General features: G+C 63.6%; 50 protein-coding genes, 1 pseudogene and 1 riboswitch. Of the genes and pseudogenes, 28 read left to right on the top strand and 23 right to left on the bottom strand.

The window, feature by feature from the left end:
- The 15 genes from Q0030_RS38300 to Q0030_RS38230 form a co-directional block, all read right to left on the bottom strand.
- Positions 1-1,093 (bottom strand): cbb3-type cytochrome c oxidase subunit I (locus Q0030_RS38300; RefSeq protein WP_298379611.1); only part of this gene is annotated, 1,093 nt, incomplete at its 3' end.
- 376 nt (positions 1,094-1,469) lie between these two features.
- Positions 1,470-1,529, bottom strand: a riboswitch (Fluoride riboswitch).
- A 159-nt stretch (positions 1,530-1,688) separates the two neighbouring features.
- Positions 1,689-3,848 (bottom strand): type IV secretory system conjugative DNA transfer family protein, encoded by a 2,160-nt coding sequence (locus Q0030_RS38295; protein WP_298379608.1) that lies wholly within the window; start codon positions 3,846-3,848, stop codon positions 1,689-1,691.
- Positions 3,826-4,899 (bottom strand): P-type DNA transfer ATPase VirB11, encoded by a 1,074-nt coding sequence (virB11, locus tag Q0030_RS38290; protein ID WP_298379605.1) that lies wholly within the window; start codon positions 4,897-4,899, stop codon positions 3,826-3,828. Before virB11 ends, Q0030_RS38295 begins: the two co-directional genes overlap by 23 nt.
- Positions 4,862-6,205, bottom strand: a complete 1,344-nt coding sequence (virB10, locus tag Q0030_RS38285) for a type IV secretion system protein VirB10 (RefSeq protein WP_298379602.1) — start codon at positions 6,203-6,205, stop codon at positions 4,862-4,864. The genes virB11 and virB10 overlap by 38 nt, the downstream gene beginning before the upstream one ends.
- Positions 6,206-6,210: 5 nt before the next feature.
- Positions 6,211-7,014 (bottom strand): P-type conjugative transfer protein VirB9, encoded by an 804-nt coding sequence (virB9, locus tag Q0030_RS38280; RefSeq protein ID WP_298379599.1) that lies wholly within the window; start codon positions 7,012-7,014, stop codon positions 6,211-6,213.
- Positions 7,011-7,727 (bottom strand): virB8 family protein, encoded by a 717-nt coding sequence (locus Q0030_RS38275; protein ID WP_298379596.1) that lies wholly within the window; start codon positions 7,725-7,727, stop codon positions 7,011-7,013. The genes virB9 and Q0030_RS38275 overlap by 4 nt, the downstream gene beginning before the upstream one ends.
- Positions 7,724-8,854: a type IV secretion system protein gene (locus Q0030_RS38270; RefSeq protein WP_298379594.1), complete on the bottom strand. Its 1,131-nt coding sequence runs from the start codon at positions 8,852-8,854 to the stop codon at positions 7,724-7,726. Before Q0030_RS38270 ends, Q0030_RS38275 begins: the two co-directional genes overlap by 4 nt.
- 9 nt (positions 8,855-8,863) lie before the next feature.
- Entirely contained in the window at positions 8,864-9,058 is a 195-nt protein-coding gene (locus Q0030_RS38265; RefSeq protein WP_298379592.1) for a hypothetical protein, read from the bottom strand.
- Entirely contained in the window at positions 9,055-9,249 is a 195-nt protein-coding gene (locus Q0030_RS38260; protein ID WP_298379589.1) for a hypothetical protein, read from the bottom strand. The genes Q0030_RS38265 and Q0030_RS38260 overlap by 4 nt, the downstream gene beginning before the upstream one ends.
- Positions 9,250-9,268: 19 nt before the next feature.
- On the bottom strand, positions 9,269-9,982 hold the full coding sequence (locus Q0030_RS38255; protein WP_298379587.1) for a type IV secretion system protein: 714 nt from the start codon (positions 9,980-9,982) through the stop codon (positions 9,269-9,271).
- A 10-nt stretch (positions 9,983-9,992) separates the two neighbouring features.
- On the bottom strand, positions 9,993-10,841 hold the full coding sequence (locus tag Q0030_RS38250) for a hypothetical protein (RefSeq protein ID WP_298379584.1): 849 nt from the start codon (positions 10,839-10,841) through the stop codon (positions 9,993-9,995).
- On the bottom strand, positions 10,838-13,249 hold the full coding sequence (locus Q0030_RS38245; RefSeq protein WP_298379579.1) for a VirB4 family type IV secretion system protein: 2,412 nt from the start codon (positions 13,247-13,249) through the stop codon (positions 10,838-10,840). Before Q0030_RS38245 ends, Q0030_RS38250 begins: the two co-directional genes overlap by 4 nt.
- A gap of 10 nt (positions 13,250-13,259) precedes the next feature.
- Complete coding sequence (locus Q0030_RS38240) at positions 13,260-13,556, bottom strand: VirB3 family type IV secretion system protein (RefSeq protein ID WP_172240231.1); 297 nt, start codon at positions 13,554-13,556, stop codon at positions 13,260-13,262.
- A complete protein-coding gene (locus tag Q0030_RS38235) occupies positions 13,553-13,858 on the bottom strand; it encodes a TrbC/VirB2 family protein (protein ID WP_298379574.1) in 306 nt (101 codons plus the stop codon). The genes Q0030_RS38240 and Q0030_RS38235 overlap by 4 nt, the downstream gene beginning before the upstream one ends.
- A gap of 13 nt (positions 13,859-13,871) precedes the next feature.
- Positions 13,872-14,600 carry a lytic transglycosylase domain-containing protein gene (locus Q0030_RS38230; RefSeq protein ID WP_298379572.1) on the bottom strand — a complete coding sequence of 243 codons (729 nt, stop codon included), beginning with the start codon at positions 14,598-14,600 and terminating at the stop codon, positions 13,872-13,874.
- A gap of 102 nt (positions 14,601-14,702) precedes the next feature.
- On the opposite strand from Q0030_RS38230, the gene Q0030_RS38225 reads away from it, so the two are divergent.
- From Q0030_RS38225 to Q0030_RS38190, 8 genes are all read left to right on the top strand, one after another.
- Positions 14,703-15,200 (top strand): hypothetical protein, encoded by a 498-nt coding sequence (locus Q0030_RS38225; protein ID WP_298379569.1) that lies wholly within the window; start codon positions 14,703-14,705, stop codon positions 15,198-15,200.
- 1 nt (position 15,201) lies between these two features.
- Positions 15,202-15,828: a thermonuclease family protein gene (locus Q0030_RS38220; protein WP_298379566.1), complete on the top strand. Its 627-nt coding sequence runs from the start codon at positions 15,202-15,204 to the stop codon at positions 15,826-15,828.
- 9 nt (positions 15,829-15,837) lie between these two features.
- Positions 15,838-16,173: a single-stranded DNA-binding protein gene (locus tag Q0030_RS38215; RefSeq protein WP_211961838.1), complete on the top strand. Its 336-nt coding sequence runs from the start codon at positions 15,838-15,840 to the stop codon at positions 16,171-16,173.
- Positions 16,160-16,741: a thermonuclease family protein gene (locus Q0030_RS38210; RefSeq protein WP_298379559.1), complete on the top strand. Its 582-nt coding sequence runs from the start codon at positions 16,160-16,162 to the stop codon at positions 16,739-16,741. The genes Q0030_RS38215 and Q0030_RS38210 overlap by 14 nt, the downstream gene beginning before the upstream one ends.
- A complete protein-coding gene (locus Q0030_RS38205; RefSeq protein ID WP_298379557.1) occupies positions 16,738-17,292 on the top strand; it encodes a hypothetical protein in 555 nt (184 codons plus the stop codon). Before Q0030_RS38210 ends, Q0030_RS38205 begins: the two co-directional genes overlap by 4 nt.
- Before the next feature lie 114 nt (positions 17,293-17,406).
- Positions 17,407-17,946, top strand: a complete 540-nt coding sequence (locus Q0030_RS38200; protein ID WP_298379555.1) for a hypothetical protein — start codon at positions 17,407-17,409, stop codon at positions 17,944-17,946.
- Between the two features lie 43 nt (positions 17,947-17,989).
- A complete protein-coding gene (locus tag Q0030_RS38195) occupies positions 17,990-18,472 on the top strand; it encodes a hypothetical protein (protein ID WP_298379553.1) in 483 nt (160 codons plus the stop codon).
- A complete protein-coding gene (locus Q0030_RS38190) occupies positions 18,469-19,161 on the top strand; it encodes an acyltransferase (protein WP_298379550.1) in 693 nt (230 codons plus the stop codon). Before Q0030_RS38195 ends, Q0030_RS38190 begins: the two co-directional genes overlap by 4 nt.
- Positions 19,162-19,166: 5 nt before the next feature.
- Here Q0030_RS38190 and Q0030_RS38185 read toward each other — a convergent pair whose 3' ends face one another.
- From Q0030_RS38185 to Q0030_RS38155, 8 genes and pseudogenes are all read right to left on the bottom strand, one after another.
- A complete protein-coding gene (locus Q0030_RS38185; protein WP_363323539.1) occupies positions 19,167-19,412 on the bottom strand; it encodes a hypothetical protein in 246 nt (81 codons plus the stop codon).
- 47 nt (positions 19,413-19,459) lie between these two features.
- The gene (locus tag Q0030_RS38180; protein WP_298379544.1) at positions 19,460-20,083 is read right to left on the bottom strand and encodes an acyl-homoserine-lactone synthase; all 624 of its coding nucleotides are present in this window, start codon (positions 20,081-20,083) and stop codon (positions 19,460-19,462) included.
- A 198-nt stretch (positions 20,084-20,281) separates the two neighbouring features.
- Positions 20,282-20,473: pseudogene (locus tag Q0030_RS40650) on the bottom strand (WGR domain-containing protein); the annotation flags it as partial.
- A 124-nt stretch (positions 20,474-20,597) separates the two neighbouring features.
- Positions 20,598-21,050 carry a hypothetical protein gene (locus tag Q0030_RS38175; protein ID WP_298379541.1) on the bottom strand — a complete coding sequence of 151 codons (453 nt, stop codon included), beginning with the start codon at positions 21,048-21,050 and terminating at the stop codon, positions 20,598-20,600.
- Between the two features lie 46 nt (positions 21,051-21,096).
- Entirely contained in the window at positions 21,097-21,699 is a 603-nt protein-coding gene (locus tag Q0030_RS38170; protein WP_298379614.1) for an RES family NAD+ phosphorylase, read from the bottom strand.
- A 20-nt stretch (positions 21,700-21,719) separates the two neighbouring features.
- The gene (locus tag Q0030_RS38165; protein WP_298379539.1) at positions 21,720-22,394 is read right to left on the bottom strand and encodes a hypothetical protein; all 675 of its coding nucleotides are present in this window, start codon (positions 22,392-22,394) and stop codon (positions 21,720-21,722) included.
- 88 nt (positions 22,395-22,482) lie between these two features.
- The gene (locus Q0030_RS38160; RefSeq protein ID WP_298379537.1) at positions 22,483-22,791 is read right to left on the bottom strand and encodes a hypothetical protein; all 309 of its coding nucleotides are present in this window, start codon (positions 22,789-22,791) and stop codon (positions 22,483-22,485) included.
- Between the two features lie 481 nt (positions 22,792-23,272).
- Positions 23,273-23,881 (bottom strand): SOS response-associated peptidase family protein, encoded by a 609-nt coding sequence (locus Q0030_RS38155; RefSeq protein WP_298379534.1) that lies wholly within the window; start codon positions 23,879-23,881, stop codon positions 23,273-23,275.
- A 300-nt stretch (positions 23,882-24,181) separates the two neighbouring features.
- Between Q0030_RS38155 and Q0030_RS38150 the strand changes: the two genes are divergently transcribed.
- The 20 genes from Q0030_RS38150 to Q0030_RS38055 all read left to right on the top strand — a co-directional run bounded on the left by Q0030_RS38150 (position 24,182) and on the right by Q0030_RS38055 (position 43,546).
- The gene (locus Q0030_RS38150; RefSeq protein WP_298379531.1) at positions 24,182-25,672 is read left to right on the top strand and encodes a replicative DNA helicase; all 1,491 of its coding nucleotides are present in this window, start codon (positions 24,182-24,184) and stop codon (positions 25,670-25,672) included.
- A 365-nt stretch (positions 25,673-26,037) separates the two neighbouring features.
- Positions 26,038-26,214 carry a hypothetical protein gene (locus tag Q0030_RS38145; RefSeq protein WP_298379528.1) on the top strand — a complete coding sequence of 59 codons (177 nt, stop codon included), beginning with the start codon at positions 26,038-26,040 and terminating at the stop codon, positions 26,212-26,214.
- Between the two features lie 203 nt (positions 26,215-26,417).
- The gene (locus Q0030_RS38140; protein ID WP_298379524.1) at positions 26,418-27,344 is read left to right on the top strand and encodes a DUF3991 and toprim domain-containing protein; all 927 of its coding nucleotides are present in this window, start codon (positions 26,418-26,420) and stop codon (positions 27,342-27,344) included.
- Between the two features lie 126 nt (positions 27,345-27,470).
- Positions 27,471-27,884, top strand: a complete 414-nt coding sequence (locus Q0030_RS38135; RefSeq protein WP_298379521.1) for a hypothetical protein — start codon at positions 27,471-27,473, stop codon at positions 27,882-27,884.
- Entirely contained in the window at positions 27,881-28,162 is a 282-nt protein-coding gene (locus tag Q0030_RS38130; RefSeq protein ID WP_298379518.1) for a hypothetical protein, read from the top strand. Before Q0030_RS38135 ends, Q0030_RS38130 begins: the two co-directional genes overlap by 4 nt.
- 232 nt (positions 28,163-28,394) lie before the next feature.
- The gene (locus tag Q0030_RS38125; RefSeq protein WP_298379516.1) at positions 28,395-28,703 is read left to right on the top strand and encodes a DUF4326 domain-containing protein; all 309 of its coding nucleotides are present in this window, start codon (positions 28,395-28,397) and stop codon (positions 28,701-28,703) included.
- Positions 28,704-28,868: 165 nt separating this feature from the next.
- Positions 28,869-29,300, top strand: coding sequence for a hypothetical protein (locus Q0030_RS38120; RefSeq protein ID WP_298379514.1), 432 nt, complete (start codon positions 28,869-28,871; stop codon positions 29,298-29,300).
- A gap of 113 nt (positions 29,301-29,413) precedes the next feature.
- Positions 29,414-31,090 (top strand): PcfJ domain-containing protein, encoded by a 1,677-nt coding sequence (locus Q0030_RS38115; protein WP_298379511.1) that lies wholly within the window; start codon positions 29,414-29,416, stop codon positions 31,088-31,090.
- A gap of 38 nt (positions 31,091-31,128) precedes the next feature.
- Complete coding sequence (locus tag Q0030_RS38110; protein ID WP_298379508.1) at positions 31,129-31,791, top strand: hypothetical protein; 663 nt, start codon at positions 31,129-31,131, stop codon at positions 31,789-31,791.
- A gap of 31 nt (positions 31,792-31,822) precedes the next feature.
- Complete coding sequence (locus Q0030_RS38105; RefSeq protein ID WP_298379505.1) at positions 31,823-32,113, top strand: hypothetical protein; 291 nt, start codon at positions 31,823-31,825, stop codon at positions 32,111-32,113.
- 290 nt (positions 32,114-32,403) lie between these two features.
- Positions 32,404-33,006, top strand: a complete 603-nt coding sequence (locus Q0030_RS38100) for a DUF1419 domain-containing protein (protein WP_298379502.1) — start codon at positions 32,404-32,406, stop codon at positions 33,004-33,006.
- A gap of 16 nt (positions 33,007-33,022) precedes the next feature.
- Positions 33,023-33,217, top strand: a complete 195-nt coding sequence (locus Q0030_RS38095) for a hypothetical protein (protein WP_211961872.1) — start codon at positions 33,023-33,025, stop codon at positions 33,215-33,217.
- Between the two features lie 101 nt (positions 33,218-33,318).
- Positions 33,319-38,418: a lactate dehydrogenase gene (locus Q0030_RS38090; RefSeq protein WP_298379490.1), complete on the top strand. Its 5,100-nt coding sequence runs from the start codon at positions 33,319-33,321 to the stop codon at positions 38,416-38,418.
- 258 nt (positions 38,419-38,676) lie between these two features.
- On the top strand, positions 38,677-40,359 hold the full coding sequence (locus tag Q0030_RS38085; protein WP_298379487.1) for a ParB N-terminal domain-containing protein: 1,683 nt from the start codon (positions 38,677-38,679) through the stop codon (positions 40,357-40,359).
- Positions 40,360-40,446: 87 nt separating this feature from the next.
- Positions 40,447-40,920, top strand: coding sequence for a hypothetical protein (locus Q0030_RS38080; RefSeq protein WP_298379485.1), 474 nt, complete (start codon positions 40,447-40,449; stop codon positions 40,918-40,920).
- A complete protein-coding gene (locus tag Q0030_RS38075; RefSeq protein ID WP_298379482.1) occupies positions 40,917-41,789 on the top strand; it encodes a hypothetical protein in 873 nt (290 codons plus the stop codon). The genes Q0030_RS38080 and Q0030_RS38075 overlap by 4 nt, the downstream gene beginning before the upstream one ends.
- 3 nt (positions 41,790-41,792) lie before the next feature.
- A complete protein-coding gene (locus tag Q0030_RS38070; RefSeq protein WP_298379479.1) occupies positions 41,793-41,996 on the top strand; it encodes a hypothetical protein in 204 nt (67 codons plus the stop codon).
- Entirely contained in the window at positions 41,993-42,244 is a 252-nt protein-coding gene (locus Q0030_RS38065; protein ID WP_298379476.1) for a hypothetical protein, read from the top strand. The genes Q0030_RS38070 and Q0030_RS38065 overlap by 4 nt, the downstream gene beginning before the upstream one ends.
- A complete protein-coding gene (locus tag Q0030_RS38060; RefSeq protein ID WP_298379473.1) occupies positions 42,241-42,567 on the top strand; it encodes a hypothetical protein in 327 nt (108 codons plus the stop codon). The genes Q0030_RS38065 and Q0030_RS38060 overlap by 4 nt, the downstream gene beginning before the upstream one ends.
- Before the next feature lie 391 nt (positions 42,568-42,958).
- Entirely contained in the window at positions 42,959-43,546 is a 588-nt protein-coding gene (locus tag Q0030_RS38055) for a hypothetical protein (RefSeq protein WP_298379471.1), read from the top strand.
- Positions 43,547-43,651: the final 105 nt, after the last annotated feature.

Below are 43,651 nucleotides of genomic sequence, written 5' to 3'. Positions count from 1 at the left end.
TCGGCGTCTTGAACTCGATCGAGCCGCCCCACATCGTGGCGATCCAGGAGAAGATTTTCACGCCTGTCGGTACGGCGATCACCATTGTTGCCGCCACGAAATAGGCCTGGGTCGCGCTTGACATTCCCACCGTGTACATGTGGTGCGCCCAAACCACGAAGCCGATGCCGCCGATCGCGGCCGTCGCGTAGGCCATGCCGAGATAGCCGAAGATAGGTTTCCGGCTGAACGTTGACACGATATGGCTCGTCATCCCAAAGCCCGGAAGAATCAAGATGTAAACTTCGGGATGACCGAAGAACCAAAACAGATGTTGGTAAAGCAATGGATCGCCACCGCCATCGGCTGAAAAGAATGTTGTCCCGAAATTGCGATCGGTCAGCAGCATCGTGATGCCGCCCGCCAACACCGGCAACGACAGCAACAAAAGAAAGGCCGTCACCAGGACCGACCAGCAAAACAGAGGCATTTTATGCAAGGTCATGCCAGGCGCGCGCATGTTGAAGATGGTCGTGATGAAGTTGATGGCTCCAAGAACCGACGAGGCGCCGGCCAGATGCAACGATAGAATGACAAAGTCCATCGCTGGACCTGGATGGCCGGATGTTGAAAGGGGTGCGTAAAGCGTCCATCCCGCTCCTACGCCATTGGCTCCGGGCTCGCCCTCAACAAAGGTCGAGATGATCAACAGAGCGAACGAAGCCGGAAGCAGCCAGAACGAGATGTTGTTCATGCGCGGAAAAGCCATATCCGGCGCGCCGATGAGCAAAGGCACCATCCAGTTGCCAAAGCCACCAATCATAGCGGGCATGACCATAAAGAAGATCATGATCAAGCCGTGCTCGGTCACGAAAACGTTGTAGGTATGGCTCTCATGAAAGATCTGGACGCCCGGGAACATGAGCTCTGCCCGGATCGCTATCGAAAGCGCGCCGCCAATGATACCGGCCACGACTGCGAAGATAAGGTACATCGTCCCGATGTCCTTATGGTTCGTCGAGTAGAGATATCGACGCCATCCGGTCGGGTGCGAGCCTTCATGCCCATGATCATCGAGAGTTGCGCTGCGAAGAGACGTCGCACTGGCTGCCATGTCGTTATCTTTCCTCGCTACGGGAAAATATGTGTTCTTGATTTTCGGTACGGTCAGCCGATCGCCAGCGCGAAAGCACCTCTGGGGCGGTCGCAAACACTGGTCGATGAGCAGAAAAGTAGCTCGATGGAATGTCGCCGCCGAACGCAGCGGACTTTTGCGCGGGCCTATTCATGTCAACGCGCAGCGATTTCGATGCTTTGGCCAGAAACCGACAGTCCGCACGCAATCGGTTCGATCACAGCCAAGCGTCGCCGGCGCAGAGAAAGGCACCGCGGTTGTTGACAGAAGCTGAGTTGTGGCTGAACGACAGCACTAACGCCGAGGCTGCCAGTTAAATTGCGTGGATCTCGCACAGAATCCTGCCTCCGTAAGTAACGTGGCAGGAGTCATCAGCCGATCGGCAGTTATGGGGGACTCCATCCCCTGTGCGCGAAATAGTATCAGGGCGGTAGCGGAACACAAGAGCGCCCGTGGCCGAATATTATGCTTTCGGGCATGACCCATCTGCGTAAGCGACAATGAATAGAGACACGACGTATGCGATCAGACGCCAAAACATCATGTGTTTATACCGGACGTCTGTCGATCGTCGTTATTTCTCGTCCTCCCCAAACGACGCGTGGAGGGAGTTGAGCGTCTCCATCGCTTGATCAATCTTGGTGTCCGGAACGGTGCGCAAGACACTCATCATTGCGGCGAAGTTTTCATCCTGTCCTGCGGCGGCGGACGAAAGAATATCGCGCACGTCGCAGTTCTCCCCCGGGGGAGTGGGGGGCGCGGTTCCGAGCGATAAAGTCTTCCGCGGTGGTGGCGGCGGTGCAGGCGCAGGCCGTGACACAAGCGTGAGAGGCGCCGGCGCTGGCGAGGCCGGCGACGGTTTGGTTTTGCTAGCTGTGGTTTTCGTTCGGCGCAGTGACGGTGCTTTGCGGGGAGTAGCGCTTGTTGCCGCTGGCGGCGCTGTTGTGACAGGCGGCGGCGCCTGGACTGGCGCTTGCGGTGGCTCCGGCGCTGGGTTGATGGCGCCCTGTAGCGCCTCATCCTGCCACGCCCGCAACTTGGGGAGCGCCGGAGGGGAGGCTTTCGCGCGCTCGTAGAGAGCGCGGTAGGGTTTGTCCAGGTAGTGACGAATCTTCGTTAGTTCGAACGACGGAGAGTTTTTCACCATCAGGATCGACAGCCGCGGCGACATCTCCCTTAGCTCGAGCGGGCTTCGCAGTGGCCGCGGCGTGTAGTGTGGGGCCCAGACCCGTGGCGCGAAGATGCCCTGCCCCGGACGCTGAATGGGGGTCTTGTAGACCTGTGTGGTCTCGCCCAGCATCTCGGACACGAATTCCGAGGTCTCCAGATCGTTGATCTGGATGAACAGCTTGATCTGTGAGCCCGAGACCGTCGTGATGCGCGTATGCCGTCCATAGAGCTCGTCGAGCTGGGCGATGTCCTGCATGACGATCGCCATGCGGAACCCGTAGCCTGCGCTGATCGTGATTTTCGAAATCAGCGAGTCCATCCGCCCGACATGGAAGAATTCGTCCAGCATCAACAGGACTTGGTGCGGTTCGTCCGCTCCGGGAATCTTCTCCATCAACAGGTCATGGATCTGCTGAAACAGGATGCGAATGAGCGGTCGGAAGATCGAGAGCTCGGCAATGGTGCAGCCGATGAAGATTGTCATCGGCTGCCGGCGCAGCTCGCGAATGTCGAAATCGGACGTCTCAGTCGCGGCCGAGATCAGTCCGTTGTTCCACAAGCTCATTGCCATGTTGACGTTGAAGACGGCGCTGTTTCGGGTCTCCGGCTCGAGCGCAATGTACTGGTTGAAGCTGTCGATCACCCAGGTCGGCAGATGGTCGCGTTCCGTTTTGACGATGGCGCGCAGCACAGTGGAGATGTCCTTGCCCGTCGTGGTCATGCGCGCCACCGTGCGCATGTGTTGCGCCGTGGTGGTCAGCGGCGACGCCAGCACATAGCCGATCAAGGCAGACAGCAGCAGGCGCCCGGCGCCGGCCCAGGTGTCGTCGGCTTTCTCGGGAATGACGAAGGATGCGACGACCAGGCAGTCGGTCGCCATCCGCTCGTCGCGGCGCACGAAATCAAGCGGATTGTAGCGATGGGTATCGCTCGACCCCGGTGAAAACATGAACACCTTATTGCCCATCGTCGTGCGATGGTTTGCCAACGCATCGAAATTCTCCCGCTTCGGATCGAAGAACACCGCCGAACCTTGCCAGAGATAACCGTTCGGCAGGACGAAGCCGGTGCCCTTGCCGGATCGCGACGGGCCGACAACGAGGATGTGGGCCGGTTCATCTGAGCGAATGGTGGAGCCGTTCAGCGTGCCCAGAATGATCCCCTGCTTGGCGATCATTCCTTGCTTGGCCGCTTCCATCAGGGTGCCGAACCGGGCCGCCCCGTAAGGCATCTGGCGGCGATTGACGAAGCCGAAGATCAATCCGCCGATCCCCAGCGCGAGGACGGCGGCCGCGCCATAACCGGCCCGGATCAGGGCTTCGACGCGCGTTGGCGGATAGATCAGCCGTTCGTAGAAATGACGCCAGGCGATCAAGAAAAACTCCGCCGAGCGGTCGGCGTTCTGCTGCCGAAACAGAGCCCAACGGCTGGCGCCCTCACCCGGAAAGCGGCCCGGCGCCCAGCGCATCGCCACGACGATTTCGTAGGCCAGGCTCCAAAGCAGACAGAACGCCAGCAGCAGCAGGATGGCAATTCCGACTCTATAGACGACGACGCGGGCCATGCCGTCCCCTTTCTGCCCCACGCTCCTCCACTTCTCGTTCCTGCCGCCACTCCGCCATGCGCGAGAAATGGACCGCCGAGGTTCCGCGCCAGCCGCCGATCTTGGTCTGCTGGATCACGATCGGCAGCACTGAGCGAATGTAGGCGACGATCTCCTCGCGCTTCAGCCCCAGGCCCGCCTGCATCACCATGAGCGCGAGTTGCTCGAACGCACCCGAGGGGCTGTCAGCGTGGACAGTGGTGATGCTGCCGGGATGGCCGGTATTGATCGCGCGGAGGAAAGAGTAGGCTTCCGCCCCGCGAATCTCACCGAGGAAGATGCGGTCTGGTCGCAGCCGCAGCGAGGCCTGCAAGAGCATTTCGACCGTGACGCGCGCCTCGCCCTGGTCGCCCTTCGACGCCACGAGCGGCAAATAGTTCTTCTGGACCGGATTGACCTCGCGCGTGTCCTCGATGGTGATGATGCGTTCCTCTTCCGGCACCTCCTTGAGAATTGCGTTCAGGAATGTCGTCTTGCCCGAGCTTGTTCCGCCTGACAGCAGGATCGAATAACGACTGACCACGGCCAGGCGGATAAAGTCCTCGATGCGACCAGCCTCGAGATGCTCGCAAAGCTGACGGTCGGTCGCTGTCAACGCCCCCTCCCCGGCCGTCTCGACCTTCTTGAACGAGCCGAGCCGGCGATAGTCGTCCAGGCGCATCTCCTTGATGACCTGCTTGCGGATCGCAAAGGCTCCGCCGGCCGTCGTCGCCGGCGGCATCACGCCCTGAAATCGCTCGCCAGAGGGCAGTGCAGCCGAAAGCAGCGGATGCTCCTCGTTCACGCTCTGGCCGGAGTGGCCGGCGACGCGCTCGGCAAGGTGGCGGATTGCATGCTCGGTGAGGCTCGGCACCTCGTGCCGCTCCATCGCGGACTGACCGAAGCGTTCAACCCAGACCTCCCCCGGTCCGTTCGCGCAGATCTCGACGATCTGATCGTCCGCGAGCCACTCGCGAATCGGATCGAGCGCCCGATCAATGAAGACGGTCAGGTTTCGTGGCAGCGCGCTCACGCTTCAACTCCGTCAGAGCTTCCTTGACCGGATCCGGATAAAAGGAAGAGAAGTCCAAGTCGCGCCGAACGAAGACGATGATCCGGGTGCCCTGGTCGAGATAGATCGTCGGCGGGATGTTGATCGAGTTGCGCAGAGCCTCCTGTGCGATATTGGTCAAGGTCTGCGAGACGTTCTGGGCGGCGATCTGCCGGGCCTGCAGGCTCAACTGGTTCTGGTTGACGCCAGTCTGCGTTTGCGTGACGACGCCCGTGACCGGATCGGTCGTGGTGATGACGGTGCCGTTGCCATAGCCGTTGGTGTTCTGGCCGTAGGCGCTCAGGAATTGCGCGGCGCCGCCGACGATCGACAGCATGATCGCAGCGCCGAACCGTTCCACATAATGATTGTCGACGAAGCCGGCATTCCCGGCCCGTCCGAGATCGTCGGCGCCGTTCGAGCCGAGTTGCACGGAGACGCCGTCCGACCGCAACAGCCTTGTCCAGACGACGAAGACTCGCGTCTGGCCTTGCGCAATTCCCGATTTGTATTCGCCGATGAGCCGGCTGCCGGCTGGAATCAGCACGCGTCGTCCGTCGAACGACCAGACGTTCTCGGTGACGGTCGCGCGCACCATGCCAGGCAGGTCGCTCTGGACGGCAGTCTCGAGCACGCCCCGGATGAATGTTCCCTGTGCGACCAGCGCGTCAATCCGGTTGTTCTTCGTGGCGCGCGAGACGTCGACGCCGGCGGCCGAGACGGAGGCCAGGAACCGCCGGTTCGGATCATCGTCAGGCGCGCCGGCCGCTTGGTTGGTGTCGTTCGGATTCGCAGCGGCCGCCGTCGCGCTCGCGTTGTCGGCGATCACCTGCGGAGCACGTAGACGCTCCCATTTCCGGCGCTCCTCCTCCTGACGTTGACGCTCGAGCTCTGCAAGCCGGCGCGCCTCGTCGTCGTTCGGTGCAACCATCGTGAGCGGTGGTGCCGGCGCTGGCGGCGGCTGCAAGGTCACCGGGGGCGCCGGCGGCGGCGGCGCTGGCTCAGGTGGGGCCTGCGGGATGACGATCGTGCCCTGATTGGTCTGCGGACGTGGCATTGACAGCGACGGCGCGGGAAATTGGGTGGTCGTAAACTCCTCCTTGTCCGGCGTCGTCATGGTCGGCGCGCGCCGCTGGGTCGTACTGTAGATCATCCAGGCGGCCACGATCACCGCGCCGAGCGGTACGCCGAATTTCAGAAAACGGCCGAGCGCCGTGCGTCCGCGTGCGACGGAAGTCGCCGCAGCGGCCTCCATTTCGAACGAGCGATAGTCCTCCGGTGTCGGCATGCGCTTCAGCCCCCAGCGAGTGACGTCGCGCCGACACGTTGTGGCGCATAGGGCTCAAGTCCGTTGGGCTCATGCATATTGGTCAGGCGGCGGTTGAAGATGCACGTCGATTCCTGGCCGTTGCGCAGCGTCCACTGCGGTGCGACCTTGTCGACGACGACATAGGGCCCTTCGGTTCGATAGTTGACGAGGCTCTCGTTGCGATCAGCGTCGACGATATAGATCGCCGGTACTTCGCCCTCGAAGCGAAACCAGGTCTTGGTGCCATCGTCGAAGACGGCGACGGGCTTGTTGGCGGATGAACCCTTGTAGCCATAGTCGCTATTGGCATTCGCGATATTGAGGCTTTTCAGATTCGGGTTGGCGGCGCGCTCCTTTGCTGCCGCAAGGAGCCCCGCGCTCGCTTCGTCATCCGGAAAGCGAAAGCGAACTTCGTAGATCTGCGACGACGGCGGGCGCGTGTTCGAACGGAGAATGAAGCTGTAGATGCGCTTGTCGGTGACGACGTTGAGGTTCGACTGCGCATTCTTTTCGACCGGTTTGACAAAGATGATATTGCCTTTGCGGTTGGGTTCGACCTTCCAGGCGATCGAATCGCCCAGCGCGAGCGTCTCGATCTTTTCGTCCGTCTGCAGCTCGATCATCGTCGAGGTGCCGTAGGTGGCGTCGACCGCCGTGACATTGTCCTTGTTGTAGATGACATCGCGTACACGAGAATCGAGACGACCGGGCCGCGGCGTCGCTTCGGCGAAAGCCGATCCGGCGGGAAAGATCAGGAGCAGGCTCAACGCAACGCAGCGCCCGATCATGGTTTCGCCTCCGCCGTTCCAGGCGAAGGCGCCGTCTCCTGATCGCGGCGATATTCCAGCGCCTGGAAGCCGAGCGGATTTTGGAACCGCCATTCGTTGCGCATCGGCGCACCGGTGTAGCGGAAGCGCACGAGCGAAACCCAGTGGCGGGTGATCGTGTTGGTGGCCGACTTCTCGTCCGTCGAGAACCGGACGAGCGCGGTGCGATTGTTCGGGAACGTGACCGACTTGATGTTCACGGCGACCTCGGTGTTGGTGCCGTAAATCTTGACCGGGTTGTTGGGATTGGCAGGAGAATAGATCTCGGTCAGCTCGCGCGCGGCATCACCTGATGCGAGCAGTTGCGCCAGATCGAAATTGTCCTTAAGCGCTTTGGGATCGTAGGTCTCGCGCGCCTTGACGTAGCGCACGACGTTGAACATCGTGACGGCTTCGTCCTGGGTCAGCGCGCCTTCGGCCATTGGCCGCTTGACCTCGACAAAGCCCGTCGTCTTGTCCACGACGACCATGTAGGGCTCGTAGGTCTTGAGCGGCACCAGCAGGGCAAGAATGCCCAGCGTGACGATTGCGACGACGCTCATGACACTCGCGACGATCCAGGCGAGCGCTCGCGAATTGCGGTTCCGGCGCGCGATGTCGTGTTCCCATGTCGCGCCGTCTGCGTAGTAGCGCGGATCGATCCGTGCCGGCTCGGAGGTTGCCGTTTCCGTCACGGGCGGCCTCCACTGCTTGGCGCCGGCGGCACGCCCGGATTCCGGAGCTGGTCAGCCAGGCGGCGAAATTCCGCGGATTGCGCCCAGGAGGCGGCGCGCAGTCCGACGCGGGCTCGCTGCCGGGAGGCGAGCTCCTCGCGGCGCGACATCGATGCGGGGTTCAACGGGTTGCGGAAGGCGAGCCGCGCGCGATTGGCCGCGGCCCCGAGGCGGAAGCCCGTGGCGGTCGCGATGACGGAACCGATCCGCGGTGCGAAAATCGGGACGCCGCCGGCGATCGCGGCCGCGACATTATTGATCTGGCTGAGAAGCAAGACGCCGATGATCGCCATCAGAACGACGGGGCCGATGGTCGCCCAGGTCGCCGATTTCGAATTGGCGACGCCGTTCAATGTGTCGATTGATTGCTGGATCAGCGAGACATAGAAGGCGAGAAAAGCATAAACCAGCACTTGGACGACGAAATACTGAACCAGCGCGCTCATCCAGCCGCCAAAAAAACGCGTCGTCGCGCCAAACAGCAATAGGATGATGAAGACCGGCGCCAGCGCGAGCAAGAGCCACATGAACATCTTCGACAAGATGATCAGAAAGATCGCGAAGCCGATCAACAACGCCATCACCACATAGAAGACCGCGGCGAAGATGTAGGGCCCCCAATTGGTGATTCCGGCATTCTGCAGGAACGCTTCCGTGGCGCTGTTCGTGGTGTTCCACATGTTCTGCAGGGCCGACTGCACGCCGTTCACTGAATTCAGATTGGCGGCCGTGCCGGTGTTGTTGGCCGTGGTCACGACATTGAGCAAGGCATTGCCGATCGCCGAGGGACCGCTGTTCATGGCGTTGTAGGCGAAGGTCTGGAAATCGCCCCAGCTCGTCGCCATGGCGTAGATGAGGAACGCCCGGAACAGACGGAAGGCATGGTCGGCCGGACCGCCCGTCGCGGTCCCCTGCCAGATGCCGACGCCCCAAAAGATGACATAGAGCGTCAAGAGCAGGCCGGCGACGCCGGTGCCGCCGCCTGAGGTCGCCGCGCTGGCCAGGGCCTGATAGGCGCTCGAAACATAGTTCTGACCAAGCTGATCGACGGTTTGCAGCAATGTCGTAATGTTGAATGTGTTCCCCATCGCCCCCTCTCAGATCGGCCGCATCGGGCCGCAGCGATCGAGCGCCTCGAGGGCGGGCGGCACGGCAGGTTGGAGCATCTCGCTATAGGCCAGCGGCGTTCCGTCTTCGTCGGGAGAACAGGGCGCCTTGAGCGGCCGGTAAGCGCAACCGGCGAGCGCAGCCGCGACCAGGACAATGAACACCACACGCCAGCTCAGTCTCATTTCGTCGTCGCCTTTGGCTGCGTGAAGGTCATGGCGCGCGAGGCCGACGCGGCCGCATCATCATCGGACGCGCTCTGACCGCCGGGGTTGCTCGCGACCGGAGAAGGAGGCCGGGAGAGCAGGAATCGCCCGGCGAAAAGGCCGATCGCCAGGGCGATGATGGCTATGACGATCGCTGCTCGTTTCGACACGGTTGCTCCCCGACGTCTCTCACTGGGTGAATTTCATGGCGCGCGCGGCCGCCGACTGCGCCGCGATGCGATCGAGATTGGCCTGGTTCGCGGCTGCGGCGGCATTGTTGACCACGCCGTTCAGCTCGTTGATCGTCTGCCCGGTCTGGATCTGGACCTGGGTGTTCTGATCGACGCTGCCCTTGAGGTCCTGGGCGGTGCCGATCTGCTGCCCGCCCTGCGTGAAGGCCTGGGACCGCGTCTGCATCGCGCTTTGCGTCGAGTTGATCAAACCGGAGAGCGTCGCCGCGACATTGACCGAATTCTTGTAAGCCGTGTCGACAGGATTGGTCTGTCCGTTCGCCAGCCCCGTGATCGTCTGCACGAGCTGCAAGCCGTTGATCAGCGTCGAGACGATGTTCTGCGACCCCGCGCCCATTCCCGCGAAGGAGAGCGCGCCACCCGAAATCACCGAGCCGAGCGATGGCGCCTGCGCCATCGAGAAGCCGCTGCCCAGCGCCATCTGAGCGAGCGAGCCTTGCGCCTGCGACGACCGGTCGCCGGTGACGGCCTGCAGCGTTTTTTGCGTGAATTGCAGAATTTGCTGATCCGCGGTGAGGATCTGCTGCGTGCTGGTGGCGATCTGTTGCGCCTTGGTGAGATTGGCGCTGTCGATCACCGGGACCTGCGCGTTCGCTTGCGGGGCGACGGCAAGCCCGGTGATGAAGACCGCAATCGCGAGATGAATGCGCATCAAAGCCTCCCTAACGACTATTGCTGGAGATCACGGCCGCTGCATTGGCCGCGTTCTGGATCTGCGCCAGATAGAACAGGACATTCCCGTCGGTATCGACGTAGCGCGCGCTGACGCAGGCGGGATCGGGCGGTGAGCCGGGCGGCGTGGTCGAGCAAGTCGACGGCGTGCGGCACGGATCGGATGCGGTGCCCGAGCCGATCAGTCCGGCCGGGCACGCCGGGCCCGAAATCGGCTGGCTATTGGTGTTTGACGTCGCACGCATGCCGAGCGCCGCGCGGCTCATGTCGCTTGTCATGGCGAGGTTGAGTGCGTTGATCGCGGTCACCCAGAGATTTGCCGACCCGATCGCGCCGTTCCAGGCGAGATTGTTCTGCAGCCGCGCCGCGCTGTTCATGTCGATCGACGCCATGACGGTCTGGGCGGTGCCCACCTGCTGGCTCGCGGACTGGAAGGCGGATTTCGCTGCGGTCATGGTCGAACCGCTGGCATTGAGTCCGGCCACGACATTGCCGCTCGACTGAAAGAGAGTCTGGTCGTTGAGCGCCGCGCCCTGGGCGGTCGTATCCGGTGTCGTCGGCTGATCCGGGGCATAAGATTGGATGGCCTGCGCGCCGGCTCCGCTCTGCGGCTGCACCGTCGGGTTGGTCACGCTGGCTTTCTTGCCGGTCGTGACCGCGCAATGAACGCCGTTGTTCGCATCCTGCCGCTGCGTTGTCACCGGCACCAATTTGACGGTCGTGCCCGCGGTCAGCGATTTCTGCGTCAATTGAGCGGCGTCATTGACCGGAATGTCGGCCAGCGCCGGGACCGCGCCCGCAACGATGAGACCCGCAACCAGAACCATGCGTCCGATCATGACGCCGCCCTCCCCATGAAGACCGGTAACCATGCTGCCGGATCGTCTCCCAGCTTGGCGCGCAGCGCGTCGAGTTCGGTGACCGTCTCGGTACGCCCCGACAGGACCTTGATCAGGTCCGGCATGCCGGCGAGGTTGAGACGCGCGACGACGCTGTCGCGGCCATGCTTGATCAAAAAGGAACGGCTCTCGGGCGCGGTCGAACGGATCCAGGTGACTTCGCGTCCCGACAAACGGAAGGCTTGCCGATAGCTCTCGTCGTCGGCTTTCGGATTGGGAAAGAAGATGTTGGTGCTGGTCTGCTCGATCAGCGTATTGGAGGCCTTGGAGCGCACGATGTCGGCCGCCGACTGGGTGCCGAAGCCGACAATGCCGTTCTGTTTGCGAATGGTCTTGAGCTTGTCACGGATAAAGAAGGCGAAAACCTCGTCGTCGAGGAGCCGCCAGCCCTCGTCGAGGAAGATCATGACGGGATCGCCGGTGAGGAGCTCGTCGATGCGATGGAAGATGTACATCAGCGCCGCGGTGCGCACGACGGGATCGTCGAGCACGCGGGTCATGTCGAAGCCGAACACGGTCGAAAGCGAGAATTGGTCCTCTTCGTTGTTAAACAGCCAGCCTCTCTGATCGGCACGCAACCAGCTTTCGAGCCGGGCTAGGAGATCGCCCTCGCCCGCGCGGATGCGGCCGCGCAGCAAGGTCGAGAAGGCTTTCAGCGTCCGCCCCTCGGGGCCGGCGCTGAGCGCCGCTGCGATGGCGTTGCGAATCACCTGCTCTTCCGAGGCCGTCAGCTCTGCCCCATTCGCCGGCCGCAGCATGAAGGCGAAGAGCTGGTAAAGAAACTCACGATTGGGCGCGGTATCAGGAAGCGACAGCGGGTTGAATCCGGTCGGCTCACCCGGCACCAGCGTCTCATATTGGCCGCCCAGCGCGCGCAGGAAGATTTCCGCCCCGCGGTCCTTGTCGACGAAGACGAGCTTCGGCCGCGGTTCGATGCGCTGGGTTTGCGCCGCAATGAAGGACAGGAACACCGTTTTGCCGGAGCCGGTGGGACCGACCACGGTGAAGTTGCCGATATCGCGGACGTGATGATTGTAATAATAGGCCGTCTGCGACGTGGTTTCGAACACCGAGATCGCCGGCCCCCAATGGTTGCCGTCCGGCCGGCCGCTCGGGTAATTGTGCAGCGACGTGAAGCCCGCGAAATTCTTCGACGAGATGATCGCCTTGCGTGCGATGTAGCCGAAATTACCCGGAAGCTGCGCCCAGAACGAGGGCTCGCAGTTGAGATCCTCGCGCACCCAGATTACTGAGCGATCGGTTAGCGCAGCGCCGACCGCCGTCACCGCAGCGCCAACCTCGGCGAGATCCCGGCCGAGGCACATCACCGTCATGTGGTGTTCGCCGTAGATCGCCTCCGAGGCGAGCAATTCGTCGCGTGCGTCATCGAGATGTTCGGCGACGATCGACCCGGCCTCATCCGACATGTCGACCTGGCGCGAGACGCGGTCGATCTGCTTGGCGGCCTCCGGCCGGTCCACGATCGCAAAGCTCTGCGACGCGATGAACTCGTGCGGCACGCGCAGCAGATTGTCGAACGAGCCCGGTCCGGTTTGAGCCGGGTATTCCCGAATCGCCACCATGGCGGCAAAGCGGCTGTCTTCCGGCCCGGCGCCGCGGACCTCGATGGCGTTACGGCCAAAGAAGAGGCGCTTCAACGACAAGGCGTCGGCGATGTCCATGCGCGGCAGCGCCATCGGCCGCGGCATGCCGCCGTTCAGAATCTGCACCAGAAATTCCAGCGGCTCGGAGAACCAGACGCCCTCGCGGCGCACGACGCCAAGCTGACGTGCGCCATAGCCGGCGAGATTTTCACGCACAGCCGTCGCGGCGTCGCGTAGTTCGTTGAGCGCCGTTTGTCGCGCAACTGATTCGCCACCCGCGTCCTTGCGGCCCAGCACCTTCGTCAGCATGGCATCGAAGGTTCCCGCCTGTCCCTGCAGCGGGCGCCTGATGATGGTCAGATAAAGATCGTTGACGAACATCCGACGCTTCGAGAGCGCGGCGTCGTAGCGTTCGTCGAGCTCGCGACATAGCACGTTGTCGAAGGTCGATTCGATGCGCGGCTGGACCTCGCGGCGAATGATATGCGCCGTCAGCGCGAAACGCGAGTTTGCCAGCGTCCGCACGACGTCATTGCGGCCGAGAAGCCGAGCATTCACCTCGCTCATATCCGAGGTCTCGAACGAGTAGCCGTCGAGCTTGAGCACGGTCATAACGAGGCCGTCGCGCGTCTTGATGATGTTGTCGTCGACATGGCGCGTGTACGGCACATGCGAGGCGACCGGGCGCTCACGCCGGGAGATCGTGCCGAAGGTCAGTTCATCGAGGAGTGCGCGCGCCACCATTGCCGTCACCTCATGCCGCGTAGCTGTCGGCGCCCCAGAATCCGCGCGAACGCGGGGGGCATTTGGTCGACTTCACGAAAAGAATTTCGAAGATGCGGTCGTCGCGCAGCGTCATCACGAAGCCGAAGAGATGCAGCGGGATCGCGACCAGCAACATGAAGAGGTTGTGCGAGACAAGAAAGCAGACGCTCGAGACCACGCCGTTGAACATGAAATACATATACGGCACGCCCATCAGCGTCGGCGCGCGGGTCAGCGCCTTGACGAGCGGCGTGATCAGCGGGTCCTCGAGCTCGTCTTCTGTCATTGTCCGACCGCCGACTGGAAGAACTGGACGATCTGCGCCGAGCCGAACACCAGCACGATGCCAAAGATGACGCTGCCGGCGATGCCCCAAGTGAGACGGCCAGACCAGGCGAAAAACCCGCAGGCGATGACGGCGAGGGTCGCCAATGCGGTGGCGATCGGCCCTGTGAGCGCAGACACCAATTGCGTCAACGTCGATTGAACAGGCTGCAGCGTGCCCCCGCTCGACTGCGCTTGCGCACTCACCATGCTCAAGAGAAATAGGCTTCCGCCCAGAATTGGTCTCGATAGCGATCGTCTCATCGGCTCACTCCCGTTAGTCGACATGCATGACGAACCCGTCGCTCCACTGCGCCGGATCGCGCGACTGGGCGGCGGGTTTTGTCTCAGTGACGGAGCCGGCTTGCGGAGGCTCGATCAGGTCGGCGACCGCAGCGGACTTGTCGCGAGTCGGACGCGACACAGCCGCACTTGGGCTCGGCCAGGCGTAGAAGTCGTTGATGACTTGCGCGACGAAGCGCACGGTTTCGGGGTAAGGCGGCACGCCGCGGTTCTTGTCCACCGCGTCCTCGCCGGCGTTATAGGCCGCAACGATATAGAGGGGATTGCGGTATCGGGTGGTGAGCGCCTGGAGATAGCGGACGCCGCCACGGACATTGTCGGCCGGATCGCACAGATCGACTTTGAAGCGCCGTGCCGTGTCAGGCATCAATTGCATCAACCCGAAAGCGCCCTTATCCGACAGCGCGATCGCGTCGAAATGGCTCTCGTTCTTGGCGACCGAGAGCGTGAAGTCGGGCGAGAAACGCTCCTCGGCCGCGATCCGGCCGATCAAAGCGCGCGCGTCCTCGGGCGTCATCGTCTTCGCCTTCGGACACGGCGTGGCGCCCCTGACGGTGCCGATGGTTTGAACGACGGCGGCCGGCGACGCGACCGGCAAAATCCGACCGGATCCGTCGACGGCTGCGAGCCGGGTGTCCTGCGCTTGGGCGCTGGACACCACGGCCAGAAGGCCGAAACCCATTGCTATGGCGCGTCTCGACATGCCACCCCGCCCCGCATTTTCGGATAGACAATATATTGAATGTTGATACTCTGGCAACAGGAGAGATGATCGGTCCACACCAGGCTCGCTTGCGGAGGGACGATGACGCGCTGTGCAGCTTTGTTGATCGGCGTGGCTGGCGCGGCGATGCTGGCCGGCGTGGGCCGCGGCGAGGCGCAGGACGCCTCCTTTGGATGCAAGGTGCTGCTGTGCGCGGCCGCCAGCAATCCGAGCTGGGCAGGGATTCCCTATTGCGTGCCCGTGATGCAGAGCCTGTTTCACAGCCTGGCGCATGGAGGGAGTTGGCCGAGCTGCTCGGAAGGCAATGCGAGCGGTCTTGGATATGAGCCTTATCAGGCCTGTCCAGCCGGGTTGACGGCGGTGCAGTTGGGTTCCGACGGCAACGCAGGCTATTCGGCGGCGCCGAACGGCAATCTATGCGCCGATTTGTCGAGGCCCTCGCAGACATGCTCGGGAGACAACGGCTGCACCACGGACTATCCGACCACGCCCCGGCAAGCGCGCAACGATCCATATTTCGTTGACATCACGACAGCCAACGGCGTGCAACGCGTCTACTTCTCGCTGCAGGGCTACTGACATGCGACATCTGCGGCGGCTCCTCACCGTGCTGTCTGTCTGCGGTATCCCGCTCGGCGTAGCGAACGCTCAGACTTCGCCCTCGGCCTGGTTTCCCGTGCCGCCGAACGCGATCTACCTGACGGGCGACAGTTGGTCGGTCGAAAACGTGACCTATCGGCTCTACGGCGTCCAAGCTTGTCTTCGCGGCACGAGTTTCACCAATGGCCACGGGGTGAAGCGCGATTGCGGGGAAGCCTCGCTCGCGATGCTCGTCGCACTGACCCGCGATCTGCGACCGCAATGCTACAATGCCGTCGAAGCGCCGCAGACACGCACCGTCTTCGTCTTCTGTGTCGCCATCCCGACGACAGGCGCCGGCGCCGGATCCCGCATCGATCTTGGGACGGCATTGATCGCAACCGGATTCGCATTCGCCTCGCTCAAACCCGACGGCCAGCCGGTCCATCCGCCGTATTGGGTCGCCGAAGAAGTCGCGGCACAGAGCAAAGCGGGTCTCTGGGCGTTTGCGGATCTCCCCGATCCGAACGCCATCATTCTTCGTACGCTGCAGCGCCCGGCCGGCACCGAGCCGACATCGCCAGCGCACGCCGCGGCGCCAACGCCCGATACCCCACAGCAACCATAGGAGACAGCCTTGCGAAGTACCAACCTCTTCATTCTGCGCGGCCGCGTCGGCCAGGCGCCAAAGGCCTTTAACAAGGCCGCGAAAATCAATGTGGCCACCGATCGCGCCTGGACGGATGCCAAAGGCGAGCGACGCGAAGAAACGGATTGGGTGACCGTCACGATCCTCAACGAAAAGGCCGCCCAATGGGCGATTGCCAACATCGCAAAAGGCGATCCGGTCTATGCCGAGTGTCGGATTGCCGATGGCAGTTACAAGAAAGACGGCGAGACCGTCTACACGACCGACATCATCGCCAACGTCTTCCATAAGCTCGATCTCGGATCGCGCGATGACGCGGCTTGATGCGATCCTGATCGCAGTTGCCGGATTGGCGCTCCTGCCCGGCAATGCGGGAGCCCAGTCGGCGAACGCGCCATCGAATATCTACACGCCGAAAACGCAGCCGCAGCCGCAGCCCCTCCGTGTCGAGGTGATCGACGGCGCCCGCTTCCGGGACATCGAAACCCGCACGGTCTACCGGCTCTATGGCATCGAGACCTGCGCGCCTGATCAAACCGCCCGGCTCGGACGGCAGCCGTGGCCGTGCGGAGCCATGGCCGTCGCCTGGCTCGTTACCGCAACCCTCAACAAGTGGCTTGCCTGCGGCAGCGTGCGCGCCGACGGTGACGAGCAACTCGTGCGCTGCGCGACCGCCGGCCATGCCGATCTCGCCGCCGACATGCTCCACGACGGCGTTGCCGTCCTCGCACCCCTGGGCTCGAGCGATCTGAAAATCCCCTCTTACGCCGCCGCCCAGGCGGACGCACGCAAAGCCTATCGCGGCTTGTGGTCGAGCACCTTCGAAATGCCGTGGGACTGGCGGGCGCGACGTGACCGGCAATCGGCATTGGACAATGAGGTCCGCCGGTGACAGCAAAATCGCGGCCAAGCGCCCTCATCCTTCCGCTTCTGCTCCTCCTTGCCGGTTGCGCTGCTCCGGCAGGCCCCGTCGTGAACGGGCCGCCGCTTGGGCCGGAACCACTCTTTGCGCCTGAACAGGTCAAGCCCGGCCGGTTGGAATATGCCCCGGACCGGTCGACGTTCGCGCCGATCCTGACCGAGCGCTTTCCCTATCCGACACAGGTCGAAGCCAATGCCGCCTATCTGCGCTTGCTGGCGACCGCGCCGGAGAATCGCAGCTATCCGGTGTCGATCTGGCTCTTCGGCTGCAAGCCGGGGATACTCGACCAGCAGACCGCTCGCGTGACCCGCTACCGCGCACCCGCGGTTCATTGCGCGACCGATTTTCTCGATGGTTCAGGTCGGCGGATGCGGCGAGAGACCGCGAATTTCTATTATTACGACGCCATTTGGACGATGCAGCCGGTCTATCCGCCGCTCGCCGCGGTTCCTTGGCGCAATCGCGAAAAATCTCCGAAGGATTTCTGGGGGTGGCTGCCCGGCCGGCCGCGATACGAATAGGACCGGTCGCCCGTGCAACGCGCAAATGTGTCGACAAGGCAGAGACAGTATATTAGATGTTGTATTAAACGAAAATGGCTCGGCTTCGTGCTGATCTTGGGGACGGGACTGATGATGGGCGAGGCCTTCACGGTAGCCAAAGCGCAGTCGCTGACGGCCGATCCTGGGACTTGGCGGCCGATGTCCTACGCGGATCTGCAACGGCCGTCACAAGTGACAGCCACCTACACCGACATTTGGAAGGACGCGATCGAGGAGAACAACCGTAACTATCGCGCCCGGGGTGACGAGCGCTTTGCGGCCGGCAACGCACCGGTCACCGAAGCCCATTTCGTCATCTGGAGCGCGCGACGCTCGGTTGTTCTCAGCGCCCTCAACACCGTGACCGGCTGCGAGGTCAAGAGCGTCGATCGGGTCGCCCACGTGACGATCAAGCTCTGCCCTTTGCGCATGGCCGTCTACGAAGGCGTGCAGGTCCGCACGCTGGAGGCCGGCCGCGCTTGTTTTCTCGAGCCCGAAGCCCACGCGGCCGTCGATACGACCGCGACGGCGGCTTACGCCTCCTATGACGTTCCGACCAGGACGGTGAAGATCGGAATGATCGTCAATCATGCGGCCGTCGATGGGTGTTCCTTCAATGTGCCCCTGCACTAGCACCGGCCGATCGGCCCGAACCGTTCGCAGGAGAAATCCGACCATGCGCGCCACCGCCTCCTGGCTGACCTGTCTCGGCATTGCGGGGCTGATCCTTACGTCGCCGTTGAGCGCGGCGGAGATGAATTTTGCCTACAAGACGTCGTACCGCAACGTCGCCAAGGATCCCGACGGAATCTGGACGGGCAACGATCTTGCGATTGGCCCGAAGGGCACGGTGACGATCCACGAATACGTCCTGCACACGCCGAAGGGCGAGCTGATCGTCTCACAGATCTGGAACGAGGATTGTTCGTCCGGCACGTGTCCGACGCGGCTTGTCCGCGTCGGCGCCGACGGACGGCGCACGGTGCTCGTCACCGATCTGATGCATCAAATCGTACCGCCCGACGATCCGCGTTACGCCGATTTGGCTGCAAACAGGACGCTCACCCAATTTGCCCAACATCCGTTCGCGCTCAGCGACGACAGTATGACGCTCGTCAACGGGGACTATAAATTTCCGATCGCCGGAGCGAGGCCATGAGTGCGCGACAGGCAATCCGTCGCGCCATCGCCGACGCGGGTCTTCTCCTCTGCCTGTCGGCAGCGGCGGCTTTCGCCGGCGAGTCCGCCGCGAACTTGACAGCGGCCGGCATCCCGTCGAACTGCGCGGACTTCGCGTCCAAGGTCTCCGGCAGCGAGGGGAATTTCGGAACGGTCAACCAGTTCGGTTGCCTCGGCGCCTTCCAGTTCTGCCCGGGCACCTTCGAGCGCTATTACAGCGGCAGCGCCCAAAGCTTTCTCAACAATCCCTCCGCGCAGACGGCGGCCTGGACGCAATACGAACAGAATTCCTGGGCCCAGGCGCAAAAGAACGGGCTGACCTCAATCGTCGGCCAGCAGGTTTGCTCGGGCTCGAAATGCGCGACAATCGACCAGTCGTCGATCCTGATGGCTTGCCAGTTCGGTTGTGGGTCCAATGGAAAGCTCGCGAACTACGTGGCGAGCGGGGATTGCAACGCACGCAATGTCAAAGATGGAAACGGCGTCAGCGTGTGTACCTATTTGGTGCGCGGCGCAGGCTACGATGTCTCGTGTTTCACCGGACAGAACTCGACCGTCTGCGTCCAGGCGCCGACGGGACCAGGCGACTTTCCGACCTCGACCGGTGTTGCCGCGAATCCGCCGAGCGCTTCGACGGCCTCGGTCATCGTGAGCCCGAACGACGTCTGAACCGGTCAGTTGTTTTCTGATGGGTCGCGGATGATGAAAGGCGCGAAGAAGTTGAGCTGCTCTTCGGTCGCCGCACAAAGATCGCCGCCCCGGTAGTGAGCGTGCACCAAGGCCCAAAACACCACCTCGTCCGACCGGCCCGCAAACAGGGCCTTCTGCAAGGTTCGCCCAATCAGTGTGACAGCACGAATATGATCATATCGTGTGTGCAGTTCATGAGCGACGATCTTCGTATCGGCAGTCCGAATCACCTGCATTTCCTCCTGTTGCGCTGTTCTTGTTCTTGGGCTGCTCGTTCTCAAGCTGCCGACGGCCAGGACGTTGTCGTCAGCACAGGTGTCTCGCAACCGCGAGCATCGTGGAGCGCGGCCAAGGTTTCACGATTGAACGACATGCGCAGCGCGACGACTTCGTCGCGGCCAATGCGTTTGGGGAAGCCGAGCGGCCGCACGAAGAAGCGGAGCTGCATTGCAATCACCATCAGGCGCCAGTCGATGGCGACTGTGACGGTGTCCACGCGATTCACCATTCCCCATTCGACGACGCCTTGCGCCAGCTCGAGGAACGGACTGTCGCCGCGGGGGCGCATCTCACGTTGGCCGGGCGCGACGCAAAACCGCGTCCATTCGAAAACACGTGGGCCTCGCGGCGGACGCCGGCGGCATAAATCGCCAAGCACGTCGCTTAGGAGGTGCGGCCGGGTCGTGGGGAGCAGGCGCTGATAGCCCACGATGTCGTCACCACGCAGGCAGATTTGGTGAATCGCATGGGCGTCATCGAAGCGATCACGCTCCAGGCCATCAGGCTGGCGCAGATCGTCCCAACCCTTTTCGTCCACAAAGATCGCGTGGCGGAAGCGGTAGGCTCGATCCATCAGTGCGGCATGTCGACTGACGTCCGGGCCGGAAACAACCATCAGCATGGGAAACTCCTCGGCTGTTGAAACAAGCCGAGTGAGGCACGGTCGACGCCAGGGCGGTATGGCTACAAACCACCATTGCGGCGCGCCGCGCGCCGTGATTCCACCAATTCGGAGGTATTCTAAGAACGCGCGCGGCGCTGGACGTAACCGCGCCGTCTCTTGCGGGCGAGCCATGTGTCGAGCGCAACACGCTTCAGCCACCTGATCAAAGAATTCGCTATGGCGGCGCCCGGGAGTTCCAATTCGTCCCCACTCTCGTACCAGCGCGCTGTTACCGAACAATGTCGGTTCAACGGACAGCACATAAAACCGCGCCATGTTCATGGTCGGATCGACGCGTTCCAGTACGATGTGAATCCGGCCGAGATCGCCGGAATGAGGGGATGACATAGCGAATCGTCGCACCAGCCGATACGCCAAGTCCAATTGATATTTTGAATCAAAGCCGCAGGACTGATTCGTTGCGTCGATCGATCACGAGCGCGAGGCTGCCGGTGGAGGCCGCAGCATCATTCTAATCCGCCCACGCCGTGCCAAGCACTTTGGCGGTGTTGCTGAGAACCGACGCGACCTCGGGGCAAACGTATTTGTAAGCCTTTACGGAATACGGCTTCTTGATGATGACCGCGATGAGCTTCGCCAACTCGCCGAGCTTGTGTTCCTCGCCCTTGGCGATCGCGATGACCTTCATTCCGTATTTTCCATCGACGGTGTTCTCCGCCCACCATTTATCCACGGCGTCATTCCGGGGCATCGCCTTGCCAAGTTCGACGTGAACGAGTTCGCCTGAGAGAACCCGGAGCCCGACCGTGCAATACCAGAGAAAGAGTTCACCTCTCGCGTCGCGAGCAGCGTGGTCGCGGTCATCGCAAATGAAGAAGTCGCTCTTCTTCAAGTCCTTGATGCGTTTGTCGCCGAAACCGCCGAGCGCCTTGAACAGGTGGCCTTTCAGAGTGATGTCGTCCAACTGTGCCTCCGTCTCGGTTTCGCTGCGGTTAGTCGGCAAATCTCGATCAGATGATCGCGAGATCGAACGCGGTGATAATCGCGGCCAAGTCGCTGCGACACTCAACCAAACGCGGTGTTGCGTGGCCGACGAGCTTCGGCAACGCTCTATCGAATACGACGACGTTCGTTTCGCCGTTGAGCCGCGAGTCGTAGATGATCCCATCGGGCTGCGCCTCGTGCGACCAGACGGCGCGCGACCAGGCGCGTCCCAGGTCTTGCGAACGCGCGCGGGCGACGTCGGTTGGAATGCCCATGCGAATAAGCCCGTCGCCACGAAAGTCAACGAGGTTGAGCGGCGCCGCGACACGGATCTCGGCGCAGGTCCAGGCTTCGAGCTCGCGCCATTCGATCGGAAAGGTTTGCGTACGCCCTGCGCTCCGATCCCGAAGGATCGCTTCGACGAAACAGACTTTGACGCTGCTGCCGAGATAAACCACCCCAAAGCGTTCGGGATGAACCAAGCCGGTCTCGGGGTCGCTGAACCGGCTGGGCCCGAACCCATAGCCGAGCGGATCGCGAAATCGCGTCTGGTAAAGCCGGCGCCAGAGCGCGCCGCGCCCGGCCTCGGTGAGGACAAGCGGGCGCGATTCGAAGCCGGGCGGCGGCAGCGGGTCTGTCGGAGCTGTCGTCAGGGGAAAGCGCCCCGACCGGCCGACTCCGCAGCCGCCAGCACATCGGCGACCTGCCCTGCCCTCAGCGCCTCGAGACCCGTGCGGCCGGCGAGCTCGCTGTGCTCTTCCAGCAAGAAACGATACACGGACCACGGACGCTCGCCGAGGGCCTCGAAAAGCTGTGGCAGGCTCGGAATAAGCTCACCGGACGTGCTGACTTGCCATTTTGGGAATCGGACGCCGCGCTTCGGCCCCTCAAGGCCCAGAACCTCATGGCGCCGGCGCTTCTTGTGCACGGTTTCCCGCGTCGCCCCGATCTCATCGGCGAAGGCATCGGCCGACAGCATGTCGGGGCTGTTCAGGATTTGTGCGACCCGCACCGATCCTCGCTGGCGTGCGGCGGCCAGCGCGACGTCGAGTTCGTCCGACGGCGCGGCTGTAACCTCCTCAACCGCGATGCGCGGGCTTGCGGCCGCCGGATCGACCTCGACCGTCATGCGAACCGACCTGCCCGTCCGTTCCGCGCGCTTCACGGCGTCGACAAAGCCGGAGAGAAGGCCGCGCGTCGTCTTCCGGGTGACAATCTTCTTGTCGAAACCCGAAGCCAGCGATGTTGCGAATTTGAGCGTCAGCGGTTCGCGCCGATCAGCTCGTCCGCGGGACTCGCCGCCCTTTTTCCGTGTAACCGGCATGAGCCACCTCCGCCCCCAATATGGTGGCTTTCGTCAGGTTCGTCAACTTTGTCAGGGGGGCGGCCGCCAGGTCAGGTCGCCGGAGGCGCTAGTTGTCGCACTTGCGGCAGAAACGGCTCTGATCGTCCGCCGGAACGCCGATCCCGTGGCCTTTGGGCACGTAGCCCAATTCGTCACAAAGATCGCGAAAGGCCACGCGGCAGCGTTCCTTATCGGCCTCGGCGACGTCGCATTGCCGGCCTTGCTCCTCGTCTGAGAGGCCTTCCGGCCGGCAGACCGGGCAAGTTGCGCGATGAATCGTCCGCTCCCAGGCCACCAGGGCATCGACGTAAGCGCGATGCGCGGCGATCGCCTGGGTTTCAAGCCCTTTTCTATGTTCATTCCCGGCGCTGCCCACCGATCTCTCCCCCGGTAAGGATATGTCTGCGGTACGCCCCCGCAAACGATCCCTCTCTGACTCTTGGTGATCGGGGAGTTGGAAACCGTACGAAACGGCCCTGTGGCCTTTAGTTCGGGTGAACCTGTTGCATACGCCACAGGCTCCCCGACCATAAGGTCAAGGAGTGCGGCGCCGTAACGGCCGGCACCAAACCGTTCGTAGGGGTTTCCACGCCCCAGGGCGGCGCGTACCGCCCCGAGCGATTCATAACCGCTCGTCGGCCGGCGTTCTAGGTCTCTTCGGGAAATGACTGATTGCTGATCGTTTCTGGTGGCATCCAAACGGTCGCCGGTCGCCGGTCGGCCGTTTCGGCGGGGCGGCGAAGGGCAATTGGTCGCGCCACGATTCGCTGCCGTTGTCCCGAACCCCATCCATCGGCCTGGTGCGTTTGGCTCCCCCTCCCATGCTGCACTGCGCTGGGTATCAGAGGCGCCGACGTTCAGATAGGTCCCGCTTTGTCTTTTCCCGATCGAACGGTCTCGACTTGTAGAGAGCCCTCCGGAAGCGGTCGCAGCAACTCCCTCTCCGGACGCGTCAGATAGATCCAGTGCGCCCAGTCCGATGGTCGCAGCACCACGACCTGTCGATCGTGATAGGGCTCGACGTCCGGCCCCGGAGACGTGGTCAACATGGTGAACGCTGGCGGTGCATCGCCCTTCCCTTCGCGCCAGATTCCGGCAATCGCCATGAACGGCGCATCGTTTAGCGCAAAACGGTGCTTTGCTTTTGGATATTTCTTGCCGGTGAATTCGAAGAAGGCCGAGGCAGGAATCAGACAGCGATGGCTGTTTTCGAAACTGCGCTTCTCCGAGCGAAAATTAAACACCGGGCTGGCACGCGGTCGCGAGGGCGGAAATCCAAAGTTCATCGCCACCAACTCGATGCCGTTGCCTGCCGCCCGCATGACGGGACCGAGATCATTGATTCGAATGTCATCGGCAATCGGCAAATCACGTTCTGATTGTAAGGTTGGAACGCCGAGTTCCAACGCCTGCATCATCTTGCAGTACTCGTGCCACAAGATGTGCTGTTCATAATCGTTGCACATGGCTCACTATATATGTGTCCTCGAGCATCCTTCGAAAATGCAGTCGGGCGTCGCCCCTTCGGGGCCGGGCTGGCGGCTACGCTGAAGCCCCGCAGGCGGGTCTTCCCCCTCGCGGGCAGCCATCCCTGACGCCAAAGAGCAGAAGGCCGCCAATTCCAGACCAGACCCAGCTTAACGATTGGATTTGCGGCCCCAAACGCTAAACTTCCCCCAACAAGTCCGATTCTATCGGTTCTTCCCGCATGATCATCTGTGCCGCGTAGGTCCTGCACGTCAATTGGTCTCGGGTCATAGACAAACATGGCGGAAGCCGCATTCAAACTCGCAGCATCGGCCGGCTCGACATACCGCGAGCTGCCGCAAAACATTGAGGCCGAGCAGGCTTTGCTTGGCGCCATCCTCATCAACAATGACGCCTATTACCGGGTTGTCGACTTTCTGAAGGCGAACCATTTCTTCGAGCCCCTGCACGGCCACATCTTCGAAGTCATGGGCGAGTTGATCCGCTCCAACCGGATCGCCAATCCGATTACGCTGAAGGCTTTTCTTCCCGCGACGATCGACGTTGTAGGCTTCTCAGTTGCCCAGTACCTTGCTCGTCTGGCTGCGGAAGCGACGACGGTCATCAATGCGCCCGACTACGGCCGGACGATCTACGATCTCGCCGTGCGACGTGAATTGATCAAGGTCGCCGAAGACATGCTCAGCAGCGCATTCGAAGCGGCAGTCGATAGCGCTCCGCGGGAGCAGATTCAGCATGCCGAACAGCTTCTCTATGAGATCGCGGAAACCGGCCGGTACGGCGGAGGCTTCGAGACGTTCGAAACCGCGCTCGACAGCGCCATCGACAGAGCGGCGCAAGCTTATGAATCCGATGGCAAGCTCTCCGGGCTGGCAACCGGGCTAAAGGACCTGGACGCCAGGCTCGGTGGTCTTCAACCGACCGATCTTATTGTGATCGCCGGTCGCCCCGGCATGGGAAAAACCGCCCTCGCCACCAACATCGCATTCAATGTCGCAAGCGCCTATGATTCGACACGACAGGTCGACGGCGCGCTGCAGCCCGGCGCCGGCGGCATTGTCGCTTTCTTTTCCCTGGAGATGTCGTCGGAGCAGCTTGCGACGCGGGTGCTCGCCGAGCAGGCCGAGATTTCCTCCTCCAACATCAGGCGCGGCGAAATCGGCGAGACCGAATTCAGCCGGCTCCTCGACCACCGCCAAAAAATGCGCCGGCTGCCGCTCTTCATCGATCAGACCGGCGCGATCTCGATTGCGCAGCTCGCGGCACGCGCGCGCCGCTTGAAGCGACAGCGAGGTCTCCACCTCGTCATCGTGGATTACATTCAACTCATGCAGGGCAAATCCCCGCGCGCGGCACAGAACCGTGTGCAGGAGATCACCGAGATTACGACGGGGCTGAAAGCGCTGGCCAAGGAACTCAACGTCCCGGTCATCGCGCTGTCGCAGCTCTCACGCGGTGTCGAAAACCGCGACGAAAAACGCCCCCAACTCTCCGATCTTCGGGAATCCGGCTCAATTGAGCAGGACGCCGACGTCGTGATGTTTGTCTATCGCGAAGAATACTATCTCAAGAACAAAGAGCCGAGGGCCGGCACCGACGAGCATTTCGCCTGGAAATCTGAGATGCGGGATGTGCGCGGCAAAGCCGAGGTGATCATCGCGAAGCAGCGCCACGGCCCGACCGGGACAGTGGCGATGACGTTTCAAGGCGAGTTCACCCGGTTCTTCGATCTGGCGAACCAGAACCAGTTGCCGCAGCGATCCGAATAGCCGACCGGCTCTTACCTACCGGACCTCGCGTTGCGAGCCGCGGATCTCTTCACTCGCAGCCTTCAATCAGCAGCAGCCGTCGTCGCCTCAAGAGGCCAGCGCGGATGTCGCATGACGTTGCGTGGACGAGGCGTCGTTCGTTGAGACTGTGACATTCGGGGCCCTGCTTCCGGGGAAGGACCACCCCGCTCTCGAAGGGGCTTTCCTTGGTCCGGGCGCGGCCTTCCACGATCAACCCGCAAGGGGTTCGCTACGCAAAGCGTGCGACCTCTTCGGCTGCGCCTGCGAGATGACCGCGGCCGTGCCCGAACACATCGGCGCCTGTCGAGCGGGGATGGTCCCCGCCCCAAGACGGGAGCCTCACGATGTCGCAGAATCTCACCCTCGCTCAGAATCACGCCCTCGATCTCGCCCGCACGCTCATGGTGCCGGTGACGCTGTTCGAAGTTGACGGCGCGTTCGGCGTGATGCCGACGGCGGAGCTCGAGCAGGATGAAGTGACCGTCATTCACGAATACGACCCATGGTCCCCGGCTCATTGAGCCGGGTGACCGGTGCCGCTGGCGCCTTGCCGCAGGCAAGGGAAGCTGCGCCGCGGCTGGAATCCAACATGTTGGACCGCTTGTCATCGCGCCCTTGCCTCCGGCAGGCTTCGCGGCCGGTCGGTCCCGTTCCGGGCCTGCGGAACCAGAAGAACCAACCGAAGAAAGGACCGGGTGGCGGCAAGCGCGCCCGGTGTGGAGATATGGAGAAGAAAGATATTGAAGAGCTGCGCACCAAGGTGGCGTGCGCAGCCGTGCTCGAGAAAGATGGTTGGAAGATCGACCTCAAGGAAAGCACGCGACGCGCGCTCAAATATCGGCGTGGGGCCGATATCATCATCGTGATACACGACGGTCGCGGCTGGTTTGATCCGTTGTCGTCGGCCAAAGGCGATGTCGTCGATCTCGCTGAGCATCTTGGCGCCAAGGGATTCCCCGCGGCTTGCGATCATGTCGCTGACTTGGTTGGGTTCATCCCGACAGCGCCGGCCTGGACGCAAGCCCCGAAACCGACGCCGATAGCCTCTATCGCCAATCGTTGGTCCCGCCGCTCGCTGCCCAGACCGGGCTCCGCCACCTGGCGGTATCTCACCGGCGAGCGCTGTATCCCTGACAGCGTGATCGCCGCAGCCGTAGCTCAAGGCTGCCTGCGGGAGGGGCCGCAGGGCAGCATGTGGGCTGCGCACGATGACCTCGCCGGCCATATCATCGGCTGGGAAGAACGTGGTCCGCGCTGGCGTGGCTTCGCCACCAACGGGACCAAACAGCTCTTCCGTCTCGGTCCGATTGACGCCCCGCGGATTTGCGTCACCGAGGCCGCGATCGATGCCCTGAGCCTCGCTGCGATCGAGGTTCTGCGATCCGATACGCTATATGTGAGCACCGGCGGCGGCTGGTCGCCGGCGACGGAGCTGGCGATCCGCAGTTTGGCGAGGCGCGCTGACGTCCGGCTTGTCGCCGCGACGGACAACAATCGGCAAGGCGACGTCTATGCCGATCGTATTCGCGGCATCGCGGCAGAGGCGTCAGCATTCTATGCGCGATCGCAGCCGCGTACGGGCGACTGGAATGAAGACCTGAAGAATCTGGTTGCCCGCCTGGACAACGAACTGGTCCGGGCCAGCGCGTAGGTCGATGCCGCCTGCCGGTCGGCGCGTCAAGGGAAGCTTCGCCCGCGTACCGCGGCCCTTGACCCGCCCAACCGGAGAGGCGGCCGCCCGAAGGGTGTTTGCAACACCCAAAGGGAAGGATCGACCATGCCTCTGTGGACCATCGAAACCACTTATCGCCTGCCGGTCTATCGTCACAAGACCTACGAGGCGAACACACTCGCGCAAGCCTGCCGTCTCGCCATCGAGGATGATGATTGGAGCCAGGAAAAGCGAGACTACGAATCCGGCGGCGAAACCTACGTGACGGGAATCTGGTCTGGCTCGGACGCAGCTTATAGCGGCGACTCCCATGCCATTCCGTCACACTATACCGAAGCGCATCAGCGGCTCGCGCAGCACTTCGAGGTGCTGCTCGGCCTGGTCAAAGTCCTGGCGAATCCGAATGAGGGATCGCCGGACCAGAACTTCTGGCGGGAGCGCGCCCAGCCTGCCATCGCCAAGGCCGAGGCGATCCTCGCCGGCGCCCGCGATCCCGACACGACGGGAGATGCGTCATGACTGAATATGTCGTGAAGATCGGCTTTTGGCTCCGGGCTTATGACAGCCTCACCATCGAGGCTTCGTCCGACGCGGACGCGATCGACAAAGCCAAGGTCGCCGCCAAGAACGCAATGGCGTCGATGGCGCAGCCCGAGCACATCGATACCGACGAACGTCGCGAAGGTGTCATCGCCTTCATCGACCGGGTCACGGTCGATGGCAGAAAACCGGTCGTCGAGGACGTCGTATTCGACGACGATCGGATCCACGCGCCTCAGCACCAGGCGGAATCGTGAGCTCCGTGTCGACGCGTTGCTGCTGACGGCAGTCCGTCGCGTCTTGCCGGTGAATTGTTTGAATCCCTGCCGAGCCATCGAGTCCTGGCCGCCAAGCGTCGGGCATTCGCTGGACGCAGCGCCTTGCCAGTCAACGGACAAGCCGTTCCCGCATCGAACCCGATGCGTGACAGGCAAGGCCTGGCTGCGTCCGGCCGCGCATCCAACGCAACGCGGTCAGGAGCGACGGACAATGTGCAGGGTTCTCAACAAACATCACGCGGGGATTCCGGCAGGCGCCGTCTATATCGGTCGCGGCTCGAAATGGGGCAATCCGTTTCGGATCGGCCCCGACGGCAGCCGATCGGCCGTGATTGCGAAATACGAACGCTGGCTTGCAGATCAACACGATCTGTTGCGCGGGCTCGACGAGCTGCGTGGCCGCGACCTCGTCTGCTTCTGCGCGCCGCGGGCGTGCCACGGCGATTTGCTGCTTCGGCTCGCAAATGCGACGCGCGACGCGCGGATCGCATGGTGGCGCGCAGTCAATACAGCCGCGTGAGCGGAGGAGGCGCGGAAGGAGAAATAGGGCGGATGAACCGTTGCCGCATGTCCGTCCGGCGCGTCAAGGGTCCGCTTCGCCTGCGTTCCGCAGCCCCTGACCCGCCGGACCTGTGATGCGGCCCGCCTGGAGATGTCTGCAACATCTTCAGAAAAGGGCAAGGCAATGGACAGAAAGGAAATCGCGATCGCGCTCCTGCGCGCGATCGGCATCCAGGAATTGGGATACGCGCTCGACGGTGGCGGCGACTCGGGTGATTCGACGCTGGAGCGGATTCAGCATGTCGATGGCCGCTTGCTCGACAAGCTCCCTGAGATACCGACCGGCGTCGATGGCTCAGGCCGGCCACGCATGCTCTCGTGGCTCCTTGACGATCTCGTCGCCGATCTTCCCGGGGGCGATTGGGTCAACAACGAGGGTGGCTACGGCACCGTCACCATTCGGCCCTTCGAGGAGGATGAGGATCTTCGCTTCGAATGCGACATGACGTTTCGCGATGAGGGCGACTATGGCGACGAAAACGACGAGGAGGAATTCGAGGACGAGGATTTCGACGCCGACGATGATGACGCTGAGAACGGCGAGGTGCGGCCATGAACGCCTCCACCTGGTCCATGCTCGAAACTTCCGCGTTCGAGACGCTTGTCGGTTGCTGCGAAGCCCTCGCTCGCCGTAGGGCGGATACTCGTGTCGCGGGGTTGGTCGCGCTGATGGCGCTATCACAGGCCCAGCTCGACGCGGAAGTGTATGACAACTGCCTCGAAGCCGAGCTTCACGTTGATCCGACGCCATCGGCGCAAGGTCCCGCGGCGGAGTTGCTGAATCATATCGCCTGTGTCGTGAGCGACGTCGCGCGCCGGGCGCGTGGCGAGACGCAGCTCGACATTTCGGCCCGCCTTGACGATTGGGGTTACGCCCTTCTGATGGCGGACCTTCTCAACGGCGGCGCGTGCGAAGTCGAACTCACGCGGATATCCGAAAGTGTCGGCACTGCGCTAACGCGCGTTCACAAGCGCGTCGAGGAGCTCTGCACGCAGCACCTCCGCGCTGTGCTGGAGCGCGATGCGCCCCAGGCTGCTTTCTTGTCGCGCGGCCTCACTGTGCAGGCCGAGTGGTTGCTCGTGCCGCAGCTCTCCGGCGATCCATCCCGGCCAGACATCCTGATCCGACGCGCGCAAGCTGGGCGCCTCTTCGGGAGCCTCGTCTCCGTGTTGCGAGAGCCGGCCATCACGCAGATCATCGATCGCGGCGAACCACTGACGCCGGCGCTTGCTGGACATCTTGGATTGACGGAGGCCGAGCTGCGCGCGTTTCGCGGCGCGCGCGACATGCGTGCATCGATCGAGCAATGGGACGATTTCGCGGTCGCAGCACGGCGCCTCAAGACGTATTCGGTCCCGCGCCATCAATGGCCGGGCGCCGGCCAGCCGGAACGACCGGCCGTGTGGCAAAAATCGCCGTGGCTCGGATCGCCTCGCACGCATCTGATCCGTCCCGACTATCTCGAGGAAAAGGAAGCGGGCGTTCAAGACGCCATCCTCGCGCTGAAGGACGACATCCTGCGTCCGCTCGTTACCAATCGCAGACCGGCCGCCGTTTCGCGCGACACTGTCATCGCACAATTCGTGAACGAACTCGATTTTCCACCAAGTCGACGCGGCAGCATGGACTATCGCGCATTCCTTCTCGGTCTGCATCAGGCCATCGTCGGGACGCGCAAGCCGAAGGCGTTCCAGGAAGCGGCCGCGCTCTGGCATCGCCGCGCCGCGTCGCTCTCGGCGCTGCGCCACGAGCATACGGCGGAGCGACCCGGCTGGCCGGCGCTCTGTGCGCCCTGGCGATCGTGCGATGGCCGCTACGACGTTGTTGCGCTGACCTCGGCCAGCGATCTGGTGATCGAGGGCAACGAGATGCAGCATTGCGTCGGCGGCTATTATGATGTCTGCCGTCGCGGCGATACGCAAATCCTGTCGGTGCGCCGTGACGGCCGCCGCGCCGCGACGGTCGAGGTCGCGCTCGAAGGGCCGATCGAGGCACCGGCGCTGAAGGTCGGTCAATTCAAGGCGATCCGGAATACCCGACCGGCCGATGATCTGCATGATGTGCTTCGCGACTTCCTGCGCGATGTGCGTTCGCAGGCCCATGCCATGAACGACGTGACGCTGGCCCGCTATCGCCGGCGCATGCACAAGCGCGGCGATTATGCGTGGCGCAGCGACGCGCTGCCATTGGATCACGCGCGCGAAGCCTATCCGCTCTACCGGCCGCTCCTGCCGCGTCCGGCGCCGTCAAGCTTCGATCTCTGGTGCGTCGAGAGCGGTCTGGTCGACACCATCGACCGGGCCTTCGCGGCGCTGCTCGGGAAGCCCTCTGCGTCCCGGCGCTGACCCCGTCCCTTCACACCCACAACTCCAAGGAGGCAATCATGCACCCCTACGATCACGCACGCTCGTCCGCACGTCGCTTTGGCGGACAATGGCAGGACTACTATCCCTGCCATGCCTGGTTCGATGCGACGAAATCGATCCAGTGCCGATTCACGCATCGCGCGCTGCGGCATCACCTCGAGGGCGTCAAGGAAGCATTCGCCATCTTTGGGCCCACGATCCAGAACAGCGACGGCGCCAAGGTCGATCTTCGGCAAGTCGGACTTCAGCACCTCGACGAGGATTGCGGCATCATCTCTCAGGCGTGCGACTGGCTGATCGACCTCGATGCGCCGGATTGGCTTCCACAGGAGACGTGCGAAGCCACCGAACTTGCGGTGTCCAGCGCGCAGCGATTTGGCGGCGAGCCCGGGCATTATCGCGCTCTGCACGACTGGTTCCTAGCGACGCAGAGCTGGTGCGCCGGCGCCGAGCACCTGCTGTTTCGCCATCACAGCTTCGGCATCTTCGAGGCCGAGAGCCGCTTCGGACCCGCGCTCGATATCGGCGGCGACCGGTGCGTGCCGACGCGCGTGGTGGCAGAGCGCCACGTGCAGAGGGTGCTTGGCCGCGTTCCGGCAGCCATCGATGTGCTGCGTCGGATCAAAGGCGCCCGCTGGATGCTTCAGGCGACTTCGCCGCAGAAGCTCGGTCTCGACTGAAACCCATCGTCAATCCTTGAGGAGAAGAACCATGAGCAATCCCGATATCCGCAATTTCGTCGTCGTCTCAACCGCGCACCTCACCGAGCTGACGGCGCACACCCTCGACGCGACGCCGGCCAAAGAGTGGCCGTGCGTCGGCGGGCCCTACGGCGACTACGGGTGGTTCGTCTATGCCCATGAAGAGAACGACCAGGGGCCGGACCCGATCCCTGACGACCTCTTCGGCGTCATGACATGGGGACGCAAGCATGGCTTCGACTACATCCTCTTCGATTGTGATGGCGATCTCGTTGAGGCCCTGCCGAGCCACGATTGGTGATGCGGCCCATGACGTTGTTTGCGCAAGACGCGCATGCAGACGCGGCCGATGGGCGCGGGGCGGCGCAGAACAGCGGAAAACCAGAGGGGAGTTGCAAAGAAGAAAATGGAAACCCCGCTGCCGCATGCCCGGCCGGCGCGTCAAGGGTAAAGCTTCGCCCGCGTGCCGCGGCCCTTGACCTGCCGGACCGGAGAGGCGGCCGCCGAGGAGGTGTGACGAAGGACTGAAGTGATGAGGAGATCAGGCGGATCGCTCGCGCTTCAGCCCGGCCAGGCTGAAAGGAGCCGCCGATGCACACCTCATTCACCATTCGCAAGATCTTCGAAGGCGTCGCGACGCGTCCGGAAATGTATCGCATGTTCAACCGCCATCGCGGCGATCCGGCGTACGCCGAGGGCGACGCGGGTCATCTGTTCGCCGGCGAATGGTTCGAGATCGCTGAGCCCGAGCATGACTATATGCTCGAGATTCTGCCGCCGCTGTGGATGCGCGCCGACATGTTCGCGATGCGCGAATTCATGACGGGCAATGTCACCAGCATCTTCTTCTCGCTCTGGATCGATGGTCGCCAGCGCTTCTTCCACGGCTATTGCGATCTTTCCGATCGTGGCTCGCCCGAGCGCATGAAGCAGGCGATCGTCGAGCGCGAGTCCCGGCCGATCCGCGCCATGACGCGCGACGAGCGCCTCGATCACATCTGGTCGAGCACCCATGATGACTATCGCGGCTACGCCGGTCCGCGCTGGCCCGCGGCGTTGCAGGGCAAGCGCACGGTGCTGGTGTTTTGCGGAAGCGTCGGGACGGTGCTGAAGCTCCTCGATGATCTCACGGATGACGAGATCGCCGCCAAGCTGCCCGTGCAGCTCCGCCACCTTCCGCCGCTCGCGGCCTGAGCGAAGGAGCGGTCCCATGCAAGGCACCTATGATCGCCTTCGCGTCCATGTCTTTGCGTCGTGGCGCGATGTCGTGCGGGCCGCCAACACCCGCATCGCCAGGAAACATCGCCGTGGCTCAGCGATGAGAGAAGCGCGCAAGCGCTTCTACCGCGAAATGCTCGGCTGCCATCAAAGGCACCAGGAGCTCGTCCGCACCTTCCGGCTCTGAGACCCCATCAGGGCCTGTCCCGTCCATCCCGGCACGTCTCGCATCCCGCCGCGCACGAGCGGCGGGGCGATGGCGCGTGCCTTCATCACAAGGAGATTCCAATGGCGCAAGATGATCCCTTCACTCTCGATCTGTTCGGCAGCACCGCACTGTCGTCCGGTCTCGGCCTCGGCGTGACCGCCTTCGCCGACAGCGCGGCGGGCCCGGACACCGACGATCCCGACTCGTCGGCAATCGCGCCCGCGGCTGCTGCCGTCGCGGCGGTTGGCCGCACGACGGCAGCCACGTGCCGTGAACGCGGAACGAACTTTCATCTCGCCGGCGACCGCACCCTGGCGAAGGGCTGGAAGGACCGCGCCCGCGACAACATCGCGGCCATTCGCCTTGCCGCGACCGTCAACGCTGATGCGCGGCCTGCGACCGCCGAGGAGCAAGCGAAGCTCATTTGTTTCACGGGATTCGGCGCGTCCGAACTTGCCAACTTCGTGTTCCGGCGGCCGCGCGAGACGGATTTTCGCAAGGGTTGGGAGGCGATCGGGGAGGATCTGCAGGGCGCTGTCGACGATCTCGACCACGCCTCGCTCGCCCGCTGCACCCAGTATGCACACTTTACGCCGGAGTTCATTATCCGCGCGATCTGGACAGGCCTTCGCAGATTCGGCTGGCGCGGCGGCCGTGTGCTTGAGCCCGGTATTGGGACGGGTCTGTTTCCGGCGCTGATGCCTGAGGGGCTGCGTGCGATCTCCCATGTCACGGGAATCGAACTTGATCCCGTGACGGCGCGCATCGTGCGGCTATTGCAGCCACGGGCGCGCATCATCGCTGGCGATTTTGCACGCACCGAATTGCCAGCGAACTTCGACCTCGCGATCGGCAATCCGCCGTTCTCCGATCGGACTGTGCGCTCGGATCGTGCGTATCGATCCATGGGTCTGCGCCTGCATGACTACTTCATCGCGCGGGCGATCGACCTGCTGAAGCCGGGGGCGTTGGCCGCCTTCGTCACGAGTGCGGGCACGATGGACAAGGCGGACACCGCCGCACGCGCACATATCGCCAAGTCGGCGGACCTGATCGCCGCGATCCGACTGCCTGACGGCAGCTTCAGCGCCAGCGCTGGCACCGACGTCGTCGTCGATGTCCTGTTCTTCCGCAAGCGCAAGATCGGCGACGCGGAAGGCGATCTGTCGTGGCTCGATCTCGACGAGGTCCGCCCGGCGACAGATGACGAAGGCGCTATCCGCGTGAACCGCTGGTTCGCGAAGCATCCGCAGTTCGTGCTCGGCACGCATGCGCTCGCCTCCGGCCCCTTTGGCGAGACTTACACATGCCGACCGCGCGAGGACCAGGAGCTCGACGCAGCACTTTTAGCCGCGATCGGTCTCCTTCCGGCGGCGATCTATGACGGCGAGCCCGAGGTCGTCGATCCCGAACTGGACGATGCAATCGGTCCCTCTGGCGTTAATCTTCCATGCGATCGGCATGTTCGCGAGGGCAGCTATTTCTTCGACAAGGCGCACGGCCTGATGCAGGTGCTCGACGGCGAGCCTGTCGAGGTGAGAGCTCGCAAGGGTCGCAGCGCCGACGGCATTCCGGAGAAGCACGTCCGCGTCATTCGTAAGCTGATCCCGATCCGTGACGCCGTGCGGGAGGTTCTGAAAGCCCAAGAGCTCGACCGGCCGTGGAAGGACGCGCAGGTCCGCCTGCGCATCGCCTGGTCGAGCTTCGTCCGCGACTTCGGGCCGATCAATTTCACGACCGTCTCCATGACGGAAGACGAGGATACCGGCGAAGTGCGGGAGACGCATCGCCGGCCGAACATCCAGCCATTCCTCGACGATCCCGATTGCTGGCTCGTGGCCTCAATCGAAGACTATGACCTGGAGACGAACACGGCGAAGCCCGGTCCCCTCTTCACCGAGCGCGTGATTGCCCCGCCGGCGGCGCCGGTCATCGCCAGCGCGGTGGACGCCCTCGCCGTCGTCCTCAACGAGCGCGGGCATGTCGATGTCGATCACATTGCGGAACTGCTGCACCGCGCCACGGAGGACGTCGTTGCCGAACTCGGTAGCGCGATCTTCCGCGATCCCGCCGACGGCTCGTGGAAGACTGCCGACGCGTATTTATCGGGTCACGTTCGCGACAAGCTGAAGACGGCGGAGGCGGCTGCCGCGCTCGATCCCTCTCTCGAACGCAACATTGCCGCGCTGGCCGCCGTGCAACCCGCCGACCTCAAACCGTCCGACATCACCGCACGTCTCGGCGCGCCGTGGATTCCGGCCGCGGACGTCGTCGCATTCGTCAAGGAGACGATGGACGCCGATATCAAGATCCACCACATGCCCAAATTGGCCTCGTGGACCGTGGAGGCACGCCAACTCGGATGGTCGGCGGCCGGAACGTCGGAATGGGGCACGGACCGCCGACACGCGGGTGAGCTTCTCGCCGACGCGCTCAACAGCCGCGTGCCGCAGATCTTCGACACGGTCAAGGACGGCGACAGCGAGCGGCGCGTCCTCAACGTCGTCGACACCGAGGCGGCGAAGACGAAGCTGGCGAAGATCAAGGACGCGTTCCAGCGCTGGATCTGGTCCGATCCCGACCGCACCGACCGGCTGGCGCGCGTCTACAACGACCGGTTCAACAACATCGCGCCACGGGCCTTCGACGGCTCCCACCTGAAGCTTCCCGGCGCCTCTGGCGCCTTTGTTCTTTATGGGCACCAGAAGCGCGGCATCTGGCGGATCATCTCGGCGGGCTCGACCTATCTCGCGCATGCCGTCGGCGCCGGCAAGACCATGACGATGGCCGCCGCCGTCATGGAGCAGCGCCGGCTCGGGCTCATCGCCAAGGCGATGCTCGTGGTGCCCGGCCATTGCCTCGCGCAGGCGGCCCGGGAGTTCCTCGCGCTCTATCCGAACGCGCGGATCCTCGTCGCTGACGAGACAAACTTCACTTTAGCCAAGCGGCACCGCTTCCTGTCGCGCGCGGCAACCGCGACCTGGGACGCGATCATTATCACGCACAGCGCGTTCCGCTTCATCGCCGTGCCGTCGGCGTTCGAGCAGCAGATGATCCACGACGAGCTGGAGCTCTACGAGACGCTGCTCACGAAAGTGGAGAGCGACGACCGCGTCTCCCGCAAGCGCCTCGAGCGCTTGAAGGAGGGCTTGCAGGAGCGGCTGGAGTCGCTGTCGACGCGCAAGGACGATCTCCTGACCATCTCCGAGATCGGCGTCGACCAGATCATCGTCGACGAGGCGCAGGAGTTTCGGAAGCTCTCCTTCGCCACCAATATGTCGACGTTGAAGGGCGTCGACCCGAACGGTTCGCAGCGCGCCTGGGACCTCTACGTGAAGTCGCGCTTCGTCGAGACCAAGAATCCAGGCCGCGCGCTCGTCCTCGCCTCGGGCACGCCGATCACCAACACGCTCGGCGAGATGTTCTCGGTGCAGCGCTACCTCGGCTACGCGGCGCTCAGCGAGCGTGGCCTGCATGAATTCGACGCCTGGGCGTCGACCTTCGGCGACGTCTCGACCGAGCTCGAACTGCAGCCGTCAGGCAAGTACAAGCCGGTGACGCGCTTCGCCACCTTCGTCAATGTTCCGGAACTGATCGCCATGTTCCGATCCTTCGCGGACGTGGTGATGCCCGAGGACCTGCGGCAGTACGTGAAGGTGCCGTCGATCTCGACCGGCAAGCGGCAGATCCTCACCGCGAAGCCGTCGGCGGCGTTCAAGCGCTACCAGGCGCTGCTCGGCGAGCGCATCAAGGCGATCGAGGAACGCGACCGCGCGCCTGAGCCGGGCGACGACATCCTGCTATCGGTTATCACCGACGGCCGCCATGCGGCGATCGATCTTCGCCTGGTCGACCCGGACAACGACAATGAGGCCGACAACAAGCTGAACCAGCTCGTCGGCAATGCCTTCCGCATCTGGAGCGAAACGTCCGAGCGCAGCTATGTCCGCTCCGACGGCAAGCCGTTCGACCTGCCCGGCGCCGCACAGATGATCTTCTCGGATCTCGGCACCATCAGCGTCGAGAAGTCGCGCGGCTTCTCGGCGTATCGCTGGATCCGCGACGAGCTCGTCCGCATGGGTGTGCCGGCCTCCGAAATCGCCTTCATGCAGGATTACAAGAAGTCGGATGCAAAACAGCGCCTGTTCGGCGACGTCCGAGCCGGCAAGGTCCGCTTCCTGATCGGCTCCTCCGAGACCATGGGGACCGGCGTCAACGCCCAGCTCCGCCTCAAGGCCCTGCACCACCTCGACGTGCCCTGGCTTCCGTCACAGATCGAGCAGCGCGAGGGCCGCATCGTGCGCCAGGGCAACCAGCACGACGAGGTCGATATCTTCGCCTACGCGACCGAGGGCTCGCTCGACGCGCAGATGTGGCAGAACAACGAGCGCAAAGCTCGCTTCATCGCCGCGGCCCTTTCCGGCGACACCTCGATCCGCCGGCTCGAGGACATGGGCGAAAGCCAGGCCAACCAGTTCGCCATGGCGAAGGCGATCGCGTCCGGCGACCCGCGGTTGATGCTGAAGGCGGGCCTCGAAGCCGATATCGCACGGCTCGAACGCCTGCGCGCCGCCCATATCGATGATCAGCACGCGGTGCGGCGCCAGGTCCGCGATGCCGAACGCGACATCGAATATTCGACGCGCCGCATCGGCGAAATCGGCCAGGACATCGCGCGCCGCCGCCCGACCGCAGGCGACGCCTTCACGATGACGGTGACGGGCGACACGCACGGCGAGCGCAAGCTCGCAGGCCGCGCACTCCTGAAGGAGATCCTGACGCTGGTCCAGCTCCAGCAGGAAGGCGAGAGCGTGATCGCCGCTATCGGCGGGTTCGACGTCGAGTACAGCGGCGAACGCTTCGGGCGCGATGGCTACCGCTACACCACGATGTTGCAGCGAACGGGCGCCGACTACGAAATCGAACTGCCGGTGACGGTGACGCCACTCGGCGCGATCGCCCGTCTCGAGCACGCGCTTGATGATTTCGAGGGCGAGCGCGAGCGCTTCAGCCAGCGGCTGGCGGACGCGCGCAGGCGGCTTGCCTCCTACCAGTCGCGCGACGGCGGCGACTTCGCCTTCGCCGGCGAACTCGCCGAGAAGCGCCGGCAGCTCGCCGAGGTGGAGAAGGCATTGGCGGAGGACGGCGAGAGCGCGGGCGACATGGCCGCGGCCGCCTGATCACGGAATAGGAAAAAGGAAAAGAGGAAAGGCCCGCTCGCAGATCGGTCGGGCCGCCGACGCTAGCGCTCAACCGCCGCCTGCGCAATCCCGGCCCGTCGTCCTGCGCAGGGCTTTGGCCCTGCTCGTCCTGCCGGGCAGGGCTGCTCGCCCGCAGTTGCGCCGTCCCGTCCGCTCCGCGGGCCGGGGGATGTCTTCGGGAAGAAGACGATGAAGGGCCGGCAGCGCCGGTCCCAAACCCCCAAACGGAGAACTTCCATGAGACTGATAACGGTCGACCCACGCGCGCTGAAGCCCAATCCGGATCCGACACGACGCACGGCTGCGACACCGCAGGCGGATGCGCTACTGCTCGCCACGATCAAGGCGGTCGGTATCGTGCAGCCCCCGATCATCTCGCCGCAGCAGGACGGCGGCAACGGCTACTACATTCAATACGGCCATCGCCGCGTTTCGCAGGCGATCGCCGCGGAACTGGCGGAGATCGAGGTGCTCGTCGCCGATCCGGAGGCCGACAAAGACGCGCTCCGCGCCATCGTCGAGAACGTCGCCCGCGAGGGTATGAACCCGGTCGATCTCTGGCGTTCGATCGAGCGGCTGGTTGGGCTTGGCTGGACGGAGGAATCGATCGCCATCGCGCTCGCCCAGTCCGTGCGTCAGGTCCGCAAGTTGCGGCTCCTTGCGAACGTCCTGCCGGCGATGCTTGACCAGATGGCCCGGGGCGACATGCCGAGCGAGCAGCAGTTGCGTATCATCGCCGCCGCGACCGACGAAGAACAGGCGGAGGTCTGGAAGAAGCACAAGCCGAAGAAGGGCCAGCCGTCCGTTTCCTGGAACGATGTCGCGCGGGCTTTGACGCGGACGCGCATGTATGCGCGCGACGCGAGCTTCGACGAGGACCTCGCCAAGGCCTACGGCATCGTTTGGCAGGAAGACCTGTTTGCGCCGGCAAATGAGGACAGCCGCTACACCACGGATGTCGAGGCCTTTCTTGGCGCCCAGCACGAGTGGATGGCCAACCATCTGCCGAAGCGTGGCGCGATCATCGAGGTCAACGAATGGGGGCAGCCGAAACTGCCGCCGAAGGCCGAACGCGTCTACGGCAAGCCCGGTAAATCCGACCACGTCGGCATGTATCTCGATCGCGCCGGCAAGGTCGAGACAGTGGCCTATCGGATTCCGAAGCCGGACAAGAAGACCAAGGGTGCCACGGCCGGAAACGACGACGCGACCGTCGTGGCGAAGCCGAGGCCGGACGTGACGCGCAAGGGGCATGAGATGATCGGCGACATTCGCACCGATGCCTTGCACGAAGCGTTCTCTCGCGCTCCGATCGAGGAGGATACTCTTCTCGCTCTGCTTGTTCTCGCCCTCGCCGGTCAGAACGTCAGCATCTCCTCGGGCGCGTCCGACAACCCCTACGGCCATGCACGGGTCGAGCGACACGCCGTTCGGCTCATCTCGCAGGAGGGCAAGCTCGCCTTCGACCGGGAAACCCTGCACCAGGTGGTCCGTTCCGTCCTCAGCGACGTCCTCTCGTGCCGTGAGAACCGCTCGGCCAGCGGCGTCGTCGCCCAGATCGCCGGCGAAGCAATCGGCGCGGACGCCTTTCTGCCGAACATGGGCACGGAGGAGTTTCTGTCCTGCTTGTCCCGTAGCGCGCTCGAGGGCGCCTGCCCCGGCACGTCGATCCTGCCTCGCCCGCGGGTGAAGGACACCAGGGCCGAGCTCGTGAAGCATTTTGCCGATGGCCGGTTCGTTCATCCGAGCGCGCTGTTCGCCCCGCCGCTCGAGAAGGTCACGGCGTGGGTCGAGCGCTTCTCCGGCGACACGGATCCGGACGATGAACTCGACGCTCCGTCGGCGGAGTCCGATCTGGGTGCCGACGATGGAGAAGCCGAGGACGACACGCCCACGGGCTTCGCCGAAGCCGCCGAATAACGGCAGCTCCACAGCTTCAAACGATCTCCGCCGCCGGCTCCCAAGCCGGCGGCGGTTCTGTTTCTTCATCACCGACAGGAGGACATCATGTCCGCGCAATCGATCTTCGACCAAGCGCCGATTGGCGCACTCATCCGCTATTCGGACGGCACGCCGCGGCCGCCGCAGCGATTCAAGAACAAGCTCGCGGCCTGGGAAAACAGCAACAATGTCGGACGTCTCGTCCGCAAGGCTGCTGCCCACACGATCGGCAATCACACGACACCGGCGAGTTTCACCCTGCACCAGGGCGATTTCGGCAGCGCTGGCGTGGTGGTGCTCAGGGTGTTCAAGACCTTTTCGGTGGGTTCGCCATTGACGTTCACCGTTGTCGAACGACCGAGGCCGGGCGCAGTGCGTGTTCTCGATCGCGCGGGCGAGGGCGCCGAACTGCTGCATCTTGCCGAAAATCGCGCGGCCGCGCAGGCGTGGCTCGCTTCGCATCGCTACGCAGACGCCGTTCTCGACGAGGTCACCGACGACGATGCGACGGCAAGCGCCGCCGAAGGGAGGGCCGCATGACCGCGCCTAGATCCTCCGACCAGGCCAACGATCGCACCCCCGCCGAGGCGGGGGTTTTGTTTGCCCGCACGAGCGATGGCCTTCTCGTCGCGAAGGTCCGCGACAATGCCTTCGCCATGATGCCGTCGGCACACGGCGGATACTATCTCGCCTCGGCCTGGCTCTTGTCGCGGCCGATGGAAAAATGGACGCGGGCCGATTTCTACGGCCACGGCGGCGAACTCGCGGACGAAGCCGCCTTTCATGCCCGCATTCACGAGAATGCCGAGCACCAGCGCCAGCGCGCCGCCCTCGCTCGCCGGGAAATCCGCTCCGGCGCGCATACGCCCTGGGGCGCCTCGCAATGCGCGACCGTCTATGCCGATGGCGTGGTCTCCCATTCGACCGCCGGACACGGCGGCTTTCATCTCGACGCCGCGCACAATGCAAAGGTCCACCCTACCCTCCGCGCGCGCGGCGGCTGGTACGAAGAAGACTGCGCCTGGGCGGCTGTCGCGCAGGCGCTCCCGGAATTGTTCACGGACTACGAGAGGCGCTGCGCGGATCAAACCATCCGCGACTGGTATCCCGACGCGTGGGAGGCGATTCACGGGCGCCAACTTCTGCCCGGCGAGTCTCACGAGAAGGATCGCCGCACCTTCGAGCGAGACCACGCCTCGGACTGGATCGTGATCTCGGCCATCCGCTCCGATCACCATCCCGGCATGACGGAATGCGTCGCCACGCTCGGCGGCGATCGCGGGGCGGCCGAGCAGCGGCGCTATCTCGTCCCGTCCGACGAGTACCACGTCGGCCGCTTCGGCTTCGTGATCAATGCGGCGCGCCATCAGCTCTACGCCGGTCCCTCCAACTTCGTCGGATGGAGGTGACCCATGCCCTGGCGCCTCATCGCCAAAGCCTTCGGCTGGCGCACGGCCTCTGACGAGGACGGCGATACCCCGATCCTCGTCGTCTGGCATCCCCGGCTCAGACGGCATTTCACAGGTTCGGATGCTTGGAGGCGCGCCGTGCGTCTCTCCATCCACGCGCCGAAACCCTACCCGACCGACGCCAACAGAAAGGAGATTCGGTCATGAAAGCCTACCTAGTCGCCGTGAATCTCCTCGTGCAGGCGCATCATCGTCCGGAGAGCGCCATCGCTGACGCGCTCAACGGCATCCTGACGCCGGATATGCGCAAGCACGCTGGCGCCAATTCGGCGCTGATCGATTGGGTGATCGCGGGCGACGACATCGCATCGTCCATCGCGGCCGTCTCCCTCCCGGATGACTACATGCCGGACGAGTCGCCCTTCCCATTATGGCCCACGGGGACGGTGCGATGATCGAGCCTCCGCAGCGACGCATGCTGCTCTCGCGCATGGAAATCGCTCAAACCGAGACACAGCGCCATCTCGGCATTATCGAGCGGCAGATCGCAGCTCGGGCCGAACGGCTGACGATCACCGATCGGGCGAAACGCCGGCAACATGGCCGGGGCGCATCGACCTGGACAAGCACCGATGAGCGGCTGTTTCAGGAGCATGTCTCGGAGCTCACACTAGCCCGTCGCGCCGAGATCGACGCTCTCACGCGCAAGCTCGATCGGCAGGAAAGAGCGATCGCCGAGTTTCGCTCGCGGCACAGCGTTTCCACCGCGTGGCGGTGAGAAGCAGGGAGCGGCACCGAGCGAAGTGCACGCTGCGTGCGAGGAATGCGTGGTGCGCGATGGAGGAAACGTCAGTCTGACACGACCTCTCACGGTTTCCGCGGCGGTCAGACCCTTGGCCGCCACTCCCTCGGTTTGTGCTGCGGTCTGAACCGGCCGCGGTCCGCTTCAAGGGCAAGTCGCAAGCGATCGGTGGCCGCCGTCTCGTCATGGGGGGCCGCGTCCTTCGCAGGCCAAAAGGCCCGCTCGTCCGCAACCCGCCCATGCTCGCCTTGGCAGCCACCGCCCCCTGAAGTGGCCCGCTGAAGCCGGTTCTGGTCGACCGCACCCGAGGGAGCGACGGCCAAGGGCCCAATCGCTTCCAAAGGCGAAACCGAGAAAGGATCTCATCATGACCAAGACTGCCCGTTCCCCTCGCACCTCTGCCCGTGTCATCCCGCTCCGCCGCAGCACGACCCTCGAAATGGTCCACCTCGCCTGCCCCGACTCCGCCCAGGCGCTGCGGATCTCCGAGAGCTTCGGCCTTGCGATCCTCGACAGCGACGGCATTCGTAGCCTGCACGAGCGACTCGTCGTCGAGACCGCCGACGCCCTCAAGGACGGGCTCAGCGACCGCGCGATGGAAATCCACCTGCAGCGCATCGTCGGCTCCTATGTCGGTTCGGCCCACGGCGCCGGCCAGTTCTACTCCCGCGCCGTGACCGAGGCGCGCGAGGCCACCGCTAAGCTCGCCAACGACATGCGCGACGAAGACCTCGATGGTCCGGTCGGATTCGACAGTCAGTCGCAACGCAAGCGCGAGTTCGCGGCCGACATGGGTCTGCAGGCACACGCGCTCCGCATGGCGGCCGAGGGCGCTGTTGCCGCCTACGAACAAGTCATCGGCGAGGCCTGGAAGCCCTTCGAGCGGCAGGTCGAACACGCCGGTGAAACCGTCTCCAAGAAGGCCGCCGCGGCCCAGATGACGGCTTTCGACTAGCCGTCAGGGCGGGGCTTCGGCCCCGCCTTCTCACATCGAAACGTCCAGGGCCGGTCTTGTGACCGTCTATTAAACACATCTCCGAGCCCACGAGACGGACTCCTA

It is taken from the genome of uncultured Bradyrhizobium sp. (genome assembly GCF_947648125.1).
In the GTDB taxonomy this organism is placed as follows: Bacteria; Pseudomonadota; Alphaproteobacteria; order Rhizobiales; family Xanthobacteraceae; genus Bradyrhizobium.
Note: the sequence above shows the minus strand (reverse complement) of the source record. Positions and strands in the feature narration are given on the sequence as shown.

Excerpts from the sequence above, each read along its gene's own strand:
- Q0030_RS38120 (WP_298379514.1), top strand. The coding sequence starts at position 28,869 with ATGGACAGAAAGGAAATCGCGATCGCGCTCCTGCGCGCGATCGGCATC.
- Q0030_RS38140 (WP_298379524.1), top strand. The coding sequence starts at position 26,418 with ATGGAGAAGAAAGATATTGAAGAGCTGCGCACCAAGGTGGCGTGCGCA.
- virB9 (WP_298379599.1), bottom strand. The coding sequence starts at position 7,014 with ATGATCGGGCGCTGCGTTGCGTTGAGCCTGCTCCTGATCTTTCCCGCC.
- Q0030_RS38210 (WP_298379559.1), top strand. The coding sequence starts at position 16,160 with ATGACGCGGCTTGATGCGATCCTGATCGCAGTTGCCGGATTGGCGCTC.
- Q0030_RS38270 (WP_298379594.1), bottom strand. The coding sequence starts at position 8,854 with ATGGGGAACACATTCAACATTACGACATTGCTGCAAACCGTCGATCAG.
- Q0030_RS38245 (WP_298379579.1), bottom strand. The coding sequence starts at position 13,249 with ATGGTGGCGCGCGCACTCCTCGATGAACTGACCTTCGGCACGATCTCC.
- Q0030_RS38075 (WP_298379482.1), top strand. The coding sequence starts at position 40,917 with ATGACCGCGCCTAGATCCTCCGACCAGGCCAACGATCGCACCCCCGCC.
- Q0030_RS38095 (WP_211961872.1), top strand. The coding sequence starts at position 33,023 with ATGCAAGGCACCTATGATCGCCTTCGCGTCCATGTCTTTGCGTCGTGG.
- Q0030_RS38150 (WP_298379531.1), top strand. The coding sequence starts at position 24,182 with ATGGCGGAAGCCGCATTCAAACTCGCAGCATCGGCCGGCTCGACATAC.
- Q0030_RS38180 (WP_298379544.1), bottom strand. The coding sequence starts at position 20,083 with ATGCTGATGGTTGTTTCCGGCCCGGACGTCAGTCGACATGCCGCACTG.
- Q0030_RS38230 (WP_298379572.1), bottom strand. The coding sequence starts at position 14,600 with ATGTCGAGACGCGCCATAGCAATGGGTTTCGGCCTTCTGGCCGTGGTG.
- Q0030_RS38145 (WP_298379528.1), top strand. The coding sequence starts at position 26,038 with ATGTCGCAGAATCTCACCCTCGCTCAGAATCACGCCCTCGATCTCGCC.
- Q0030_RS38265 (WP_298379592.1), bottom strand. The coding sequence starts at position 9,058 with ATGAGACTGAGCTGGCGTGTGGTGTTCATTGTCCTGGTCGCGGCTGCG.
- Q0030_RS38060 (WP_298379473.1), top strand. The coding sequence starts at position 42,241 with ATGATCGAGCCTCCGCAGCGACGCATGCTGCTCTCGCGCATGGAAATC.
- Q0030_RS38085 (WP_298379487.1), top strand. The coding sequence starts at position 38,677 with ATGAGACTGATAACGGTCGACCCACGCGCGCTGAAGCCCAATCCGGAT.
- Q0030_RS38125 (WP_298379516.1), top strand. The coding sequence starts at position 28,395 with ATGTGCAGGGTTCTCAACAAACATCACGCGGGGATTCCGGCAGGCGCC.
- Q0030_RS38065 (WP_298379476.1), top strand. The coding sequence starts at position 41,993 with ATGAAAGCCTACCTAGTCGCCGTGAATCTCCTCGTGCAGGCGCATCAT.
- Q0030_RS38200 (WP_298379555.1), top strand. The coding sequence starts at position 17,407 with ATGGGCGAGGCCTTCACGGTAGCCAAAGCGCAGTCGCTGACGGCCGAT.
- Q0030_RS38195 (WP_298379553.1), top strand. The coding sequence starts at position 17,990 with ATGCGCGCCACCGCCTCCTGGCTGACCTGTCTCGGCATTGCGGGGCTG.
- Q0030_RS38220 (WP_298379566.1), top strand. The coding sequence starts at position 15,202 with ATGCGACATCTGCGGCGGCTCCTCACCGTGCTGTCTGTCTGCGGTATC.
- Q0030_RS38235 (WP_298379574.1), bottom strand. The coding sequence starts at position 13,858 with ATGAGACGATCGCTATCGAGACCAATTCTGGGCGGAAGCCTATTTCTC.
- Q0030_RS38110 (WP_298379508.1), top strand. The coding sequence starts at position 31,129 with ATGCACCCCTACGATCACGCACGCTCGTCCGCACGTCGCTTTGGCGGA.
- Q0030_RS38055 (WP_298379471.1), top strand. The coding sequence starts at position 42,959 with ATGACCAAGACTGCCCGTTCCCCTCGCACCTCTGCCCGTGTCATCCCG.
- Q0030_RS38105 (WP_298379505.1), top strand. The coding sequence starts at position 31,823 with ATGAGCAATCCCGATATCCGCAATTTCGTCGTCGTCTCAACCGCGCAC.
- Q0030_RS38135 (WP_298379521.1), top strand. The coding sequence starts at position 27,471 with ATGCCTCTGTGGACCATCGAAACCACTTATCGCCTGCCGGTCTATCGT.
- Q0030_RS38155 (WP_298379534.1), bottom strand. The coding sequence starts at position 23,881 with ATGTGCAACGATTATGAACAGCACATCTTGTGGCACGAGTACTGCAAG.
- Q0030_RS38240 (WP_172240231.1), bottom strand. The coding sequence starts at position 13,556 with ATGACAGAAGACGAGCTCGAGGACCCGCTGATCACGCCGCTCGTCAAG.
- Q0030_RS38090 (WP_298379490.1), top strand. The coding sequence starts at position 33,319 with ATGGCGCAAGATGATCCCTTCACTCTCGATCTGTTCGGCAGCACCGCA.
- Q0030_RS38115 (WP_298379511.1), top strand. The coding sequence starts at position 29,414 with ATGGCGCTATCACAGGCCCAGCTCGACGCGGAAGTGTATGACAACTGC.
- Q0030_RS38255 (WP_298379587.1), bottom strand. The coding sequence starts at position 9,982 with ATGCGCATTCATCTCGCGATTGCGGTCTTCATCACCGGGCTTGCCGTC.
- Q0030_RS38250 (WP_298379584.1), bottom strand. The coding sequence starts at position 10,841 with ATGATCGGACGCATGGTTCTGGTTGCGGGTCTCATCGTTGCGGGCGCG.
- Q0030_RS38080 (WP_298379485.1), top strand. The coding sequence starts at position 40,447 with ATGTCCGCGCAATCGATCTTCGACCAAGCGCCGATTGGCGCACTCATC.
- Q0030_RS38190 (WP_298379550.1), top strand. The coding sequence starts at position 18,469 with ATGAGTGCGCGACAGGCAATCCGTCGCGCCATCGCCGACGCGGGTCTT.
- virB10 (WP_298379602.1), bottom strand. The coding sequence starts at position 6,205 with ATGCCGACACCGGAGGACTATCGCTCGTTCGAAATGGAGGCCGCTGCG.
- Q0030_RS38070 (WP_298379479.1), top strand. The coding sequence starts at position 41,793 with ATGCCCTGGCGCCTCATCGCCAAAGCCTTCGGCTGGCGCACGGCCTCT.
- Q0030_RS38100 (WP_298379502.1), top strand. The coding sequence starts at position 32,404 with ATGCACACCTCATTCACCATTCGCAAGATCTTCGAAGGCGTCGCGACG.
- Q0030_RS38130 (WP_298379518.1), top strand. The coding sequence starts at position 27,881 with ATGACTGAATATGTCGTGAAGATCGGCTTTTGGCTCCGGGCTTATGAC.
- Q0030_RS38295 (WP_298379608.1), bottom strand. The coding sequence starts at position 3,848 with ATGGCCCGCGTCGTCGTCTATAGAGTCGGAATTGCCATCCTGCTGCTG.
- Q0030_RS38165 (WP_298379539.1), bottom strand. The coding sequence starts at position 22,394 with ATGCCGGTTACACGGAAAAAGGGCGGCGAGTCCCGCGGACGAGCTGAT.
- Q0030_RS38225 (WP_298379569.1), top strand. The coding sequence starts at position 14,703 with ATGACGCGCTGTGCAGCTTTGTTGATCGGCGTGGCTGGCGCGGCGATG.